Here is a 57671-nt window from a genome sequence, read left to right as displayed (position 1 = left end):
TGCTTGCACTTCTCGGGATCACCGACGAACAGCGGCACGATGTGGGTGTCGCTCGACATGACAGGAAGGCCGGCGGCGTTGAGGATGGCCTTGACGCGTGCGGCGCGGTCCTGATGGCGCTCGCGCTCCCAGCTCGAGGTCTTCAGATGCTTGATCGCAGCGGTTGCGGCCGAGCAGATCGCCGGCGGCAGCGCGGTGGTGAAGATGAAGCCCGGCGCGTAGGAGCGCACCGCGTCGATGATCTGGCCATTGGCCGCGATGTAGCCGCCGAGGCAGCCGTAGGCCTTTGCCAGCGTGCCTTCGAGAATGTCGATGCGGTGCATGACGCCGTCACGCTCGGCAATGCCGCCGCCGCGCGGGCCATACATGCCGACGGCATGGACCTCGTCGACATAGGTCATCGCGTTATATTTTTCGGCGAGATCGCAGATCTTTGCGAGCGGAGCGACGTCGCCGTCCATCGAATAGAGGCTTTCGCAGGCGATCAGTTTCGGCCGGTTCGGGCCCGCGGCCTTCAACTGCGCTTCGAGATCGGCGAGATCGTTGTGGCGGAATACGACGCGCTCGCAACCGGACTGGCGGATGCCCTCGATCATCGAATTGTGGTTGAGCTCGTCCGACAGGATCAGGCAGTTCGGAATGAGCTTTGCGATGGTCGCGATGCCGGTCTGGTTCGAGACATAGCCCGAGGTGAACAGCAGCGCGGCTTCCTTGCCGTGGAGGTCGGCGAGCTCGGCCTCGAGCTGAACCAGCGGATGATGCGTGCCCGCGATGTTGCGGGTGCCGCCCGCGCCGGTGCCGACGCGTGTTGCGGTCTCGACCATGGCGCCGACCACCTTCGGGTGCTGTCCCATGCCGAGGTAGTCGTTGGAGCACCAGATCACGACGTCGCGCTTGCCCTTGGGCGAGTGCCAGATCGCGTGCGGGAACCGGCCGGCGGTGCGCTCGAGGTCGGCGAACACGCGATAGCGCCGTTCGGAATGGAGACGATCGAGGGCGGAATTGAAGAACTGGGCGTAATCCATCGGCAAAACCTAAGACGGAACTGACCAAAAGGGCCGCATCTTCTTAGAGCTTTTCCAGCTCTAATGTCTATGCGCTATCCCACATTTGGCGGTGAGGGGCATTTGGGCAAAATGCCCTATCCGGCACGCCGCAACTTGATCCCGATCAAGTTCGCGCGACTTATAATGCTGCTTTGCACCATCCGTCTGTTCACCGCGCCCGCAAGCCGGACGAGGCGAAGACAACGCCTCACGTCGTCCTGAACTGCAGCACGCCGTCCTTGGTCTCGGCGGTCAGTCGGCCCTCGACGATCATGTAGTTGACGTGGGCGACGAGCTCGCCGGCGGCGAAGCCCATCTGGTGCTCGTCCAGCACATGCTTGTTGAAGACGACAGGCACCAGCGCGCGCGAGGTCTGCGGCACTTCGCGGCAGGCTTCCGCGATCAGGCGGCAGCGCTCCTCGTGATGGTCGGCGAGCTGCTTGATGCGGGTCTTGAGCCCATAGAACGGCACGCCGTGACCGGGCAGCACCAGGAGATCATAGGGCAGGGTGGTGGTGAGGCTTGCAAGTGAAGCCAGATATTCGCCGAGCGAGTTCTGGTCGGGCTCGACCGCCCAAACACTGACATTCGGCGAGATCTTGCTCAGTACCTGGTCGGCGGAGAGGAAGAGCTTGTCGTCGGCGCAATACAGCATCACCTGGTCGAGCGCGTGGCCGCCGCCGGTGATCACCTTGAAGCGCCGCGCGCCGATCACGATCTCGTCGCCGTGGGAGATGCGGCGATAGGACGGCGGCAAGACCGAAACGCGTGTGAGATATTCCTGGCCGCGACCGAGCAGCTTTTCGGTGAGCGACTCGTCCATGCCGTGGCGGCGGAAGAACAGGCGCTGCGCCTCGCGCCGTTCCTCGGTGCCGCGGTTCTGGTGATAGACCGATTGCAGATATTCGACCTGCGACATCACCAGCGGGCAGTTGAACCGTTCCACGATCCAGCCCGCGAGGCCGACATGGTCGGGATGCGAGTGCGTGACGATCAGGCGCGTGATGTTGACGCCTTTCAGCGGGCCTTCGAACAGCTTCGTCCAGGCCTCGATCGTCTCCTCGTTGCCGAAGCCGGCATCGACCATCGCATAGCCGTCGCCATCGGCGAGCAGGTAGATGTTCACATGGTTGAGGCGGAACGGCAGTTTCAGCCGTGCCCACAACACGCCGGGCCTGACCTCGACGACCTCTTCAGGGCCGGGATGCTGGTCCCAGGGATAGCGCAGGGCCTCGGCCGAGGACTGCACGGTGTCGGTTTTTGCGTTCATGTTACCGGCTTAAACCCAGCGCGGGCAGGGCGCCAGCCGAAAAAGGACGCGAGGCGGTCGTCGCATGGCCATCATACCGCGGCTTTTTCCGTGCGCCGGTTGAAGCCTGCCAAAAACGCCGTCATTCCGGGGCGCACCTAGCGCGAACCCGGAATCCGGAGATGACTGCGCGAGATTCCGGGCTCGCCTCTTCGAGGCGCCCCGGAATGACAATCAGGCCGCCCGCATGTTGTTGAGGAACGCGTCGATCTCTCCGCGCAGCATGTCGGCCTCACGGCGGAGCGCATCCGATGCACTCAGCACCTCGGTCGCCGCGGCGCCGGCCTCGGCCGAAGCCGTCGAGACGCCGACGATGTTGCTGGAGACCTCGCTGGTGCCGCCGGCCGCATGCTGGATGTTGCGGGCGATCTCGCGCGTCGCCGCGCCCTGTTCCTCGACCGCGGCCGCAATGGTCGTGGTGACGTCGTTGATCTCGCCGATGATCCGGCCGATGCCCTGGATGGCGCCGACGGCAGACGTCGTGACCTGCTGCATGCTGGCGATCTGGGTTCGGATCTCTTCCGTCGCCTTCGCGGTCTGGCTCGCGAGGCTCTTCACCTCGGATGCGACCACCGCAAAGCCGCGGCCGGCCTCGCCTGCGCGCGCCGCCTCGATGGTGGCGTTGAGCGCGAGCAGATTGGTCTGCGACGCAATCGTCTGAATCAGGTCGACCACGACGCTGATGCGGCTCGCGCTGTCGGCGAGGCTCTGCACCGTGGTGTCGGTGGCGCCGGCCTCATCGACCGCCTTCTTGGCGATCGCGGCCGAGGTGACGACCTGCTTGCTGATCTCCTCGATCGAGGACGACAGCTGCTCGGTGCCCGATGACACGGTCTGCACGTTGACCGAGGTTTCCTCGGCGGCGGAAGCGACCGCGTTCACCAGAGCGTTGGACTGGTCGGCGGTGTTCGACATGCTCTGCGCGGTCGTCTGCATCGAATTGGCCGATTGCGCGAGATTGTCGAGCGCGGTGCGCACCGTGCCTTCGAACTCCGCGATCTTCGCTTCCATATGCGCGGCCCGCTCGGCCTTGACGACGCGATCCTTGTCCTGCTCGCCCGCAAGCGCCCGCGCTCCGATCATGCTGTCGCGGAACACCGTCAGTGTTTCCTTCATCGCGCCGATCTCGTCGTTCTGCCGGGAGCGGACGATCTCGGTGTCGAGATCGCCGGCTGACAGCAGCTGCATGGCGCGCTGAAGCTCGCGGATGCGGCGCAGGATGTTGCGCCCGACATAGAGCCAGACGAACAGCGCCGAGCCGATCAAGGTGAGCCCGCCCAAAGCCAGCATCGCGGTCGTGGCGAGTGAGATCTCCTGGCGCGCCTGGAAGGTCGACGCATTGGTCTCCTTCTGCACGCCGTCGACGAGCGCCTGCACGCTGATGCCGAGGCCGACATTGAGCTTGCGGGTTTCGTCCAGGATGGTCTGGCCGTAGTCGATGGAATCGAGCTCCTTCTGGCGGATCTTGAACACGCCGCTCTTGCCTTCGCCGAAGGCGAGCAGCTTCTCCACGGCGTCGCGTACGGTCTGCATCGAGGGAATGTTCGGAAGGTCCTCGAGGTTGGACTTGACGCGGTCGCGGGTCGTCTTGAATTCCTTCTCGATCGCCTCGAGCGTATCGCTGCTGTTGGCCGAGAGTGCCGCCATCATGTCGGCGGCCATCAAATTGCCGTTGGCGGAGACGGTCGAGACCTGTGAGACCGTGCGTGCGGCTTCGGTGGCGTCATCGGCCGACACTTCCGCAGCACCCAGGATCGCGTTGAGGCGGGTTTGCGCATCCAGCATCGCCGGGCCGGCAGCGCCGACGAAGGCGAGCTGGGCCTTGCGCAGTGCTTCATATTGCTTGTCGTGCAACGCGCCGGTGTCGAGCCGCTCGCGTGCCGCCGAGACGAGGCTCTGTGTGGCTTCGCCGATGCTCTTGGCGGTGTCGCGGAGCGCGTTCGCGGTCTGCTGGTCGGCGCCGAGCTCGATGATCTCGCCGAGCTTGCCCATCGCGAGCTGCTGGATGTCCTTCACGCTCTTGGTACGCTCGTTCAGCGCATCGGGGCTGGGCGATGCCAGCAGGCCCGGTCCTTGCGCGGCGAGCGTTGCGCTTTGCGAGGCAAGCTGAAGGCTGGCAGAGAGGCGCGGGATGTCACGGCCGCTCAAATCCATCATGGTCGAGCCGAGATGGCTGAAAACGAAGCCGGCACCGGCTGCGATCACGAGGCCCATGCCCGCGATCACGGCGAAGGCCGCAATCAGGCTGCCACGCAGGCCCCATTTCGGCATCTTGAAACGCGGCTTGAGACGGCCGAGGACACGGCCAACGCCCAGACGGATCGCCATCGAAACTCCCCCACACCCGTAATCTTATATTTTCGTCGCGGAGTATCCTTGGCGCGGGTTAAAAAATCGCAAGTTTCACAAACGCTTGGCTAGTTCCGCAGGACGAAAAAAGAAAGGGCCGGCAGCGATGCCGGCCCTCGAAAGCGAAGCGGTCTTCTCAGGCGCGATCAGTAGCGCGCGACGACCGGGCTGGCCCAATTGAAACGGTAGTTGAGGCCCGCCTTGAAGGTGTGGTCGTCGGTGGTGAAGTTGCCGGTGCCGACCAGCGGACCCGCGGTGAAGTGTGAGTCGCCGAAATTGTAGTACTGGTACTCGGCCTTGGCCGACCAGCTCGGCGCGAACATGTATTCGAGGCCGGCGCCGATGGTGTAGCCGTTGCGGTGATCGCCATCGATGATGAAGGCGGTCGGCACGCCGGCGACGGTGACCTTCTCGTTGTTGTCCGAATAGGCGTAGCCGCCCTTCACGTAGACCAGGCCCGGTCCCCAGGTGTAGCCGACGCGGCCGGTGATCGAGCCGAGGCCACGCTGGTCGTTGGTGTAGGCCACGCCGCCCGGGAATACCGCGCCGACATTGCCGGAGAGCCAGGAATACTGGCCTTCGACGCCGACCACGAAGTTCGGATTGACCTGCCAGTCGGCACCGACCTGCACGCCGCCGAGGAAACGGCCGTTGCCGTTGTTGCCGGTGGAGAGGCCGTTGAAATTGTTGTCGCTGGAGAACGCGCCGCCGATATGGCCGCCGATGTAGAAACCGGTCCAGTTGTAGATCGGCGCGGCATAGGCCGGGGCCTTGTTGTAATAGGGGCGGGCGCCGAGATCGGCACCAATCGCCGGGGCAGCCGCGCCCAACACGAGCAGCGCAACGGTTGCAAACAGAATCTTCTTCATCGTCCAAACTCCAGCACTAAGGTCCCGGCAAGCGCGCTGTCCGCGCCGCGTTGGTTTTGCAGATAGCTCGCTTTTGACGAAAATGCTGTCACATGCATGGCACAGCGATGCCCAACCTAACTTATTGGGCTGCAATTGATTTTCGTGCTTAATGCCGACTTAAGAAGCGATGAAGGAAGGCTTAATTCGAGCGCGTTGCGGTAACTTGCGGGCGCGTCTCGTTAACCAAGACGCCGCCGCACCTCGTCGCGCATCTGCGCGCGGAAGGCGGCGCGCTTTGCGGGGCGGTCTTCCTCGCGCACGTCGTGGCGATCGAAGATGTCGAACTTCTCCAGGATCGGATAGCGCTCGCTCGCCATCGCGAGCACGCGGAGCACCTTGGTCGCGGCGACCGTCGGGCCGCGCACCTCCCAGCGCCGGATCGTGTCGGCGCCATCCTTCTCCGGCAATGCACAGAGTTTCGCCATGTCGGCCGCGGTGAGCTTGCGCTCGATGGCCTCGGAGAGGTCGTCGCGGAGCTGCTTCAGTTCGGGGCCGGTCATGCTGTTCGCGTCCAGGAAGGCCATTGAGGGGTAATGCACTAGCGCTGATTCGGGTCGATCCGAAGGCGGTCACGGTCGTGATAGACATGGCGGTCATTGCTTTCAAGGAACTGGCATTCGGCTGCGACCGTGAAGAGCGCGACGGTCGGCACATTTCCGAGCACACGGAGTTATGAACGAAGGCCTATGGGAATTCGCCGGCGAATGAACACATGGTTTCATTAGGCCGCAGTGAATGAAGGGATCGGTCATGACAACGACCAGGCTTGCCATTTCCGCGCTTGTCGCGACTGGCCTGCTTGCCGCGCCGTTCGCGGCGGAGGCGAAGAGGGTTCGCACGAGCCGGCACTACAGCACGAATGTCATGGCTCCAACCTATGGTGGCTCCGGAGGAACTGCGACGCAGCCGAGGCCATCTTACGGGTCGTCGGGACAGACGGTCGGCACGGTCACGGCGCCATCGGTCGGTACATATAATTGGCCGTCGGTTGGCGTCACGAACGCGGTCCCGACTTGGAGCAACACCAATCCGCGGTAACACAGAGGGTGGCTGCGGTGCGCTTCAGCCTTCCGCCGCCCCGTTCAGCGCGTGCTCGTCGCCAGGCCGGAGAGAAGGTAGAGCGCGACCAGCAAGGTCGCCACCGAGAGCATGGTCGTGATCGAGACCGTGGCCGCGACCAGCTTCTCCTCGACCTTGTGTTCATGCGCCAGCACGTAGACGGTTTTCGCCGTCGGAACGGCTGCGCAGATGACGGCGGCGACGGTGTAGAGCGGATTGAGGGCGGTGATCACGCAAAGGCCGTAGACGATCAACGGCATCACCACCAGTTTCACGGCCGCGAGCGCGAATGATGTCCCGAGACTGGATCGCAGGCCTTCGACCGACAGGCCGAGCCCGATGGCAAATAGTGCGCAGGGCGTGAGCGCCGCGGCGATCATGTTCAGATAGGCTGCGACAGCCGCTGGAATCGGCAGGCCCGTGATCGCCCAGACGAGGCCGATGAGCGTCGACAGCACCATCGGATTGAGCAGGATCTGCTTCGCCAGCCCCGCGGACCGCGCAGGCCCGTGCGTGCCCCGCTCCAGCAGGATAACCGTGACCGGAAACATCACGGCGGCGACGAACACGGTCGCGACTGCGGCCGGCAGAACGGCGGGCTGGCCGTAGATCGCATGCAGGATCGGCAGCGCCACGAAGCCGGTATTGGTCATCGCCGCCGCCATTCCTTGGATCGTGCTGCTGGCGAGATCGTGCTTCCCACCCGTGCGGACCGCCACGAACACCAGCGCGAAGCAGATCATGGAGCCGCCGCCGAAAGCGAGCAGGAAACGCCATTCCAGCAGATTGCGCGCCGGCTCCTGCGCGATGGTGACGATCAGCAGCGCGGGCATCGCCACGTTGTAGGCGAAATGCACCAGCGCGTCGGCAAGCGAGCGGGAGAGATAGCCAAGTTCGCCCGCGAGCCAGCCGGTGACGATGATTGCGAATACGGGAAGAACGAGGCTGGCAACCTCCATCCGGCGTCCCCTCTGCCAAGCAGCATCGCCATCCTAGCCCGGCGATGCCTGCTCGTCACGGTTCAACCGGAGCGCGCCGCACCGGTCAGGTGGCGTTTGGCCTTAGGCGCCCCTGCCTGTCTGCTGGCCGATCACACAGCGCCATCCCGCCAGCCGCTCGGCCGGATGCTGGCTCATCCATTCGGCAAGTTGCGGCGCGCCCATCATGCAAGACTGAACTGAGACATCGGCGAAGTCCGAGGTGGTGACGATCTGTTCGTGGCAATTTGCCGGCGAGGCGAGGCTGCAAAGAACGGCGATGATCTTGATCACGCGAGGTTGCCCCCGTCGCCGCGAGCACTGGCTCCGCTCGATTGCTCGCCAGCGGGTTCTGCAGGCGGGAAGATGCTGTCGTAGACCGCACGGGCCTCCCGGATGAGGCGAATGCGCTCACGTTCGGATTTCGAGACGAACTGAATAACCTGGCCCATGTCGGCCTCCATCTGGATCCGCAACCCATCATCATATGATGACAATCATTGCATGCGGATGTAGGATGCCGGCCTCAGCTTTGCAGCCGTGCGGGCGGTCACGAGGGATAAAAAGCCCGTGACTATTCCGTTCCTAAGCGGACCAGAATACCAAAGCGAAACGCACCTCACCCTGCCGGTGCGCGTTCCCTTTGTCCTGGCACGGCCGCGAGCAGTTCCCGCGTGTAGGAATGCTCCGGCGCGGCGAACAGCTGCGCGGTCGGCTTCAGCTCGACGATGGCGCCGCGCTGCATCACCGCGATACGGTCGCAGATCTGGGCGGCGACACGCAAATCGTGGGTGATGAACAGCATCGAAAGGCCGAGGCGCGCCTTGAGATCCTCGAGCAACCTCAAGACCTGCGCCTGCACGGAGACGTCGAGCGCCGAGACGGCCTCGTCAGCAACGATGATCTCGGGTTCGAGCGCGAGGGCGCGCGCGATGCCGATGCGCTGGCGCTGGCCGCCGGAGAATTCATGCGGATACCGCTCCAGCGCGCCGGCATCCAGGCCGACCATCTTCAGGAGATCCCGGGCGCGGTCGAATGCCACCTTCGGATCAATGCCGGCCGCAATCGGGCCATCGGCGATGATGTGGCCGATCTTGCGGCGTGGATTCAGGGAAGCAAACGGATCCTGAAAGATCATCTGGATGCGATGGCGCTCGGCGCGCAGCGCCTTGCCCGCGAGTTGGGTCAGATCCGTATCGCCGATCCGCACCGTGCCGCGGTCGGCCTCGATCAGCCGCATCACGAGCCGCGCCACCGACGATTTGCCGGAGCCGGATTCACCGACGAGGCCCAGCGTCTCGCCTTTGAGGATGTTGAAGTTCACCGCGCGCGCGGCATCGACGCGGCGGTCCTCGCGAAACCAGCCGCCTGAGGTGACGTAGGTCTTGTCCAGCCCGATCACCTCGACGGCCTCGGCCCGATCGTCGAGGGGTGCGCGCGCCGGCGGATCCATCGACGGCACCGCGGCGAGCAGCGCCTTGGTGTAGTCGTGCTGCGGTTCGTTGAAGACGGTTGCGGCCGGACCTTCCTCGACGACCTTGCCATGGCGGAGCACCACGACCTGGTCAGCGATGTCGGCGACCACGCCAAAGTCGTGGGTGATGAACATCACCGCCATATTGCGCTTGCGCTGGAGGTTGCGGATCAGCTTCAGGATCTGCGCCTGCGTGGTGACGTCGAGCGCGGTGGTCGGCTCGTCCGCGACCAGCACCGCCGGTTCGAGCGCGAGCGCCATCGCGATCATGGCGCGCTGTCGCTGACCACCGGAGAGCTGGTGCGGATAGGCGCGCACGATGCGTTCGGGGTCGGGCAGGCCGACCTCGCGCGCCAGCGACAACGCTCGCGCGCGCCGTTCCTTCGGCGTCAGCAGGCCGTGGGCCTCGAACATCTCCGCCATCTGATCGCCGATCCGCATCAACGGATTGAGCGCGGTCATCGGCTCCTGGAAGATCATCGCCAGCCGGCGGCCGCGCAGATCGCGCCAGCCGTCGTCGTCGAGCTTGAGCAGGTCGCGGCCTTCGAACTGGATCTCGCCTGACGTGACGCTCACCGTATCCGGCAACAAGCCCATCAGCGCATGCGCGCACATGGATTTGCCGGAGCCGGATTCGCCGACGACGCAGACGATCCTGCCGGGCCGAAGGTCGAGCGAGACGCCATCGACGGCGAAGGAACGTTCGGCGCCCTTGGGCAGCGCGATCCGCAGATTCTTGATCGAGACGGCGGGCGGGGCGGTCATCGTCAGCGGCCCTCGCGCGAGAGACGCGGATTGAGCGCGTCGTTGAGGCCTTCGCCGATCAGGTTCAGCCCCAGCACCGAGATCAGGATTGCGACGCCGGGAAACACGGTGATCCACCAGGCCTGGCGGATCACGGTGCGGCCGGCGCCGACCATGTAGCCCCAGGAGATCAGATTGGGATCGCCGAGGCCAAGGAACGAGAGCGAGGATTCCAGCAGGATCGCGGTTGCCACCATCAGCGAGGCCAGCACGATCACCGGTGACAGCGCGTTGGGCAAAATCTCGCGCAGGATGATCCAGCTGTTGCTCTGGCCGGTGACGACGGCGGCCTGGACATATTCGCGCGTGCGGAGCGACAGCACCTCGCCGCGGACGAGGCGGGCGACCGGCGGCCAACTCACCACCGCGATCGAGGTCACGATCGAATAGATCGACGGTTGCAGGATCGCGACCAGCACGATCGCGAGCGCAAAGCTTGGGATGGTCTGGAAGAACTCGGTGAAGCGCATCAGGGCGTCGTCGATCCTGCCGCCGAAATAGCCGGCCATGGCGCCGATGGGAATGCCGACGACCAGCGCGACAAGCGTGGAGACAAGTCCGACCAGCAAGGAGACGCGTGCGCCAAAGATCATGCCGGCGAACACGTCGCGGCCGAGTGCGTCGGTGCCGAGCGGCACGGTCGAGAGCGTGAACGGCGGCAGGAACGGCCGCTGCACCATGCGCCAGGGCGAGTTCGGGAACAGCAACGGTCCGAACACCGCGACCCCGATCGCGAGCAGAAGGATGACCAGCCCGATGACGCCGCTCGGGCTCTTCAGTATCGATTTCCAGAACTGTTTCATGCGGCGAATTCGATGCGCGGGTCGACCAGTCGGTAGACGAGGTCGGTGATGAGATTGAAGATCAGCACCATGACCGAGCAGGTCACGAAGACGCCGAGCAGCAGATTGTAGTCGCGCTGCAAGAGCGCGTCGTACATCAGTCGCCCGATGCCGGGCCAGGCGAACACGGTCTCGGTGATGACGGCGCCGCCGATCAGCGTGCCGGCGTGCACGCCCGCGAGCGTCACGACCGGCAGCAGCGCATTGCGCAGCACGTGGCGGCGCTGGATGACGGCGTCGGAGAGGCCCTTGGCGCGCGCGGTCTTGACGAAGTCGAGCCGCTTCACTTCCAGCATCGAGGCGCGCGTCATGCGGGTGTAGGTCGCCATGAAGAACAGGCCGAGCGTCATCGCCGGCATGATCAGGTGCTTTGCGACGTCGACCACATGGGCAAAGCCGGTGAAATTGGCGCCGACCGTCTCGTAGCCGAAGCTCGGCAGCCAATCGACCGTGACCGAGAACAGCAGAATTCCCATCAGGGCCACCCAGAAGATCGGCATGGCGTAGAAGATCAACGCGAAGATGGTGATGCCGGTGTCGAGAAAGGTCCCGGCGAAGCGGGCGGCGAAGGTGCCGAAGAGAACGCCGAGCGCGAGCGAGATCGCGAATGCCGTCAGCGTCAATAATAGCGTTGCCGGCAGCCGCTCCAGGATCAGCTTCGAGACCTGCGCCTGCTGGCGGAACGAGAAGCCGAGATCGAGGGTCGCGACGCCCTTGACGTAGATGAAGAGCTGCTCGGGCAGCGGCTTGTCGAGGCCGAACTTTTCGCGGAGCTGCTGGACGAAGACCTGGTCGCTGGCGCCGGCCTCGCCCGCCATCACGACAGCGGGGTCGCCCGGTGCGAGCCGGATCAGGAAGAAATTGAGGACGACGATCGCGAGCAGGACGATCACGCCCTTGAGGACACGCTGAGCGACGAAGGAGAGCATAGTTAGTGCGTCATACTTGGTAGCGTGACCCGGAGCCACGGTGACGGTGAACTCCCTCGCCCCGCTCTTGCGGAGAGAGGTAAGAGGCTCACTTGTCGAGCCATGCGTCCTTGAAGCCGTCGTTGACCCCGATGCCCGTGGTGATCAAATTCTTGACCTTGCAGCGCATGATGGTCGGGAATTGCAGCTCGAGCATCCAGGCGACCGGCACGTCCTCGACCAGGAGCTTTTGCGCCTTCGCATAGATCTCCTTGCGCTTGGAGTCGGGCGTTGCGACCGCGCCGTCGGCGAACAGCTTGTCGATCTCGGGGTTGGAGTAGCCCTCGACGTTGTTGAACACCTGGCCCTTGGCGATAGCGCTGGAGACGTAGTTGCGCCCCACCCCGAGTGCGGGATCGCCGTACTGGTAGAGATAGGTGAAGGCGATGTCGTAATCCCAGTCGCCGATCTTCTGGTTGCCGCCGGCAACGTCGGTCGAGATCGTCTCGATGCTCATGCCGACGTCCATGAGGTTCTGCTTCACCGCTTCACCCCAGCGCTGCCAGGTCTCGCCATAGGCGAGCGGCAGCAGGCGGATTTTCTCGCCCTTGTAGCCGGCTTCCTTCAGCAGCGCCTTGGCCTTGGCCGGGTCGTAAGGGTATTTCGGCACGTCGTCGGTGTAGTATTTGATGGTCGAGGCCGAGGGGCCGGTCGCGACCTTGCCGAGCCCGTTCCAGATCACGTCCTTGGCGAAGTCGCGGTCGATCGCATACATGATCGCCTGCCGCACCCGCTTGTCGGCGAGCGGACCCTGGCGGTTGTTGAGCCACAGCCAGGCCAGCGGCGAGAAGAACTCCCAGCCGGCGCCGGTGACGCAGGTGTCCTTCAGCTTCGACAGCCGCGGCACGTCGAAATTTTCGACCGAGCCGCCGGGCAGCACGTCGACCTTGCCGGTCTCATACGCCACCGAGCGCGCAGCGGCGTCGGGGATGATCTGCCAGTAGATCTCGTCGATATAGGGCTTGCCCTTCTCGTAATAGTTCGGGTTCTTGACCAGCCGAATGAACGAACCCTTCTGCCATTCCTTGAACATGAAGGGGCCGGTGCCGATGGGCGCGTTGTTGTACGGATTGGTCTTCCAGTCGGTGCCTTCATAGAGATGCTTCGGCACCATCGGCATCGAGCCGACCTCGAAAATGCCGAGGAACGGGCCGAACGGCTGCTTCAGCGTGAAGACGACCGTGTTATCGTCGGGCGCCTCGACCTTGTCGACCTGCGCGAGATTGTTGCGGGCGCGCGCATGCGTCTGCTTCAGCATCTCGACTGAGAACAGCACGTCGGCTGCGGTGAAGGGCTTGCCGTCATGCCAGGTGACGCCTTTCCTCAGCTTGAACGTGTAGGTCTTGGCGTCCTCGCTGACGCTCCAGCTCTCGGCGAGTTCCGGCTGCGGCTCGAGCTTGGGGCTGTAGCGCAGCAGGCCTTCGAAGATATTGCCCGACACCATCTGGGTCGGGCCGTTCTGGATCATCGCAAGCATCAGGCCGGGCGGCTCGGGCTGGATCACCGCATTGATCACGCCTCCCGTTTTCGGCTCTTGCGCCAGCGCCGAGGCCGAGAGGCCGCAAGCCAGGAGGAGACCAAGCAACACTCGTTTCGACATGCCGTATCTTTCTCAAGCGCGACCAGCCGTAAACGCTGCGCGATTTCCTCGCGCGCGAAGCCACGGCCGGCCCGTCCCAGTCCCCATCCGGGCGCGAGGCTCACACGGTCCCGTTCCGCGCCGCAAGATGAAAGTCTCGACAGAGTTCGCACAAAAAATGTACAGCGCGTCCTGTTTTCACTTGATTCATTGTCTTGTCACGGAGACAAGTCGGCCCATGGATAATGCCACACGCTCCGAACGGTCTCGCAATGCTGCCCTCGAAGCGGCCATCGCGATCATCGCGCGCGACGGACCCGGCCGGCTGACGCTCGATGCGATCGCGCGCGAGAGCGGCCTCAGCAAGGGCGGTGTGATGCACCAGTTCCGCACCAAGGAAGCGGTGCTGAAGGCGCTGCTCGAACGGCAGATGGCGCATTTCGAGGAATTCTCGACGGCCTATATGGCGAAGGTGAGCGCGACCTCGCCAAATCCCAATTTGGCAACCCAGCTCGCGACCGTGCGGGAGGCGGCGACCTCGCCGAATTCCGCGGCGCTGGCGCTGGTTGCGGCCATGGTCGAGAATCCCAGCCTGATGGCGCTGCCGCGTGGGCGCGAGATGGAGCGAATGGCGGCGATCAGGGAAGAGGCCGCCGACCCTGATCTCGCGATGCTGCGCTGGGCCGGCGCGATGGGCTTGCTGCTGAGTTCGTTGTTCGGCATGTCGCCGCTCAGCAAGGACGAGCACCAGCGGCTGTTCGCGCGTCTGGTCGATGACGCGCAGTGGGCCGGCCTCGAACAGCCGGCGGCGAAACGTTCCGCCAAGCCCGCGGCCGCATCGGCGGCAAAGGCTGCAAGCAAGGGCAAGCGCGCCTGATTCACCGTTAACGAAATCCATCCGTTAACTGCACAAAGCCGCGCCTGCGGCCAAATGCGTCGGAGTACGGTTTTGCCACTTTACAAACCGTCTGGTCGGTTTTATATATCCGAACACTGAGACGGCCCGAGGCTTCCGAAATGGCCCCGGACGAAGTCATGGGCCGGCAATGGTGAGCGTCGCAGCCGCGTGTGGTCCCGTACGCGGCTGCGGTCCCCAAAGGCCTTTGCCGAGATTGGCCCTTTCTGAAAGCCGTTAGAGGAGTTTGCAATGGATCGCTCGATCGCCCTGCGCGGTCTGGGAACGCTGATGCTTGGCGCGCTCGTAACCGGCTGCGCCTCGGTCGCACCCGTGCCTTATTCGGAGATGGCGTCGTCCGCCTACATGGCGCCCGACAAGTCGGATGCCTCCGGCCGCGTGCCCTACCGCTATTCCACGTCGGTCGACTGGCGCGCATATAATAAAGTGATCCTCGAGCCCGTCGTGATCTATCGCGGCAAGGACCATCAGTTCGGCGACATGTCGGACAAGGACAAAGCGACGCTCGCCGCGTACATGCAGACCCGCTTCGCCGAGCGGTTGCGCGGCCGCTTCTCCCTGGTGCGCGAGCGCGGGCCTGAGACGCTGCGGATCAGGCTGACGCTCACCGGCGCCGTCACCAACACGCCGGTGCTCGGCACGCTCTCCCGCTTCGACATGGCGGGCGCCGTCTACAACGGCGTGCAGGCCGCGCGCGATGGCGAGGGCATGATGACCGGATCGGTCATCTACGGCGTCGAGATCTTCGACGCGTCGACCGCACGCCTGCTCTCCGCCTACGTCACCAAGCAATATCCGGGAGCCTACGACATCAAGGCAAGCGTCGGCGCGCTCGCGGCTGCCAATGCCGGCGTCGACAAGGGCGCCGATGCGCTGATGGCGCAACTGAACTGACGCCGCAATCCTCTCAACGAAAGGTGCCGCTGATGAACATTCTCCTTCGCTTCGTGCTGCGCGTCGCCATCACCATCGCGATGATGGCATTTGGCGGTCGTGCCGGCGCCGCCGCGCCCGCCGATCCCAGCGGCACCTGGCTGGTCGAGGATGGCCGCGCCCGGATCAGGCTCGAGCGCTGCGGTCCCGCGCGCGACCGCATCTGCGGCTTCATCGTCTGGATGAAGGAGCCGGCCGACAAGCGCGGCCAGCCACTTCGCGACAGCCAGAACCCCGATCCCGACAAGCGCGCCCGTGTGCTGCTCGGCCATCAGCTCATCATGGGCTTGCAGGCGACGCCAGAAGGTCGCTTCGGCGGCGACATCTACAATGCCGAGGACGGCAAATCCTACTCGGTCACGCTCTGGCGCGAATCCGCTGACCGGCTCAAGCTCAAGGGATGCCTGATCAAGTTCTTGTGCCAGACCCAGACCTGGCAGCAGACCCTCGACGCTCAGCCAGGCCAGCTCATCGGCCTCACCGGCGATCTCAACGGTCCCCGCGCCGACAAGGAATGGGCGCAGGTGCCGGCACCGAAGCCGACTCAGGTCAAAGCCAAGTAGCTTCCGCGCTCACGAGGTTTCGAGCGCCTGCTGCAACTCTCGGACCGCGCTGACGAGCAGCTCGCGATGTGCGATATCGTCCTTTGGAATCGCAGCGACGCTCGTCGCGAGCTCGCGCAGGATGCCGGCGAGCAGGCCAAAGTTCAGATGCAGGTGCACCGACTTGCGCACATCCTCGGTTCCGGGCCGCTCGAGCACAAGCGCCACGCCGTTGCCGTCGAGCCGTGCCTCGAACCGGGACGAATGTTCGAAGGTGCCGACGTAGAACTTGTCGGGGTATTCGAGCGCGACTTCCGCCCGATCGGGAATGGGTTTTGACATGCTGCCCTCGTCGTATGCTGCCATCCTGGCAGACCCGAGAAGCAGCCGCTTTGCGATAGGTCAGAGATGGTCGCCGGAAATTTGATCAGGATCAACGCCAACCCGATGCGTTTGCGATCCGATTGCGGGACGCGCAACGTCATGCATGCGGAGACGGTCGGCAATGGACGTCCTCTCGGGCCTTCCCGAAACGGAAACAGATGATCTCGTTGCGCCGGTCGCGGACGAGGCCGGAGCACGTTGCGTGCGATTGCTCAGCGATGCCGGCTTGCGGGCCACGCGGCATCGCCTGGCGCTGGGCAAAATGTTGCTGCTGGGAGAGCATCGTCATGTCACCGCCGAAGGCCTCTACGACGAGGCCATGGCGGCCAATCTGCGGCTGTCGCTGGCCACCGTCTACAACACGCTGAACCAGTTCACCGAAGCCGGCCTGCTGCGCCGGATCGCGGCCGACGGCATCAAATCCTTCTTCGATACCGACACCTCCGTGCATCCGCACTTCTATCTGGAGGGCGAGGATGTTCTGGTCGACGTCGCCGGCGGCCTTGCCTTCAGCAAGGTGCCGAACGCGCTTCCCGGCCACGAGATCGAGCGGCTCGACGTCATCGTCCATCTGCGCCGGAAGCCCTCCTAGCGGCAGCGCCGATCAGTTCAATCCGGCCCGCCGAAATCCTTCCAGATAGTGCTGGCGATCCGCGTCATTGGCCCAGGGCAGTTGCGTCGCGATCCAGTCCAGCGAGATATTGGGCTGGGTGCGGCGGAGCTCCCCCAGCGCCATGTCCGCCAACGCGCTGTCGCCGGTCATGCCGGCGGAGACGGCGAGCACGCGATAGGCGCCGGTGAGATCGCCGCGATGGCGAATCGCCTCGCGCGCGAGAGCGATGGCCTCGTCATAGTGCCGCTCGGTGAAGCGGGCATAGCCGGCGATGCCGTAATAGATCGCCAGCGACGGATCGCGCGGCGAGAGCCTGATCGCCTTTTGCGCCGCTTCGAACGAGTCGCTCGATCGTCCGGCATAGGATAGCGCCAGGGCATAATAGCCCTGCGCCAACGAGAAGTTCGGATTGAGCGCGAGCGCCTGCTCGAATTCGGACAGCGCGTCCGCAAGCCGGCTCGTCGAGAAGCAGACGCTGCCGAGCGCGGCATGGGCCCAGGCATTGTCGTGGTCGCAGCGCATCGCGGCGAGCGCGGCGTCCTCCGCGATCGGTGCCGTCGTGGCCAGTTCGGCCCAGCCCAGATGCACGCCGAACATGTGGCTTGCGGCGAATACTGCCAGCGCCTGGCCGTAATTCGGATCGATTGCGATCGCGCGCTCGAGCAGCTTCTGCGCCGCGGCGTGATCCTGCGGCGTCACCCGCCAGTAGTGCGACAGTCCCTGCATCAGCAGGTCCCAGGCGTCCAGGCTCGATGGCAGCTTGCGATGCGTGCGGAAATTCTCGGCCGCGTGAATCTGGGGTTCGATCGCCGCGACGATACGTTCGGTGATTTCGTCCTGCACCGCGAAGACGTCGACCAGCTCGCGGTCGTAGCGCTCGGCCCAGAGGTGGCCGCCGGTGGTGGCGTCGTTGAGCTGTGCTGTGATGCGCACGTGGTTGTCCACCTTGCGTACGCTGCCCTCGACGATGTAGCGCACGCCGAGCTCCTCGGCGATCTGCTTGATGTGGACCGCGCGCCCCTTGTAGGTGAAGGACGAATTGCGGGCGATCACGATGAACCAGCGTTGCTTCGACAGCGCAGTGAGGATGTCCTCGCTGATTCCGTCGCCGAAATATTCCTGGGCGGGGTCGCCGCTCATGTTCTCAAAGGCGAGCACGGCGATACCCGGACGATCCGTCGCGACGCGCGCCGAACCCGGCACTGCTTCGGTCGACGCAGGCCTGGCTGCCGCTTCTTCCCGGACTTCGCCGACGAAGCGAAAGCCCTTGCGCGGAATCGTCTTGATCAGCCGCTGCGTCGCGCCGTCGTCGCCGAGCGCCTTGCGTGCGGCATTGATCCGGCTGTTCAGTGCGGAATCCGAGACGATGCGGTCGCTCCAGATCTGGCTGATCAAATCGTCCTTGCTGACGACGCGGGCGCGCTCCGCAACGAGGTAAAGCAGCAGATCGAACACCTGCGGCTGCAGCGGCACGGTCGTTCCGGCGCAGGTCAGTTCGCGCAGGTCGCCGTCGAGCACATTGTTTTCAAAGACAAATCGCACGTTTCTGTCATCTCAAGCAAAAATCAAAGTCGTCTCAGGTGAAAATCAACCGTCCGCGAAAGTCTTCCGGCCTCCGGTCCGGCATGGTGCAGGGATCAAGCCGTGCCGATGCCCCGGCACAACGGAGCTTTCCATGACCCAACTCGATCATCAGGTTCATTCCGTCGGCCCGGAGATTGCGGGCTCACGCATTTTCAAGTTCATCGCCTTTCTTTACGGAATTGCGGCGTATCTCGTGTTCTTCGTCACCATTCTCTATGCCATCGGCTTCGTGATGGGGTTGGCGGTGCCGAAGACCATCGACACTGGAACCGACACGCCCACGGCCGAAGCCGTGATCATCAATCTGCTGCTGATGACGCTGTTTGCGGTTCAACATAGCGTGATGGCGCGCCAGCGCTTCAAGGCGTGGTGGACGCAATTCGTCCCCAAGCCGGTCGAGCGCTCGACCTATGTGCTGTTCGCGAGCCTGTCATTGCTCCTCCTGTTCTGGCAGTGGCGTCCTTTGCGCACGGTCATATGGGACGTCGCAAATCCGGATCTTGCCGTGACGTTGATCACGCTGTCCTTCGCGGGCTGGGTGCTGGTGTTCACCTCGACCTTCATCATCAATCATTTCGAATTGTTCGGATTGCATCAGGTGACCAACCATCTCGTCGGCAAGCAGGCCACGGCGCCGCGGTTCAAGACGCCGCTGCTCTACAAATTCGTCCGTCATCCGATCTATCTCGGCTTCATCATCGCCTTCTGGGCGGCACCGATCATGACCGCAGGCCACCTGCTGTTTGCGGCCGTGACCACGGCCTACATCTTCGTCGGCATCGCGCTGGAGGAGCACGATCTCGTCGATCTCTTTGGCGACGACTACCGGCAGTACAAACAACGAGTCTCGATGCTTATTCCCTGGCGCCGGTCAACCTAGCTGCCGCGCCCTCCGCCGCGCGTCCGCCGATCGGAGGACGCGCAGCCGGACTTTATTTCCAATCCAAGAGTTCCAATCCAAGAGTTCCAGCTCAAGAATTTCCATCTTAGGAGAACCAAGATGAAACATGCCGGACACTGCTTCTGCGGCGCGGTCACGATCGAGGTCACGGGCGCGCCGGAAGCGATGGGCTATTGCCATTGCCGATCCTGCCGATCGTGGTCGGGCGGACCGGTGAATGCCTTCAGCCTGTGGAAGCCGGAGGCCGTGCGCATCACTGAAGGCGCGGAGAACGTCGGGACCTTTGCCAAGACGCCGCTCAGCCAGCGCAAATATTGCAAGAGGTGCGGCGGCCATCTCATGACCAATCACCCGCCGCTGGCCCTGATCGACGTCTTCACCGCTACCATTCCGACGCTCGCCTTCGCGCCCGGCGTCCACGTCAACTATTCCGAGACGGTGCTGCCGATGCGCGACGGCTTGCCCAAGCTGAAGGACTTTCCGGCCGAGTTCGGCGGTAGCGGCGAGATGATGCAGGAGTAGAGGCTGCCTCCCTTCCGCAAACGGGAAGGGGATATACGTTACCTCATCCCCGCGCGCCGAAATCCCTCAAGATAATGCGCGCGGTCCTCTTCGCGCAGCATCGGCAACTCCCGTGTGATCCAGGCGAGCGAGATGCCGGGCTGGGCGCGGCGTAATCCTTCCAGCGCGGAGGCGGCAAGCGCGGAATCGCCTGTCATGCCGGCGGCGGCCGTCAGCACGCGATGCGCGCCGACGAAATCGGTCCGCTGCCGCATCGATTCCCGCGCCATCTGGATGGCGTCCTCGTAGTTGCGGCCGATGAACTGGGCGTAGGCTGCAACACCGCAATAGATCGCGGCGAGTGGATCGCGCGGGCTGAGTTGCAGCGCGCGGCGTGCAGCGGCATCGCCGTCCTGCCATCGTCCGGCGTAGCACAGCGTGACCCCGTAGAAGGCGTGTGCCATCGCGAAGTTCGGGTTGAGCGTCAGCGCCAGCTCGAATTCCGCCAGCGCGTCGTCGAAGCGGCGGCGGAACAAATAGGTATAAGCGAGGCCGTGATGGGCCCAGGCATCGTCGCGATCGGCTTCCACCGCGGCGAGCGCTGCGGCTTCCGCGACGGGGACGGTCGCGGCCATGTCGGCCCAGCCCATATGGGCGCCGAAGATATGGCTGGTCGCGAGCAGGCCCAGCGCCTTGCCATAGGCAGGGTCGATCGCGATCGCCTGCTCGAGCAGCCTCTGTGCCGAGGCATTGTCCTCGCGCGTGATGCGCCAGTAATGCGACAGTGCGCGCATCACGAAATCCCAGGCATCGAGGCTGCCCGGTGGCTTCTGCTGGGCGCGAAAATTTTCCGCGGCATAAAGCTGCGGTTCGATCGCGGCGACCATGGCTTCGGTGATCTCGTCCTGCACGGCAAAGATATCGGCGAGCTTGCGGTCGTAGCGCTCGGCCCAGAGATGGCCGCCGGTCGAGACGTCGTTGAGCTGGGCCGAGATCCGCACACGATCGCCGCTGCGCCGCACACTGCCTTCCAGCACATAGCGCACGCCGAGCTCGCGCGCGATCTCGTTGAGATGCACGGCGCGGCCCTTGTAGACGAAGGAGGAATTGCGCGCGACGACGAAGAACCAGCGCAGTTTCGACAATGCGGTGATGATGTCTTCGCTGATGCCGTCGGAGAAATAGTCCTGCTCGCGGTCGCCGCTCATGTTGGTGAAGGGCAGCACGGCGATCGCGGGGCGGTCGGATAGCGCAAGCGAGGCGTGCGACGCTGTGACGCTGCGGCGGAGTTCCGCCGTCACCGTCCCCGACTTGGTCTCGACGTTGCCGACGAAGCGAAAGCCCTTGCGCGCGATGGTGCGGATCAGCGCCTGGCTCGCGCCGCTGTCGCCGACCGCCTTGCGCGCCGCGTTGATCCGGCTGGTCAATGTCGATTCGGAGACGCTGCGGCCGTGCCAGATCTTGTCGATCAGCTCGTCCTTGCTGACGACCCGGTCGCGGTTTTCCATGAGATGGACGACGAGGTCGAAGACCTGCGGTTCCACGGAAACGGGAACCTGCTCGCGGCTCAGCTCGCGCCGGTCGGTGTCGAGAAGGTGGTCCTGGAACATGAACTGCACGTCGAAAACTCAGGTCTCACGGTGACTTCAAGCAATGATGAAATCAAAATGGATTTCGACTCGAAGTCTGTGAGTCCGCCGGGAGGTCGACCTGGTTCAACGCGACATCCAGATGGCTGCTATGCCATTTGCGCTGAGGGCTACAACCTGAATTGGAATGTGGCGGCTTCAGTCAGATTGTCTTGGTCAGATTGTCGCGGCACCCGGACGATATCCGGATGCCGCGGCGGGTCGTCATGGCAGATCGTCATGGGCACGGATGGCGCCGGCCGTCGTTGCCGAGATAGAGCCCCGTGTTCGGGTTATAGGATTTGTAGCGCTGCATGCAGTATTGGATGTCGCCTTCCGGAGGTCCGTAAGCAGCGGGCGGCGGCGGATAGCCCGGCCCATAGTAATAAGGCGAACCGTAATAATAGGGCGCAGCGATTGCGCCGCCGATGATTGCGCCGGCTGCGAGCCCGCCGACGAACGCGCCGCCGCCCCAGCGGCGATGTCCGTACCAGCGCACCTGCTCGATCTGACCGGGTGCTGTTTGCGTCATCGCGAGCGGCTGGCCAACCGGCGCCGCCGATACCGCGGTCAATGTCGCAGCCGACAGGCCCGCCAGCAGACAAGCTCCAGCAACGAAGCGAAACGATTTCAACATTGTGGTCTCCTCGTCATGCGGCGGCACGGCGCGCCGCAGGCAAGTGATAGTGCAAGTGCGCAAGCGCGCTGAATTAAGATTTGGACAGGATGGTGGTGTTGCGGGAGTACGCCGACATCTCCTCATCGACGTCCTGGCGAAAGCCAGGACGACATCAGATGTGTGGTTAGGTCCGAATGTTCATTGCCGAACGCTGCGGCCCGCGTAAGCTGTCCCCAGAGACAACAACCGCCGCAAAGAAACGCCCATGCCCGTCTTTCCCGCTTCGACCACCGTGCTCGATTCCATGTTGTTTCGCGATGCCTTCGGCACGCCCGCGATGCGCGAGGTGTTTTCCGACGTCGCGCTGGTCGCGCGTTACGCCGAGATCGAGGTGGCGCTGGCGAAGGCGGAGGCAAGGTGCGGCGTGATCCCGCAAGAGGCCGCCGACGAGATCTCGGCGCGGACCGATGTCACCGCGCTCGACTTCGATCTCTTGCGGCAGGAGACCGATATCGTCGGCTATCCGATCCTGCCGCTCGTGCATCAGCTGGTGAAGCAGTGCGGTGAGGCCGGCCGCTACGTGCATTGGGGCGCGACCACGCAGGACATCATGGACACTGCCGTGGTGCTGCAATTGCGCGCAGGCTTCGAGATCATCGAACGCGACATCGCCGAGCTGCGAACAATCCTCGCCGATCTTTCGCAGCGCCATCGCGATACGCCGATGGCGGGCCGCACCCATCTCCAGCAGGCGCTGCCGGTGACGTTCGGCTACAAGACCGCGATCTGGCTTGCGATGTTCGATCGCCACGCCGAGCGTCTCAAGCAATTGAAGCCGCGCGTTCTGGTCGGGCAGTTCGCCGGTGCCGCCGGCACGCTGGCCTCGCTTGGCGACAAGGGGTTTGAGGTGCAGGAGGCGCTCTGCGCCGAGCTGAAGCTCGGTGTTCCCGCCTCGACCTGGCACGTCGCGCGCGACGGCTTTGCGGAAGCCGTCAATTTCCTCGCGCTGGTCACCGGCTCGCTCGGCAAGATCGCCCTCGACATCATGATCATGGCTTCGACTGAATTCGCCGAGGTCTATGAGCCCTTCGTCAAGGGGCGCGGCGCCTCCTCGACCATGCCGCAGAAGCGCAACCCGATCTCCTCGGAGCTGATGCTTGCGGCCTCCAAGGCGGTGCGCCAGCAGGCGGGCCTGATGCTGGATGCCATGGTGCAGGACTTCGAGCGCGCCACCGGCCCCTGGCACGCCGAATGGATGGCGATCCCCGAAAGCTTCGTGCTGACCGCAGGCGCGCTGCACCAGGCGAAGTTTGCGCTCGCCGGCCTCATCGTGGACGAGGCAAAGATGAACGACAACCTCGCCCTTAGTCGCGGTCTGATTGTGGCCGAAGCGGTCATGATGGGGCTCGCGCCGCAGATCGGCAGGCAAGATGCGCACGACGTGGTCTACGACGCCTGCCGGCTCGCCAACGAGAAGGGCCTGATGCTCGCGGACGCGCTCTCCTCCGACACCCGCGTGTCGAGCCGGATCGATCGTGCCACCATCGAGGCCCTCACTTCACCGAAAAATTACCTCGGTCTTGCCCCTGCCATGGTCGACCGGGTGCTGAAATCGGCAACGCGTTGAAAACCAAAATGCGTGAAACTGCGTATCTTTCACGGCTTGCAAGGCGCTCGCACACTTGTGTCTCGTGATGCTAGGCTTAGATTGAATGACAGACTTTCGGCAGAGGACCCGGCATGACTGATCACCGCGATACTTCCACGACCATCGATCCCGTGAAGCTCGACCGGCTGGCCGAGGTGGCGGTGAAGGTGGGACTGGGCTTGCGACCGGGACAGGATCTGCTCTTGACGGCGCCGGCGATCGCGCTGCCGCTGGTGCGGCGCATCGCCGTCCACGCCTACAAGGCCGGGGCAGGCATCGTGACGCCGATTCTCTCCGACGAGGAGATGACGCTGGCGCGCTACCGCCACGGCCACGACAGCAGTTTTGATCGCGCCGCCAACTGGCTCTACGAGGGCATGGCCAAGGCGTTCTCGGACAACACCGCCCGTCTCGCCATCGTCGGCGACAATCCGATGCTGTTGTCGGGGGAGGATCCTTCCAAGGTGGCGCGCGCCAGCAAGGCCAATTCGATGGCCTATCAGCCGGCGCTGGAAAAGATCGTCAATTTCGACACCAACTGGAACATCATCGCTTATCCGAGCCCGTCCTGGGCCAAGCAGGTCTTCCCGAACGATTCCGAAGAGGTCGCGATCGGCAAGCTCGCGGATGCGATCTTCGCGGCCTCGCGCGTCGATCGCGAGGACGCGATGGCCAATTGGGCCAGCCACAATGCGGTGCTGCGCGAGCGCACCAACTGGCTCAACGGCCAGCGTTTCCGCGCGCTGCAGTACAGTGGTCCCGGCACCGACCTCACCATCGGGCTGGCCGACGGCCATGAATGGGAAGGCGGCGCCTCACTCTCCAAGAACGGCATCAGCTGCAACGCCAACATTCCGACCGAGGAGGTCTTCACGACGCCGCATTGCCGTCGGGTCTATGGCCATGTCGTGAGCTCGAAGCCGCTGTCCTACCAGGGCACGCTGATCGACAACATCGCGGTGCGCTTCGAGGACGGCAAGATCGTCGACGCCAAGGCCTCACGCGGTGCCGAGGTGCTGAACAAGGTGCTCGACACCGATGAGGGCGCACGACGGCTCGGCGAAGTGGCGCTGGTGCCGCATTCCTCGCCGATCTCGCAGAGCGGGCTGCTGTTCTACAACACGCTGTTCGACGAGAATGCAGCGTCTCACATCGCGCTCGGCCAGTGCTACTCGAAATGCTTCATCAACGGCGCGCAGCTGACGCCGCAGCAGATCGCCGCGCAAGGCGGCAACCAGAGCCTGATCCATATCGACTGGATGATCGGCTCGGCCGAGACCGACATCGACGGCATCCTGGCCGACGGCAGCAAGGTGCCGGTGTTTCGCAAGGGCGAGTGGGCGAAGTAACCGACGCTGGTGCGCGAGGGCTCTTCACCTCTCCCCGCTGGGGAGGGGTGAACAACTGGCCAAAGCAATAGTCACTCACGCCGCCGCGTGGCGCAGCGTCGGGTTGTTGTCGATGCTGAAGCGGTTGAACAGCGTCGTGAACGGGCTGCCGTCCATGGCCCGGACGATGGCGTCGGACGCTGCGACGGCCTCGTAGAGCGCGCCGACCGGATCGTCCGCCTCCGGCAGGTCAAGGCTTGCTCGGATTTCCTCTCGCGCCTCGTTGACGTCGTCCTCGTCGTCGAGTGTCGCTTCCAGCGCGTCCGCCGCGCGCCGCATTTCCTGGAGATCGCCGCCGGCGGAGAATTTGAGGATGTCCAGCCAATAGGGGCGGGCGACGACCAGCTGGATGAACGCTTCAAAACTCCCGGCGATGATCCCGGCGCGTCCCTCCGATGAGACGTAGAGCACATTTTCCGTCGGCAGCAGCACGAAGGCGCCGCCGGAGCCGTCACTGCCGATCTGCCTGGGGCTTTCGACGCCGTCGATCGTGAACCAGGGCTCCTCGTCTGGCGCGAACGCGACATCGAGGCTCCCGAGCCAGGCGACGACCTCGCCTTGGGTTGTCAGAACCTCTGGGGTCAGGGACATCGGTGGGGCTCCTTCCAGGTCGTCTCGCGCACTTTGTCGCACCCGGGAAAAGTCGGGTTCATGTGCGCGAATTTGCAGGGAAATCTCGACGTTAACCGCTTCGCATCTGCAACTTGCGGCTGATTGTCGGGGCCTGCGTAAGAAAGAATTAAAAACCGGCTACTAGCGTTCCCAACATCTTTCGAACAATCCGGGCCGAGACCCGGCCATATTTAATTATATCCCCTGGGGAAGCAGATGTCGCGAGCTTTGATTGAAATCGGTAGTTGCAATGTGGATCTGGAGCTGCGGCCGATCGAGCCGGCCTGGATCATCGAGGGTAACCCGGTTTCGCGTTCGCACATCCTCTCGACCAGCTCGGACGGCACCTCCTCGACCATCATCTGGTCCTGCACCGAAGGCCGCTTCAACTGGTACTATGATTTCGACGAGACGATCATGATCCTGGAAGGATCGATCGTGCTCGAGAGCGACGGGCTTCCGCCGAAGCGTTATGGCGTCGGCGACGTCATCTTCTTCCGCGATGGCGCGCATGCCAAATGGCATGTCGAAGGCCACGTCAAGAAGATCGCCTTCTGCCGCAAGACCAATCCTGCGGTCATCGGCTTCATGGTCCGCGTCGTCAACAAGCTGAAGCGGATGTTCCTCTCGCCCGGCGAGCGCCGCCCTGCGACGCTGATGGGTGCCGGCTGATCATTTTCACGGACGCTTCCCAGCGGCCACGACGGAAGAGGGGGCGGGACCAACATCCCGGCCCCTCTTTCGCGTCATGACGGCAGTTCGAGCCGGTAGACATCCGTCGCGGTCTGCGAGAACAGCGCGGTCTTCTCCGCCTCGCTCAAGGCTGAGGCGATGCGCTTGAAGGCATTGAAGATCACCTGGTAGCTGCACTGGCCCTTGTCCGGCGGGAAATTGCTCTCGAACATCGCCCGCTTCACGCCGAACGCCTCGATGCAGGTTTCGACATAAGGCCTCCACGCCGCGGCAAGCTGCTCGGACGACGGCGGCCTCTCGCGCAGATGGAAGTCGTAGCCGAGCAGGCACATCGCGAGGCCGCCGAGCTTCACCACCACGTTCTCGCAACTGGCGATCTCCCGGATCGAGGCGCGCCACTGCGCAAACACCTCCTCGCGCCGACCGGCAAAGCGGCCGACCCCGGCCGGCCCGCCGCAATGATCGAGCACGATCCTGGTGCCGGGGAAGGCGCGGGCGAGCTCGGTCAGCTCGCCGATTTGCGGATGAAACAGCCAGGCATCGAAGCTGAGGTTCAAGGGCGCGAGGCAGGCAAAGCCCTTGCGGAAGGCCGGGTCCTGCAACAGCCCCTTCGGCCGGTTCGCATACATGCCGGCGACGACCGGGTCCTCGTCCCAGGCGGACGAATGCCGGATGCCGCGGAAGCGGCCGTTGCCGGCAGCGATCTCCGCTTCCAGCACCGGCTTGGCGGCGTCGCCGAGCAGCAGGTTCACATGGCTGACGATCCCGGCGCAGATCGCCGCCTTGCCATAGCCACCGCTCGCGCTCATGGCGGCGACGCCGTTGGCGAACTCGACCTCGCCGACGGGCCGGAATGCCTCCGGCCCATGCGCGCGGTACATCGAGCGGCAATCGACATAGACGGTGGCGATGATGTTATGCCCGGAGGCGATGTCGGCGGCCATCTCCTCGATCAGATAGCGCTGGCCGCGATTCCAGAGATGATGATGCGGATCGACGATCGGCCGCGCGGGATCGATGATCGCCTCTTGATGTTGCACGAGCCAGTCCTCGCGCGGTTCGACGAATAGCCCGCTGGTGTTGGCGGGCAGACCGCTTGCGGCCATCGATGTTCGCTCCCTCATCTTCTTTGCGGTGGGGAGCCTAACACCTCGTCTCGTCACGCAGCAGCGCGCCTTGCGCAACCGCGCCCTCCGTCGCGAGCACGGCGACGTTGCCTTCAGCCCTTGCGCCGTGTCGCTCTCACCTCTACCACCAGTCGCCATTCCGTTGCAGCCGCGGGTTTGACCTCGCCGAGCCAGTGAAAGGAATCGCCTGTGATGTCAACGAAACTCCATCGCGTGAGATCACCGGCCTCGGTTGTGCCCTCCTGCACGATGTCCTCGCCGCGCGCGCGGCCGATCTGCTGGCGGAACACGCATCGCGCCGGATCGAACCAGCAAATCCGCCACGCCGACATGGAGGGATCGTAGACGCGCAGTGTCGTGCCGTACCAGTTGCCGGCGATCGGGAAGGCCGGGCTGCCGGCGGGACGCGGAATGATCCAGACGTCTTGCACCGCGCGCCCTTCCAGCACCCAGCCGAAATGGATTTCGCCGGGGGCGGCGTGCTTCGTTCCATCAGCGCCGTGGGCCGTGATCTCGGCATTCCAGTCACCGACGAAACGGCCATAGAGCCCCAGCGCCGCCGCGTGTTCGGGGTTGGGTCCGTCCGTGTGCAGTAATCTCGCAAAGTCGGTCATGTAGATCTCCTCCTGCCAGGAGGTCAGCACGACCGGCCGCGAGCCGGCTTGGAGAAAATTGCGTCAGACCCCGTCGAGGATGATTACCGTCGGTGTCGACGGCAGCGTATCCCGCGATATCCGCAGGGAACGCTGGGTGCGGCGGTCGATCTCGAACTGCTGGCCGATGCGGCGCATGAATTCGTCGAGCGGGGTGGCGAAGCGGTGCATCGGCAGCACCACCGAGGCGCGCAGCCGCCTGGTGATCTCCGAGACGCCGTCGAGCGACATGGTGTAGGTGCCGTCGATCGGAACCATCACGATGTCGAGCCGCCCAATCTGGGCGAAATGGCTGTCGTCGAGCTTGTGGTGGAGATGGCCGAGATGGCCGATGCAGAGGCCCGCGACCTCGAAGATGAAGATCGAGTTGCCGTCGCGGATCATGTCCGCGCCGGAATCGTCGCCGAAATAGCGGCGGATGTCGGTCGTGACGTTGCGGATGAAGGTGTCGCCGATGCGTTCCGAGACGATGGCCGGCTTGCCGTCCTCGCCCCAGCCATGCAGCACATGGGGAATGCGCTTGTCGGGATTGAGGGAGTAATGAGTGCTGTGGGCCCGGTTCATAGTGACGACGTCAGGCAGCCGGCCGACCTGATAGGCGCCGCTGTAGTCGGTCGCGATGCGTACCCCGCCGGGCGTGTCGATGAAATAGGTGGAGTGGCCGGCATAGGTGATCTCGACCTCCGGCGCGGCCGCCACCTGCCGGAAGGCCGCCGGCATGATGCGAGGCGCCGCGTTCGCCATCGCCAGGCATTCGCCGCGTTGAGGCGGCTGCTGGGCGAGGGCAGGTGAGAGACATGCGCTCAACAGCGCAAATGCCGCCGAAATGAGTCGCCACATATCCAGTCCCCGATGACGTCAGGGAAAGTCTAGCGTGCAATGCAGCGCGTGGCCAACAGGCCGCGATCAACAGCGCGTCAGTGTCGCACCCGCGCCTCCGCCCTTAGTCTCGCCTTGGACTGGCCTTCCAGGTCATCGCCACCAGACTCGCCGTGATCAGGCCGCTGACGATGCCAGCGGTCGGAAGCGTGAGCAGCAGCGCAGCGGTGGCGGCCCAGCCGATCGAGGAGAAGGCCTCGGCAAAGGTGGCAAGCCGCGACGAGGTCTGGCGGCGGCGGAATTGGCTGCGGCGGGCCTGGATCCGAAACCAGAGCTGGATCGCGGTGGCGGAGGCCGCGCTGACGATGATCATGGCTGCCGTGATCGCAGCCTGGAACGGCGAGGCGAAAACCAGCGCCGCAACCAGCGGGTTGAAGATGACGGCGATCGCGATCAGCACCACCTCGATCTTGGCGCGGATGACGCTCAACGGCGTCAGCGGCGCGGTCGCGACCAGATCAGGCGCGTCCTCGCCCGAGATTGTCAGCCAGGCGAGTCCGCCGGCGAGCTGACCTGCCGCCATCACGATGACGGGCGAGATCAGCGTCAACGCGACAGAGCTGTCGGCAAAGCTGCGCCACAGCAGCAGCGCCGGCGGCACCAGGTAGAGCAGCTGCATCAGGGTTTGCGAGATCAGCCAGGGATCGCGATAGAGCAGCACGAACTCCTTGCGCCGCAGCGCCTGCTGCCGCGAGCCGCCGCGGAACGGCCGCTCCCGCGCGCGCTTGCGGCTGGATGTGCCGTAGGCGGCGGCATCGATCGCGGTGTCGGCGAAGCGGCCCGAGAAGATCGCCATCACGCTTCCCAGCAGCACCAGCCCGAGGGCAAGCAGCAGCAGCAGCGCCGCGCTGTCGCCCATGGTCGCCCGCGCCGGCCACCACCAGATGCTGTCGATGTCGGGCGCGTGGGCGGCCAGGGTCCCGGACGTGAGAATGGTGAAGCGCGACAGCGTGCCATAGGAGATGATCGCCGCGACCTGGAGCGCGATCACGAAGCCTGCGCCGATGATCGCGGACAGGATCTGGGCTACGAAGCGTGTTCGCGCCGGGCCGATCAGGCGAAACAGCAGGATGGTGATGGCGATCGCGATCGCCGCGGCCGACAGGCCCATCGCGATGACCACGCCGAAGGCCGCAAGCCAGCGCGGGCCGCCACCGATCACCAGCACGTCGATGAAGGGCGTCGAGAACAACAGCGCCATCACGGTGACGGAGAGCGCGATTGCGGCGATGCGCACCGAGAACAGATTGGCGAGCCGCGCCGGCGAGGACATGATGAGATCGAGGTCGGCGCGGGCGTAAAACACCCGCGTCACCGATTCGATCGCCTGCGACAGCATCAAGGTCCAGGCGAGCAGGATCGTCGCCGAGATCACGATCAGCGAGGATTTGTCGAGCGGCAGCTGCAGATTGGCGAAGCGGCCGATCACGGCCCAGGCCGGCACGTGCAGGAGCGCGGCGAAGAACAGCAGGCCGATCACGGCGGCGCGGGCGCGCCTGCGCCGGCCGCCTGTCATCATGGCGAACCATTCGCGCCAGGCGAGCCGAAGCTCGTGGCGCGCAAACCAGGACAACGCGGTCGCCGAGCTCATGCCGCTTCCTGAAGCGTCACCAATGCGATGAAGAGATCTTCCAGGCTGGTGTCGGCATGGCCGTTCTGCTGGCGCAGCTCGGTCAAGGTGCCCTCGGCAACCAGGCGGCCGGCGGCGATCACGCCGATGCGGTCGGCCATGCGCTCCGCGACCTCGAGAATATGCGTCGTCATGATGACGGTGCAGCCGGCGCGGACGCGATCGCCCAACAGCCCTTTCACATGGCGGGCTGAAACGGCGTCGAGGCCGGTCAACGGTTCGTCCAGGATGATGAGGCGGGGATCGTGCACGAGCGCGCCGGCGAGAGCGACCTTCTGGCGCATGCCCTTGGAGAAGCCCTCGCAGCGTTCGTGCCGGTGCGGCTCGAGCCCGAGCGAGTTCAGGAGCTCCTCGGCGACCGGTTTCGAGATTGACGGTGCAATGCCCCAGAGGCCGGCGACGAATTCAAGATATTCGAGCGGGGTGAGCTTGTCGTAGATCATGGGCTCGTCGGAGACCCACGCCATCACCTGCTTGGCCGCCACGGGGTCTTGAAGCGCATCGATGCCGAAGATCGAGACACCACCGCCGTCGGGCCTGAGCAGGCCTGCAACCATGCGCAAAGTGGTGGTCTTGCCGGCGCCATTGGGGCCGACCAGCGCATAGAATTCGCCGGCATGAATGGTCAGGTCGAGGTTATCGACCGCCAAACGGTCAAAACGTTTCGTTAACCCTCGGACTTCGAGCGCCGAGCTATCCGGCTTCATGACGGCCACACCATCCGGTTTTGCATCGGTCGGGACCATGACCTGAAGATGTTTCGGCACGGTGAATCGCGCTGCCGCAAATTCAAGCATCCGACTTCGACTACACCTTGGACTAAAGGCAAGTCACCGTTTGTTGACAGCGCTTTACGGTTCAGGCTGAATTGGCGCCGGGACAAATGGCGCTCACGCGGCGAAACGACTGCGTAGCGGCTGGACACAAGATGCGTCAGGCGGTCGTCAAGAGCCGCGGGCTGCATCGGGAGGACGCGGCGATGCTGGATTTCGTTCAGCAGCTGGTCAGCGGTGTTGCGCTCGGCTGTGTCTACGGCCTGATCGCACTCGGCTTCGTGCTTGTCTACAAGGCCACCGAGGTCGTCAATTTCGCCCAGGGCGATCTGATGATGCTGGGCGGCTTCTTCGCCTTCACCTTCATCGGCATGCTCGGCCTGAACTATTGGCTGGGGTTCGCTGCCGCCGTCGCCGCGATGGCGCTGTTCGGCATGCTGGCGGAGCGGGTCGTGGTGCGGCCGATCCTCGGCTATCCGCAATTCTCCGTCATCATGGCGACCATCGGCCTCGGCTACTTCCTGCGCTCGATCGCGGGCATGATCTGGGGCACCGACGATCTCAAGATCGAGACGCCGTTCAGCCAGGGCGTGCTGCGCATCGGCTCGCTGGTGCTCGCCTATGACAAGCTGTCGGTGATTGCGGCGACTGTCATCCTGTGCGCGCTGCTCTACATCTTCTTCAACAAGACCACGCTCGGCACCGCGATGCGGGCTTCTTCCGAGAACATGCTCGCGGCCTATTACATGGGCATTCCGGTCAAGCGCGTGGTGTCTATCGTCTGGGCGATCAGCGCCGCGGTCGCGACCTGCGCAGGCGTGCTGCTCGCGCCGATCACCTTCATCCACTCCAATGTCGGCCTCGTGCTGGGCCTGAAAGCGTTTCCCGCCGCCGTGCTCGGCGGCTTCGGCTCGATTCCCGGCGCCGTCGTCGGCGGCGTCCTGATCGGCGTGATCGAGAGCATGGCGGGCTTCTACCTGCCCGAGGGCTGGAAGGACGTCGCACCCTACATCGTGCTGCTGGCCGTGCTGCTGCTCAAGCCCGAAGGCCTGTTCGGCCTTCACGTTCGCAAGAAGGTCTGAACGCCATGCGCTTCCTGTTCAAGACCGACTATGAGGACGACATCAGGCTGTTTCCGCATTCGGGCTACGTGGTCTCCTACGGCCTCCTGATCGCGGTGCTGCTGGCGGCGCCTTACGCGCTCTCAAGCTATCTGATGAGTCAGCTCGTCTTCGTCTGCATCTACGCGACCGTCGGCGTGGCACTTCTGATACTCACCGGCTTCACCGGTCAGGCGTCGCTGGGGCATGCGGCATTCCTCGCGATCGGCGCCTATACGGCGGCCTATTTGCAGAAGTACAACGTGCCGTTCCCGGTCTATTTCCTGGCAGCAGGACTCCTGACCGGCGCCATCGGCGCGATGGTCGGCTTTCCGGCGCTGAGGCTGACCGGAATCTACCTCGTCATCGCCACCATCTCCTTCGCCCTGATCGTCGAGGAGATCCTGGCGCGCTGGGAAAGCGTCACCAACGGCAATGAGGGCATGCGGGTCAAGACGCTGTCGCTGCTCGGCGTTGCCGTGCCGCGCGACAGTCCGACCTTCTACTATCTCTGCCTCGCCGTCCTGGTTCTGACCATCGTCGGCACGCTCAACCTGCTGCGATCGCCGACGGGGCGCGCCTTCGTTGCGATCCGCGACAGCGAGACGGCGGCGCGCAGCATGGGCGTCAACGTCGCACTCTACAAGGTGAAGTCGTTTGCGATCTCGGCGGCGATCACCGGCCTTGCCGGCGTGCTGTTCGCGCACAAGCTCTCCTTCATCTCGCCGGAGATGTTCACGCTCCAGCTCTCGATCGAGTTCATCATCGTGATCCTGATCGGCGGAACCTTCAGCCTGCATGGCGCGGTGCTGGGCGCGATCTTCATCGTCATGATCGACCCGTTCCTGACCTATTTGAAGGACGACATGCCCGGCATCATCGCCGGCGTCGCGGCGACGTTCGGGGCAGGCAAGGACGCTGCGGCCGACGTGCAGTCCAAGGTCGCCGCGTTCGCCTCGCTCAACGGCCTGAAGGGCGCGATCTACGGCATCATCATCATGCTGTTCGTACTGTTCGAGCCGCTCGGCATCTATGGCCGCTGGCTGAAGATCAAACTCTTCTTCCAGCTGTTCCCGCTCTACAAGCGCGCGACCTTCAAGCGGCAGAAGATCTACGTGAAGTCGGAGCGGAATCGATGAGCTATTTCCGCGCCGAGAACCTCTCGCTGCACTTCGGAGGGCTGAAGGCGGTCGATGCGGTCTCGTTCGCGGTCGAGAAGGGCGAGATCCTTTCGATCATCGGGCCGAACGGCGCCGGCAAGAGCTCGATCTTCAACCTGATCTCGCGGATCTACCGGCCGACCTCGGGTAGGATCTATTTCGAGGACCAGGACATCACGGAGGAGGCGCCCTACGACATCGCCCGGCTCGGCATTGCCCGCACCTTCCAGAACATCGAGCTGTTCGAGAATGCGACCGTGTTGTCCAATCTCCTGGTCGGCCGCCACCGGCATTCGACGACGCAGCTCTGGCAGGAGCTGCTGTTTCTGCCGAGCGTGCGCGCCAACGAGAAGGTCCACCGCCGCCGGGTCGAGCAGGTGATCGAATTCCTCGATCTAGAGCCCTACCGCGAAAAGCTGATCTCGGGCCTGCCCTACGGCGTGCGCAAGGTGATCGAGCTCGCGCGCGCGCTCTGCTCCGAGCCGAAGCTGATCCTGCTGGACGAGCCGTCCTCGGGGCTCAATGTGGAGGAGACAGACGACATGTCGTTCTGGATCCGCGACATGAAGAGCGAGCTCGGCATCACCGTGTTGATGGTCGAGCACGACATGTCTCTCGTCAACCGCGTCTCCGACCGGGTGATCGCGCTGAACTACGGCCGCGTGCTGGCGATGGGCTCGCCCGCCGAGGTTCAGCAGCATCCCGACGTCGTTGCCGCGTATCTGGGAGCGTAAGCGATGGATGCGGCCGTGACCCCGGATATCATCCTGAAGCTCTCCAACGTCGAGAGCTATTACGGGCCGATCATGGCGATCCGCGGCATCTCGCTCGAGGTGCCGCGCGGCCGAATCGTCACGCTGCTGGGCGCCAACGGTGCCGGCAAAACCACGGTGCTGAAGACGATCTCCGGCATTCTCGATCCGCAGAAGGGCTCGATCGAGTTTCTGGGCAAGCCGATTCAGCGCATGGAGGCCGACAAGATCGTGCGGCTGGGCCTCAGTCACGTGCCGGAAGGCCGCGAGGTGTTTCCGTTCCTCTCGGTGCGCGAGAATCTGATGATGGGCGCCTATCCGAGGGCGGACAGGGAGGGCGTGGCGGAGGATCTGGAGCGGGTCTACGGCTACTTCCCGCGGCTCAGGGAACGCATCGGCCAGCCGGCCGGCCAGCTCTCCGGCGGCGAGCAGCAGATGCTCGCCATCGGCCGGGCGCTGATGAACCGGCCGACGCTGCTGTTGCTGGATGAGCCTTCGCTCGGGCTGTCGCCGCTCCTGGTGAAGGAGATCTTCACCATCATCCGCCGTGTCAACGAGGAGCAGGGCATGTCGATCCTGCTCGTCGAGCAGAACGCCAAGGTGGCGTTGGAGACCGCGCATTACGGCTACGTGCTCGAGATCGGCCGCGTCGTCATGAACGACAGCTGCGACCGCTTGATGCATTCCCATGACATCCAGGAATTTTACCTTGGCGCCAAGGAAGCCGGCGCCAGGGGTGAACGGCGCTGGAAAAAGAAGAAAACGTGGCGTTAAATATGGTGTCCCGTCCGCGACACAGACCGCCGGCAAGGCGGCAGCGGAGGGATGGAGCGGCAAGGAGGGAACGCGCATGGCCAGAGCGGCGGTGCTGACGGTCGCCGACACGATCGCGAAGAGCTTCGTGCTCGCGGCGGAAACGCGCGGCGATGGCCCTGCGATCCGCGAGAAGAAATTCGGCATCTGGCAGCCGACAAGCTGGCGCCATTGGCTGGAGATCTCGAAGGAGATCGCCTACGCCCTCAATGCCTGCGGCTTTGCGCCCGGCGACGTCGCCTCCATTATCGCCAACGCCGTGCCCGAATGGGTCTATGCCGACATGGGCATCCTCTGCGCCGGCGGCGTCTCCTCCGGAATCTATCCGACCGACGCCTCCAGCCAGGTCGAATATCTCCTCAACGATTCTGCGACCAAGGTGGTCTTCGCCGAGGACGAGGAGCAGCTCGACAAGATTCTCGCCTGCCGCGCGCGCTGTCCGTCCCTGCAGAGGATCATCGTGTTCGACATGGAAGGCCTCTCCGGCTTCTCCGACGACATGGTGATGTCGCTCGACGAGTTTCGCGCGCTCGGCCGCAACGCCATGGTCGGCAACGACGTGCTGTGGCGCAACATGATCGACAGCCGCGGGCCGGACGATCTCGCGGTGCTGGTCTACACCTCCGGCACGACCGGCCCGCCCAAGGGCGCCATGCATGCCAATCGCAGCGTCACGCATCAGATGCGGCATGCCAATGATTTCATTCCCGCGCGTGATGACGATCAGCGCCTGATCTTCCTGCCGCTCTGCCATGTCGCCGAACGGGTCGGCGGCTACTACATCTCGGTCGCGCTCGGCTCGGTGATGAACTTCGCCGAGAGCCCGGAGACCGTGCCGGACAATCTGCGCGAGGTGCAGCCGACGGTGTTTCTGGCGGTACCGCGGATCTGGGAGAAATTCTATTCGGCCGTCACCATCGCGTTGAAGGACGCGACGCCGCTTCAGCAGTGGTTCTACCGCCGCGCCATCGCGATCGGTTTCCGCAGGGCCGAATGCCAGCTCGAGGGCGGCACGCCGTCGCTGTCGCTCAAGGTCGCCAACCGCGTGGCCTACTGGCTGGTGTTCCGCAACATCCGCCGCATGATCGGGCTCGACCGCTGCCGCATCGCCTTCACCGGAGCCGCGCCGATCGCGCCGGATCTGATCCGCTGGTATCTCGCGCTCGGCATCGACATGCACGAGGTCTACGGTCAGACCGAGAATTGCGGGGTGGCGACCATGATGCCGTCGGACCGGATCAAGCTTGGCTCGGTCGGCAAGGCTGTTCCCTGGGGCGAGGTCGCGCTTTCGCCTGACGGCGAGATCCTGATCCGCGGTGATTTCCTGTTCATGGGCTATCTGAACCAGCCGGAGAAGACCGCCGAGACCATCGATCCGCGCGGCTGGCTGCACACCGGTGACGTCGGTACCATCGATAATGAGGGCTTCGTCAAGATCACCGACCGGATGAAAGACATCATCATCACCTCGGGCGGCAAGAACGTCACGCCGTCGGAGATCGAAAACCAGCTCAAATTCTCGCCCTACATCTCCGATGCCGTCGTGATCGGTGACAAGCGGCCGTATCTGACCTGCCTCGTCATGATCGACCAGGAGAATGTCGAGAAGTTCGCCCAGGACCACGACATCCCCTTCACCAATTATGCGAGCCTGTGCCGCGCCCGCGAGATCCAGGATCTGATCTGGCGCGAGATCGAGCAGGTCAACGGTAATTTCGCGCGCGTCGAGACGATCAAGAGGTTCTATCTGATCGAGCGTCAGCTCACGCCGGAGGACGAGGAGCTGACGCCGACCATGAAGCTGAAGCGGAGCTTCGTGAACCGGCGCTATTCCGCGGAGATCGATGCGATGTATCGCGAGCGCGCTGTGGCTTGAGGGCGCATGCCGCGGAAAAGCGGATACCGGCTTTCCGGCCGGGGACATGCGCAGACGGGATGCGAAGGAGTGATGGCCCCGCCCTTCGCGCAAACAGGGCCGCTAGGAGAGGAGACGTCAATGTCGAAATCGTTCAGGGCGTTCGGCCTTGCGGTGAGCGCGCTTGCGCTGACTTGCCTGCCGGCCGCGGCGCAGACCAAGGTTACCAATGAAGGCATCTCGGCGAGCGAGATCGTCATCGGCACCCATCAGGATCTGTCCGGTCCGATCAAGGGCTGGGGCGTGCCGGTCTCCAACGGCATGAAGATGGCGGTCGAGGAGATCAATGCGGCCGGCGGCATCAACGGCCGCAAGATTCGTCTGGTCATCGAGGACAGCGGCTACGATCCGAAGAAGGCGGTGCTGGCTTCGCAAAAGCTGATCGAGCGTGACAAGATCTTCGCGATGGTCGGTGCCATGGGGTCGCCGACCGTGCTGGCCGCTCAGGACATTCTGCTCGACGCCGGCGTGCTTCAACTCTTCCCGCTGACGGCGGCGGAGTTCACCTTCAAGTTCGATCCCGCCAAGCCGCAGGAGCGGCTGAAGTTCAACAATCTTCTGCCTTACGTCGAGAGCACGCGCGCCGCGCTGAAATACATGATGGAGTGGAAGAGCTTCCAGAAGCCCTGCATCATGTATCAGGACGACGAGTACGGCAAGAACGTGCTCGACGGCTTCACCCAGCAGCTGAACGCGATGAAGGTGCAGGCGGCTTCGACCACGAGCTACAAGCGCGGCGCCTCCGACTTCAGCGCGCAGGTCGCCAAGATGAAGTCCGACGGCTGCGATCTCGTGGTGCTCGGCGCCGTGCTGCGCGAGCCTATCGGCGCGATGGGCGAGGCCAAGAAGCTCGGCTGGGACGTCACCTTCCTCGGCGCCACCCCGACCAACGTGATGGAAGTGCCGATGCTCGGCAAGGAGGCGGTCGAAGGTCTCTATGCGGCCTCGGGCTTCGAGATCCCGTACGAGGATACGGCCAAGGGCAAGGTCAAGGACTGGCTCGCCAGCTATAAGAAGATGTTCAACACCGACGCCAATACCCAGGCCATCATCGGCTACAACGCGGTGGAGACGTTCGCCTTCTATGCCAACAAGGCGGGCAAGGATCTGACCGGCCAGAAGATGCTTGATGCGCTGGAGTCCGGCGACAAGTTCCTCGACATCTTCAACTCGCCGCCGACCAAGTTCTCCAAGACCGACCACCTCGCCAACACCATCACCCAGGTGCAGCAGGTCAAGGGCGGCCGCTGGGTGCTGGTGAAGGACAATCTGATGTTTTGATGTTCGCTTCGCTTTTACCCTCCCCTCCGGGGGAGGGTAAAAATCTACGACCCCCCGCCTGCAGTCCCCGAGTTCACCGGCGCCAGCTCGTCTTCGCGGCAGCGCCAGCCGTCGGCGGCTTTCACGAAAGCAAACGTCCGCTGGATCCGCAGGCGGCGCGTGACGTTGAAGGCCGCTGCGGAGCGTTCCTTGCTTGCGGCACCCGGTTGCGGTCGGCCGCTGCCGGGGTCCCAGCAGGTGCCGGTACAGGTGGACGCGACCTTGCTGCAGGCGGCGAACGGCGCCAGCACGACCATTTCGATCTCGCCGGTGACCTGCGCCTCCCGGTCGGTCACCTGGCTGTCGAGCGCATAGACGCGGTTGATGCGCAGGAAGTTGCCGCACGAATTGGCTGCGTGGATGCGCGCGGCGCAGAAATCGACAGCATCCGTGTCGGGCTCCCTGGCTGCGACCTGCCGGCCGAACACCTTCTTCGGATCGCCCTTGGCGGCCGCAATCTCGTCCGTCTTGTGCTTGAGATGATCGGCGAGACAATCTTCCGCGGAGCCAAGCTCCTGAGCCGGCACGTTCTCCTTGCCGACCAGATTGCACTTGCGGTCGCGCTCGCGCGTCCAGCGGCCGTATTCGGCGAAGGCAAAGCGGGCCGCGGTCGGGTCCAGCTTGCGGATCAGGCCGAGCACCTGGCTGTTGAGCTCGGTCTCCGTGAGCGCCAGCGACGGATCTGCGCAGATCAGCGCACCGGCCGCGGTGTTGGCCGCAAGGCAGTCGAAATCGGGATCGCGCACGATCGTGGCCCGATCTTCGGTCACCTTGAGCAGGCAGGCCTTCACCCGGTCGAAATCCTCCGTGCGGATCGCGCTCTGGCCGACGATGCCGCAGCCGAGATTGCGCTGGCGGATCCAGATCGCATTCTCCTCGATCGCGGGCAGGCGATCGGGCAGGCGGGCGAGCCGCGCCTCGATTGCCGTGTTCAGCTTCTCGGCGGCGGCAGACAGCTCGGCGTCACCGCAGAACAATTGATTGCCGGGGTCGCGGATCTGCTGGCAGTTGCTCTTGGAGAACAGCGGCAGCCGGTCGGCGATGGCGGGGTCGGAAGCGCCGGATTGCGCCAAGCCTGGTGCCGCCGGCCAAGCCAGCAGCGCGAGCACAGTCAGCACGATCCACCGCATTCCAGTCGCCCCCGCCCAGAGGGCACCATGCTAGCGTCCGGGATCGGCCTGCGAAATGGCTTTGTGGCGGGCTCCGAGATCGTTCAGTGCGCCTCGGGGGCGGTCGTCGAGAACTGCACGGGCTCGTCGACATACTTCAGCACGGCGGACTCGTAGAGCACGAACAGCGGCTGATAGGTGCGCGCGTTGTCGTCCTCGACCATGGCCATGCGGCGGTTGTCCAGCATCAGCCAGCTTCCGTCGAGCCTTGCCGCGGCAACGGCATGTTCTTCGCCGGCCCTGACGTCGCGCACCACGACAATGCGGAGATCCTCTGCGGCGACGCCGGCCAGCCGCAGCGCGGCGAGCTTGGCGATGGCATAGTCCTCGCAATCGCCGGCGCCGCGCGCCAAGGTCGCGAGCGGCGAGCTCCAGACGTCGTCGGCGCCGTCACCGGCGGCGCGGATGGCGAGGTTGATGGCGCGGTTGGTCTCGCCGAGCCGCGCGCGGCCGTCGCGGGCGCGGGCCTGGTCGACGATGGCGAGCAGCTTCAGCGCCGCGGGCGAGGCGCAATTGCCGCGATCGCCGTCGCACAGCGCGAGCTGCACCATGTCGTCGTCGAGCCTCTCCTTCAGCGCGAACCATTTCTGCCGCAGGCTGCCGGTGGAGATGGCGAAGGCGAACACGCCGAACGGCTCGGCGGATTTGCGCACGAGCACGCCCGGGCCCGGCGACAGCAATGTGCCGGCCCGAAGATCGGCGGCCGACCCGAGCAGGACCAATCCCCATAGGGCAGCGATGACGCGCCAGGCGCGCCGGTGAGCGGCGGTCTCCATCTGACATCCCCTAACGGCTTCGCCAGGTCCCTCTCGACCTCGACGTGCCGGGCTTGTTGCTTTCGCGGAGATAGTGCGAGACGAGCCGTTCTGGTCTGCTTAATGCGCGTGGGCCGGACGCCAAAACCGCGGGGCAAGCTGAAGCGCGCCTGTCCAAATTGCATAAAATTTTAGGATCCCGGAGCGTCCGGCTGCCTTTGAGACAATTACAAGCACAAGTTGTGAGATCGCTGGAGCCGGCCCTTGGGGCTAACGGTCCGTATTTTTCCTGGTTCTGTTAGTTGGGTCACAGATTTGGCTCCGTATTTGCCGCAGGATGCGACGGGGCACTACGAAGCAGAGATGAGACAAGTATCTGCCCTGAGGTCTGCGGGGCTGATTACTTTGGATGACTGGAAATGCGCGCAATAGGCCAAATTCGACTACGAAATAGTCAAAAGAATACTGCTGCCCCTCTGGGAATGTCGCTGTAGGCATAGTCGCCGGCGGCCAAGTGATGCGAAATCACACAAGCAATAGATGGTTTCGCTAAGGACTTGGTAATGCTATGCAAGCTTAGGCGGATGATACTTACATAAATTTTACCCCGATTGACGGTGCCCAGTTGAATTACGCTGGCAAATTTGACGCCGCGCTCTCATTGGATGGCCACGGTCTCCGTACGTCCGCCTACGACCATGTCGATTCCTTCACCGCCAAGGCACACGGCCACGTGCCCGATGGCGCGGTCGTCATTGCCGACCCCAACCTCATCTTCAACGGCGAGTTCAAGCGCACGGGTCTCGATCTCGTGCTGTCGCATGACGGCCACGAGTTAGTCGTCCATGACTATTTCAGAGGCGACAAGCGCGCGGCGATCGCGTCGCCCGACGGCGCCCATCTCACCGGCGACATCGTCAGCGCGCTCACCGGCTACGTCCAGGTCGCGCAGGCCGCACCCGGCGCCGCCGCGGCGCAGGTCATCGGCCACGTCACCAAGCTGACCGGCAGCGCGACCGCGATCCGCAACGGCGTCTCGGTCATCCTGAACAATGGCGACAACGTCGAGAAGGGCGACGTGGTCTCGACCGGCTCGGACTCGACGCTCGGCGTCACCTTCATCGACGGTACCGTGTTCGGCCTGTCCTCCAACGCGCGGATGGTGCTGAACGAGATGGTGTACGACCCCAACGGGTCGAACAATTCCTCGCTGCTCAGCCTGGTCGCGGGCACCATCACCTTCGTCGCCGGCGAGACCGCCAAGCACGGCGACATGAAGATCGATACGCCCGTCGCCACGATGGGCATCCGCGGCACGGCCGTGCTGACCGAGATCAACTTCGTCGTTCCCTCCGGTGGCGGCGATCCGCAGCCGCAGGCGAACTTCCAGGTGCTGGTCGAGCCGAACGGCACCACCGGCTCCTACATCCTGTTCGACAAGCTGACCCTGCTGCCGATCGCGACGGTCAACCAGGCCGGCCAGATGGTGCAGATCAGCGGCGGTAACGTCTCGGTCACCAATGCGCTGCTGTCGCCGGACGTGCAGAAGCTGATCACGGACGTGTTCACGCTGAAGTTCACGGACAACAACACCAACACCAAGCTGACCACGAACTTCACCGACACGATCACGCAAAACGGCAACATCGTCTTTATCAAGACGGACACCGGTGCCACGGCGACCGCGACCTTCACCAACACCGCCAACAACGGCACCGGCACGGGGCAAGATGGCGCGAACAAGACGGCCGACCGTTTTCCCGGCCCGCCCCAGGCGCGGAGCCTCGATCTCAACGGCGGTGTGACGTCGAAGTTCAAGCTCACCGAGCATTCGGGCACGACTGCCGACCGCTCGGATGCAACCGGCGACACCGTCAATGCGGACACGGTGTCCGGCCGGATCACGTTCGTCGATCTCAATATCGGCGACCGCCCGACGGTTTCGGTGAATCTCGCTCAGGCGCCGAACTTCGTCTACGAGAACGCCGACCTGCAGGACGTCACCGGCTCGCTCACCGCGCTGCAGATCCAGGACATCGTCGCGACGCAGATCCAGATCAGCGTCGTCCCGGACGCGGCCAACACCAACAACGGCTCGGCGGTCTGGACCTACACGATCCCCGACCATGTCTTCGACTTCCTCGCGGCCGGCGAAACGCTGACGCTGACCTATACCATCCTCGTCAACGACAATTTCTCGGTCAACCCCGAATCCTTTCCGATCACGATCGCCATCACGATCACCGGCACCAACGACAAGCCTGTGATCACCACCAGCGTTCCGACCATCACCTTTTCCGGCGGCACCAGCGTCCCGGGCGGTCCGCTCACCACCAATGTGCCGACCTCGGGCACGTTGACCTTCAGCGATGTCGATCTCACCGACACGCATATGGTGTCGGTGTCCAAGTTCAGCGCGGTCCTGCCCGATGGCACCGTCCCCAAGGCGATCTCCGACTTCCTCGCCAATGCCCTGCTGGTCTCGATCGCCTCCGGCGATGACAGCACCGGAACCGGTACGGGGACGATCAACTGGTCGCTGAAGGACATCCCGGTCTACCTCGCCGACTTCATCCCGAAGGGCGAGGTGCTGACGCTGACCTACACCGTGACGGTCACGGATTCGCAAGGCGCGACCGCGGACCAGACCATCACGGTCACGATCACCGGCACCGATGCGCCCGCGGTGGTGTGGATCGCGACGAATGCGCCGGGCGCTCCCGCGGGCGGCTTCTGGAAGGACGGCGCCAACTGGGAAACCGGCGCGGTCCCGACCATCGACGACGATGTCATCGTCATCACCGATCAGCTGCATGGACTGACGCCGTCCTATCCCGTGACGATCGACGCGGCGGCCTACGCCAAGTCGATCACCATGAACGACTTCGGCGGCCCGCCGCCGCAGCTCATCAACAAGAGCACATTGACGATCGCGCAGACGCTCACCATGAGCGCGGACTCGATCCTCAACAACTTCAAGAACGCCCAGATTACGGTTGGCAACTCCATCACGATCACGGGGACCGCCAGCTTCACCAATGCTGGGACGCTGACGCTGCTCGGCACGACCGACGGCATCCTGCCTTCCGATAGCACCATCGATACCCTGACCACGGTCACCAATTCCGGTCTCATCGAACTGTCCGGCGGAACCCTGGCGTTGCAGAGCAACGTCAACAATGCGGGTGGCACGTTCGAGATCGACGCTGCGATGACGCTCCATGGAGCGACGATCACCGGTGGCATGGTGCGCAACGACGGCACGTTCAATCTCACCGGCAGCGCCGTGTTGAAGGGGGGCGTGCTCAACAACACGGCTACAGGGCTGATTCTGGTGCCGAACGGTGCGGCCAGTGTTATCTCTACCCTGGTCAATTCTTCTCTTCCGGGACTTTATATCTCCGGTACCGGAAACTCGTTCGAGAACGAAGCCGTCACTAACAGCGGCTCGATCCTGGTGTCGGCGAATGGCGTATTGACCCTTGACCAGGGAACGACGGTTGCCAACACCGGCAGCATTTTTGTCGACATCAGCGGCATACTGATCATCGACGACGCCAGCATCGGCGGCACCGGCGTGCTACAAAATAATGGTGAGGTCGATCTCACGGGTGCCGCTGCGCTGAGCGGTGGCAATCTGTGGAACAACGCCACAGTCAAGGTGAGCGGCACCGGCAACGCGCTGAACGATGAGGCGATCATTAATGCGGGCACCATCGAGGTGCTGGCCAACGCCGCGCTCGCGATGGGGCAGGGCTCGACCGCCGACAATGCAGGCGGCAATGTCATCGTCGATGACCATGCCGTGTTGACCCTGGATGGAGCCACGATCAGCGGCGGCGCGGTCAAGGGCAGCGGCAGCATCGACGTCACCGGCGCCAGCAAGATCGACGACGGTGCCACGCTCAGTGTGGCAACGGTCACCGCCGACGCCGCGCTGACGCTGGACGGCATTGCGGTGTCGGGCTCGGTCATCACCGACCATGCGAGCATCGAGCTCGATAACACCGTCAAGCTTCTGAATGGCGTCAGGATCCAGAGCGGCCCGGTCACCAACAATGGCACGCTGGAGATCGCGGGGGCTGCGACCCTGCTCAACGACATCGTCACCAACAACGGCACGGTGAAGATCGACGACGGCCAGACGCTGACGCTGTCCGGCTCGGAGATCTCCGGCGGCACCATCGACAACTTTAGCGGTGCCTCGGGCGGCGCGATCGACGTCACCGGCGACAGCACGATCGATGCTCATGCGACCCTGAACAAGGGAGCCGTGACGGTCGAGGGCGATGTGACGTTGACCTTTGGCGATGCCACGGTGTCCTCAACCGCCATCGCCAATGGCGGCACCGTCAAGGTCGAGACCGACAAGAAGCTGGCGCTCGCCGGCGCCACTCTGACGGGCGGCACGCTCACCATCGCCGGGACGCTCGCCTCGTCCGGCATCACGACGGTCACCGACGCCAACATCTCGAACAGCTATCTGATCGAGGCGATCGGCGGCCTCCTGATGCTGACGGCGACGACGTCCACGCCTGCGATCAGCAACGACGGCGGCACGATCCGGGCCAAAAGTGGCGAGCTCGACATCAACAGCGAGGCTGTCACCAACACCGGTGCGCTCTCCGCAATCAACGACGGCACGCTGAAGCTGATCGCGACGACGGTGACCAACACCGGTGGTGCGGTATCGATCGAATCGGGCTCGACACTCGATCTCTCCGGCGCGACCATCCATGGCGGGACCCTGACCATTGCCGGCACGTTGGAATCCACCGGCACGAGCGCCATCACTGATGCCGATATCGCCAACACCGGCACGATATCCGCCACCTCCGGCACGCTGACGATCGATCCCGCGGTGCTGCATACGATCACCAACAGCCACCTGCTCCAGGCCAATGGTGGCGAGCTCGACATATCCGGCGAGCACATCGTCAATACCGCCGATATCAAGGCGATCGGGGGCGGGATCCTGAAGCTCACGTCCCTGACCGTCACCAACAATGGCGGAACGGTCACGGTCGACGGCACCTCGAAGCTCTATCTGACCGACGTCGCGATCAACGGCGGTAGCCTGAACAATTCCGGCAGTCTTTATAGTGTCTCGGGCAGCAACGGCGTCGCAGGTGCCGTGACCAACACCGGCACCATCGAGGTGCAGGCCGGCACGCTGAACCTCTCCGGCGGCTTGACCGGCGCCGGCACGCTGATCGTCGACGACGGCGCGACGCTGGAGCTCGCAGGAGCGACGGCGCAGACCGTGACTTTCGCCGGCGGCACCGATACGCTCAGGCTCGACGAGGTGGCTGGTCAGAGCTTCACCGGCACCATCGCGGGAACGTCATCGAAGGACGGCACGTTCACGATCACCGGCGCGGCCAATATCTCGACCTCGATCGGCAACGCGCTCGAATTCAACGCATCTGGCGGGACCAGCGACGGTGGTGGCAATATCGTGCTGACGCCGACCGGCACGCTGACCGGGCACGACAACGGCATCGTCGCCACTCAGAATGGCATCGGCGACATCACACTGACGACGTCGGGAGACGTCACCGGCCAGGGCGGTAACGGCATCGTGCTGCACGACAGCGCGACTGGCGCGGGCAACATTGCCGCGACGATCGGCGGCGGCGTTTCCGGGGCGGCCGGTCTCGATGTCGTCTCCCATGGCGGCGGCGCCGTCAACATCACCAACAACGGTCACATCACCGGTACGACTTCGTTCGGCATTCACGTCGACCAGGACGATTCCGGCGCGACCGGCTCGACGCATATCATCAACACCGGCTCTGTCGTCGGCGCCAACGGCTTTGCCGCGATCTCGATCGATGAAAACGCGACCGGCACAGCGCTGATCGACAATTCCGGCACCATCGGCCCCGCTGCCGCCGGCAGTGTGACCTCGACGACTTACGCGATCGTCGAGACCGGCGGAGCCATCACGATCAACAACAGCGACCACATCAACGGCAACATCTCGGTCGCAACTGCGACGTTCAACAACGAGAGCGGCGGCACCTGGACGGTTTCGGGAACCAGCGTGTTCGGCACGCTGTCCACGATTGATAATGCCGGCGAGATCGATCTCCTCAACGGCGCATCGGTCTCCAGCGCGGACGGCGTGACCTTTGCCATCACCAATTCCGGCGAGATCGAGAGCTGGGGCACGGCGGTCATCACCGGCGCCATCACCACCACCGACACCAGTGCGATCGAAGTTCACGCGGGAACGCTGACGCTTTACGGCTCGCTGTCGGGATCCGGCACGGTCATGATCGACGCCGGCGCGACGCTCGATGTCGACGCCACGGTGTCGCAGACCATCACCTTTGGCGGCGATGGTGCCGAGTTGCAGATCGACACGACGAGCTTCTCCGGTTCGGTCGCGGGATTCGCCGCGACCGACAAGCTGGATCTGTCGGGCATCGTTTACGATGCGGGGACATCGGCGACGTATGACCCCCTGACCGGCGATCTCGTCGTGAGCGACGCCTACCACCACACCATCACGGTGAAGCTCGTCGGCGCCGACTACAGCAACGCCCATCTCGCCGGCAGCCTCAGCTCCGACGGTCACGGTGGCACGCTGATCACCTACAACGCGGCCGACGACACCCCGGCCTTCAATCCGGCCGAGACCTCGCAAAGTGCCGTCGTGGCGGAGCAGTCCGGTCTGACGGGATCCTCGACCCTGGATCAGTCGACGCCGGCGAGCGGCACCATCCATTTCACCGATGTCGACCTGACCGACCGGCCGACGGCGACGATCACGGAGCAATCAGCGACCTGGCTCGCCTCCGACGGACATACAGAGCTGACGCTGACGTCGGGGCAGGCAAGTGCGCTGGAAAATGCGCTGGCGGTTCTGACGACCGGCAAGAACAACGGCGCCGTCGACTGGAGCTACTCGATCAAGGACAGCGCGCTGGACTTCCTCGGCGAGGGCCAGACCGCGACGGTGGTCTCGACCATCACGCTCGACGACCATCACGGCGGGACCGACACCGCGCAGGTCTCCGTCACGATCACCGGCGCGAACGACGCGCCGACGCTGTCGAATCTCAATATTGGTACCCTCACCGACACGGCCGCTGCCGACAGCTTCTCCGATCTCACCGGAAAGCTGGCAGGCGCCGATGCCGATGCGGGGGAGACGGCGACGCTGACCTATTCCGTTCTGAACGCGGATCATCATGCCACAACGACGGTTGCCGGCCTGTATGGCTCGCTGACCGTCGCAGCCGACGGCAGCTACAGCTATGTTCCGAATGCTACGGCGATCAACGCGCTTTCGGCAGGCGATTACACCGACAGTTTCGCGGTCCAGACCACGGACGTGCATGGTGCGACAGGTACGGCGACGCTCACGGTGGGCGTGACCGGCGCGGACGATGCGCCGGTGATCAACGTCGACAATATCAGCGTGATCCAGCAGACCGACGAGCAAATCTTCGTTCAAGGTCTCACCGTAACCGATGCGGATGCCGCCGCGAACGAAACCTTCACGCTTCAGGCGGCCACCGCGGAGCCGGGCAGCAATGTCAGCCCGTCGACGGGCTCGGGTTCTTTGGCCGACATCAATGCGATGCTGGACACCGTGACCTACAATGAAGGCACCGGCGAGCCTGCGACCGACAATGTCACGTTGACCGTGACCGATGGTCACGGTGCAACCGACACGCTCAATTTGATCTTCAATCTCCGTGAAAGCGGGGACGTGAGCAATGTCGCTCTTGCCGGAACGAGCGGCAAGGACGTGTTCTTCGGAACGGTCGGGTCCGATCAGTTCGTATTCGGGGCCAACTCGAACCACGATACGATCGTGAACTTCACCTCCGGTGAGGACCGCATCGATCTGACGGCGGTCGTGACCACCAGCAATATGTCCGATTGGATGGCGCAGCATGTGAGCGTTTCGCCGACGAACCCGGCCGATACCCTGATCACGATCGATGCGGAGGACACCATCGTGTTGAAGGGCGTCACGCACCTCTCGGCGACCGACATCCTCCATGCCTGACGGCGTGTCGGGGAGGGGGCGGGTCGTCGGTCCGCCGGATGTCCCTGCCGTTCAGCGCGAAAGCGTGATATCCCATCATCATGAAACGTCTCAAAATCTGGCGCCGGTGGTTCGCGCAAAAGTTCGGCTTTGCGCGGCTGGTGTGCCTGGTGCTGCTGGTCGTCTTTGCGGCCTTGCGCGTCTGGGATCCGCCGCCGGTCCAGGAATTGCGGCTGCGCACCTTCGACCTGTTCCAGCTGGTCGATCCCCGTCACAAGACGGTGCGGCCGGTCACCATCGTCGACATCGACGACAAGAGCCTTGCCAAGTTTGGCCAATGGCCGTGGTCGCGCACCCGGATTGCGGACATGATCATCAACCTCACCAACAGCGGTGCAGTTGCGATCGGATTCGACGTCGTATTCTCCGAGCCCGACCGGCTCAATCCTGATCTGGTCGCCAACCAGATGCGTTATCTGGACGACGTCACCCGCACCAAGCTGCGCGAGTTACCCAGCAACGATCAGATTCTCTCGGATGCGATCAAGCGCTCGCGCGTTGTGCTGGGCGAGACCGGCCAGCCGGCGATCGGGGCCGAGCTCGACAAGACCCTTCCTTTCACAGGCGTCGCGACGGTCGGCGAAGACAATGCCGAAAAATTCCTGTTCGAATTCCCCGGCCTGTTGCGCAACGTTCCCGTCATCGAGAAGGTCGCGGCCGGTCGCGGCCTGTTCACCATCAAGACCGAACGCGACGGCTTGATCCGCCGGGTGCCGATGATCATGCGCGCCCAGGGCAACATCATGCCCTCGCTCAGTCTCGAGATCCTGCGGGTCGTCACGGGAACGCCGACGCTGCTGGTTCGCACCGACAAGACCGGCATCCGCGCCGTGCGCCTCAAGGGCGTCGAGATCCCGACCGACAAGAATGGCCAGCTCTGGGTGCACTATGCGCGCCAGGATCCGTCGATCTACGTCTCGGCGGCCGACGTGCTCGACAACACCGTGCCGCCGGGCAAGATCAACGGCAAGCTGGTGCTGATCGGCACCTCCGCGGTCGGGCTGAACGACCTCAAGACTACGCCGGTGACGGCGAACATGCCGGGTGTCGAGATCCACGCCCAGGTGCTCGAAAGCGTGCTGAGCGGCGCCGTGATCTCCCAGCCGAACTACGCGCTCGGCGTCGAATTGCTCGCCGCGATGATCATCGGCATCCTCGTCATCATCTTCACGCCGAATCTCGGCCCGGTCCGGCTGGTGCTGGCGGGGGCGATGTTCGCCGCCATCCTGGTCGGCACGTCCTGGTTCTTCTACGCGCAGTACCGCTATCTCATCGACTTCACCTATCCGCTGCTGTCGACCACCGCGATCTACCTGACCTTCATCTTCGCAAGCTTCGTGCGCGAGCAGCGGCAGCGCGTGCAGATCCGCGGCATGTTCGCCCAATACATGTCGCCGGAGCTGGTCGAACAGCTCGCGCAGTCGCCGGAAAAGCTCAAGCTCGGCGGCGAGGAGCGCGAGATGACGATCATGTTCTCCGACGTGCGCGGCTTCACCTCCATCTCCGAGAGCTACAAGCACGATCCGCAAGGCCTGATCACCTTGATGAACCGCTTTCTGACGCCGTTGACCAACGTGATCCGGGCGCACAGGGGCACCATCGACAAGTACATGGGCGACGCCATCATGGCGTTCTGGAATGCGCCGGTCGACGACAAGACGCATGAAGTCAACGCCTGCGAGGCGGCCGTCGGCATGCTCGAGAAGATCGACGAGGTCAACAAGGAGCGCGAGCAGGAGGCCGCCGAGGGCGGTCACGTCTACATTCCGCTCAATGTCGGCATCGGTCTCAACACCGGCATCGGCGTGGTCGGCAACATGGGGTCCGACAAGAAATTCAACTATTCGGTGCTCGGCGACAGCGTGAACCTGGCCTCGCGCCTGGAAGGCCAGACCAAGGAATATGGCTTCCCGATCATCGTCGGCTCCCGCACCGCGCTCGCCGTCAAGGACAGGTTTGCGATCCTCGAGCTCGACTTCATCATGGTCAAGGGCAAGAGCGAGCCGGAGGTGATTTACGCGATCGCCGGCCGCGAAGACGTGATGCAGTCCGCTGCGTTCCAGCGCCTGCGCAACATCACCATCGAGATGCTCGGCTGCTACCGCGGCCGCGACTGGCAGGGCGCGCTGAACGCCATCGCGCGTGGCCGCCGCAGCGAGGATGCCGACACGCTGGAAAAGCTGTTCAAGCTGTACGAGGCACGCATCAGGGATTTCCAGACCAATCCGCCGCCGGACGGCTGGACCGGCGCCTATGCGCTGCTGACGAAGTAGGGCGTGAGAGTTCTCGGTCGCGCCTCAACTACAGTGTCGTCCCGGCGCAGGCCGGGACTCATACTCCGCAGCAGAAGTTGTTGTGCGAGATCGGAGTTGGCCGCCGTCGCCAAACCCAATCCTGTGGCTATGGGCCCCGGCCTGCGCCGGGACGACAGTGGAGGTGGAGCCGCGAGCGTAGCCATATCCACCCTACGACAGCGGTGCTTGCCGCGCTCACTCGATCACTGGATAATATGGGCCGCCTCGCGCCCACGGAGATGACCGCATGACGAGACCGACACCGAAGGAAATCAGGCCGATTGCGCAAATCGCCGGCATTGCCGTGGACGATGAGATCGCGACCCGGATCTCCAATTCGATTGGACCGGCCTTCGAAGGCTTCGCGGCCGTCGCCGGCACGCTGCCGTTCGACCTCGAGCCCGCACTCTTTCCGCTTGCGCAGATGCAGAAAGTGTCGAAATGAGCTCTGAGCCCGCATTGATGACGCTCACCGAGGTCGCGCGTGCGATCGCGATGAAGCAATTATCCTCGCATGAGGTGACGCGCGCGCTGTTGCATCGCATCGCGCAATGGCAGCCGCATCTCAACGCCTTCATGTCGATCGAGTCCGAAGCCGCGCTGAAGGCCGCCGAAGCCGCGGATGCCGAGCTCGCCAGGGGCGAGGTGCGCGGTCCGCTGCACGGCGTGCCGCTCGCGCACAAGGACATGTATTATGACGCCGGCAAGGTCGCGACCTGCGGCTCGCTGATCCGTCGCGACTTCGTGCCGACGGTGACCTCGACCGCCTTGCAGCGACTGAAGGATGCCGGGCAAATCCGCCTCGGCACGCTGCATCTGGCCGAGTTCGCCTATGGCCCGACCGGCCACAATGCGCATTACGGCCCGGTGCGCAATCCCTGGAATGTCGCGCATATCACCGGCGGCTCGTCGTCGGGCTCCGGCTCGGCGGTCGCGGCGCGGCTGACCTATGCGGCGCTGGGCTCCGACACCGGCGGCTCGATCCGCATGCCCGCGCATTTCTGCGGCGTTACCGGATTGAAGACCACGGTCGGCCGCGTCAGCCGCGCCGGCGCAATGCCGCTGTCACAATCGCTCGACACGGTCGGCCCGCTCGCGCGCACCGCAGAGGACTGCGCCTTGTTGCTGGCGCTGATGGCCGGGCCCGATCCGGAGGACGCGACCTGCAGCCACGCGCCGCTGTCGGATTATGTGGCCGCGACCAAGGGCTCGCTGACGGGCCTCAAGATCGGCGTGCCCGCATCCTTCTATGTCGATGATCTCGACAGCGAGGTTGCGCGCGTGCTGGACGAGACCATCGCGGTGCTCAAGCGCGAAGGCGCCGACATCGTCAAGGTCGAGTTGCCGGACCAGCGGCAGTTGTCCTCCGCGAGCCAGCTGGTGCTCGCCGCCGAAGCCGCCGCTTTCCACAAGCGCTGGATGATCGAGCGTCCGCAGGACTACGGCGCGCAGACGTTGATGCGGCTTCAGAACGGTCTCGCCGTTCCCGCGGTCACCTATCTCGAGGCGATGCGCTGGCGCGGACCGGCACTCGCTGCGCACAATTCCGCGACATCAGCCGTCGATGCGATCATCGCTCCGGCCTCGCCGATACCGGCGCCAACCATCGAGGAAAGCGATGTCGGCGGCGGACCCAACGCGCCGGCGCTGTTGCAGCGGCTGACGCTGTTCACCCGCCCGGTCAACTTTTTGGGCCTGCCGTCGCTCACCGTGCCGTCGGGCTTCACCAAGAGTGGCCTGCCGGTTGGCATGCAGCTGATCGGCCGCTCCTTCGATGAAGCAACCCTGCTCACCATCGGCGCCGCCTTCCAGCGCGTCACCGACTATCACGACCGGGTGCCCAATCTGCCGGCATGACAAAGCTCTCGCCGAGCCGGCGGCTTCGAGCGGTTTCCTTTGAAAATCCTCTGCGCCGGCTTGGTGTTGTCACAATCCACTCCGGGCCGCGCCGGAGGGGCATTTCTACTGTGCATGGGGTTGTTTTCGCGTTTTGTGTCTGAATGACTTCGTCTCGGTTCGCCCCGAACGCCATTCAGACTCCATTCATCCCGTTTCCGGTTCCATGCCCCTCGTTCACGGAGAGGGACTTCAACTTATGTACATTTCTGGTCAAAGCCTCATCATCATCCTGTTCGTCGGCCTGGTCGCCGGCTGGCTTGCCGGCAAGGTCGTGCGGGGGAGCGGGTTCGGCATCATCGGCGACATCGTGATCGGCATTGCCGGCGCGTTCGTTGCGAGCTTCCTGTTCCCGAAGCTCGGCATCCATCTCGGCCTCGGGCTGGTCTCGGAGATCATCTATTCCGCCATCGGTGCCATCATTCTGCTGCTGGTGGTGCGGCTGGTGCGCGGCGGCGGCCGGCTTTAACAGGTTCGATTGAAGCGGAACGGCCGCCTCTCCCCGCGCGCTTTGGGGAGAGGCGGCCGTCTTTGCTAGAAAAAGCCGCAAAGACTGTGAAATACCGGACTTGCGCATCGGGCCATCCGGGGTAGATGTGACCAGGGCCCGGATGAATTCGATTGCGTTGCACGCGGGGAATACCCGATATTAATCCGCGGCGAGTACGCCTCGATTTGCCTTTGCAATCAGGGCTTTGGAAATCAGGGGTTTTGCCCCTTACCCGAAAGAGATCAGATTGATGGCAGCCGTTCCCGGCCTCCGCCGTTCAGAGCTCGGTGAGGCGCTGCGTGCCTGCCGCACGGCGTTCCTCGGCGTCGGCTTCATGAGCTGCATGATCAACCTGCTCTATCTGACCGGGTCGATCTTCATGCTGGAGGTCTACGACCGCGTGCTGCCGAGCCGCAGCATCCCGACCCTGGTCGGCCTGATCGTCCTTGCCGGCGGCCTCTATATGGCGCAGGGCGTGCTCGACATGATCCGCAGCCGCATCCTGGGACGGGTCGGCACGGCGCTCGACGAAGCCCTGAACAAGCGCGTGTTCGACACCATCGTGCGCCTGCCGCTCCTGGTCGGCAACCGCAACGAAGGGCTGCAGCCGTTGCGCGACCTCGACAATGTCCGCTCCTTCCTCGGCAGCGCCGGCCCGAGCGCGTTCTTCGATCTGCCCTGGCTGCCGCTTTATCTCGGCATCTGCTTCGCCTTCCATGTCATGATCGGCGTGACCGCGCTGGTCGGGGCCCTCATCCTGGTCGGCCTGACGCTGGTCACCGAGTTCCTGTCCCGCCAGCCGGCGAAGGAGGCAATGGGCCTCGCCGCCCAGCGCAACGACCTAGCTCAGTCCAGCCGCCGCAATGCCGAAGTGCTGGTCTCGATGGGCATGGCCGGCCGCTTGAACCAGCGCTGGAGCGAGGCCAACGAAAAATACCTCGCCGGCAATCAGCGTGCGAGCGACGTCGCCGGCGGTCTCGGCGCGATCGCCAAAGTGCTGCGCATGATGCTGCAATCGGCGGTGCTTGCGGTCGGCGCCTATCTCGTCATCCACCAGGAGGCGACCGCCGGCATCATCATCGCGGGCTCGATCCTCTCGGCCCGCGCGCTGGCGCCGGTCGATCTCGCGATCGCGCACTGGAAGTCCTTCGTCGCGGCCCGCCAGAGCTGGCATCGTCTCAGCCGCCTCCTGGAACAGATGCCGGCGCAGGCAACCCCGACCCAGTTGCAGGCGCCCACCAGCCGTCTGTCGATCGAAGGCGTCGCCATGGTGGCGCCGGGCGACCAGCGCATCATCGTCCAGGACGTCACCTTTGCGCTCGAAGCCGGCAACGGCCTCGGCGTGATCGGACCGAGCGGCTCGGGCAAATCCTCGCTGATCCGCGCGCTGGTCGGCGTCTGGCATCCGGTCCGCGGCAAGGTCCGGCTCGACGGCGCGGCGCTCGACCAATGGTCGTCCGACGTGCTCGGTCGCTACATCGGCTATCTGCCGCAGGACGTCGAGCTGTTCGGCGGCACCATCGCGCAGAACATCAGCCGTTTCGATCCGGAGGCGACCTCCGACGGCATCATCTCGGCAGCCAAGGAAGCCGGCGTGCATGAGATGATCATCAAGATGCGCGAGGGCTACAACACGCAGGTTGGCGAGCAGGGCGCTGCGCTCTCGGCCGGCCAGGCCCAGCGCGTGGCGCTGGCGCGCGCGCTCTACGGCAATCCGTTCCTGATCGTGCTGGACGAGCCCAATTCCAATCTCGACACCGAAGGTGACGAGGCGCTGACCCGCGCGATCCGCAGCGCCCGCGAACGCGGTGCGATCGTCGTCGTGGTCGCGCATCGCCCAATCGGCGTGGAGGCGGTCGACCAGATCCTGGTGCTTCGCGACGGCCGCATGCAGGCTTTCGGTCCTAAGGAGCAGGTGCTCGCCCAGGTGCTTCAGCCCCGCGTGGCGCCGCCGGCGCCGATCAAGATCGTCAGCGAAGGCGGAGTGGCCAAACCATGAGCACGATGACGGTTGGCGGAACGAAGCCTGCTGCGAACAAGACCGTGCGGGAATCGATCCGATTTCATTTGATCCTCGGGATCGGAATCGTGGCGTTCCTCGCCGTCGGCCTCGGCGGCTGGGCCTCGACGGTGCTGATCTCCGGCGCGCTGATCGCGCCGGGCCAGGTCGTGGTCGAATCCAACGTCAAGAAGGTGCAGCACCCGACCGGCGGCGTGGTCGGCGAGGTGCGCGCCCATGACGGCGACGTGGTCAAGGCCGGCGACATCGTGGTGCGGCTCGACGACACCGTCACCAAGGCCAACCTCGCCATCGTCGTCAAGAATCTCGACGCCGCGCAGGCGCGCGCTGCGCGGCTTCAGGCCGAGCAGCGTGGTCTCGACAAGATCGAGTTCCCGCAATCGTTGCTCGATCGTGCCGCCGACCCGGACGTCAAGACGCTGCTCGACAGCGAAAGCAAGCTGTTCGACGTTCGCGTCAATGGCCGCGCCGGCCAGAAGGCGCAGCTCCGCGAGCGCATTCAGCAGCTCAACGAGGAGATCGAGGGTCTCCAGGCGCAGGAGAAAGCCAAGGACAAGGAGATCGTGCTGGTGCAGCAGGAACTGACCGGCGTGCGCGATCTCTATGACAAGCATCTGGTGCAGATCTCGCGCCTGACCACGCTCGAGCGCGACAGCGCCCGCCTCAACGGCGAACGTGCGCAGTACATCGCTTCGCGAGCACAAGCCAAGGGCAAGATCACCGAGACCGAGCTGCAGATCATCCAGGTCGACAAGGACATGGTGAGCGAGGTCTCCAAGGATCTGCGCGAGACCAACGACAAGAGCGGCGAGCTGATCGAGCGTAAAGTCGCCGCCGAAGACCAGCTCCGCCGCGTCGACATTCGCGCGCCGCAGGACGGCATGGTGCTGCAATCGACAGTGCATACCGTCGGCGGCGTCGTCACTGCGGGCGATACCTTGATGCTGATCGTGCCGCAGGCCGACGACCTTCAGGTCGAGGCCAAGGTCAATCCGGTCGATATCGACAAGCTGCAAATCGGCCAGAAGACGCTGCTGCGTCTCTCCGCGTTCAATCAGCGCACCACGCCCGAGCTCAATGGCGTCGTCAGCCGCGTCTCGCCCGACGTCACCACGGACCAGCGCACGGGGCAGAGCTACTACACCATCCGCGTCTCGATGTCCGCCGAGGAGGTTGCCCGGCTCGGCGATTCCAAGCTGATCCCCGGCATGCCGGTGGAAGCATTCGTCCAGACCGGCGATCGCACCATGCTGTCGTACCTGTTGAAGCCGCTGCACGACCAGTTCATGCGGGCCTTCCGCGAGAAGTGACGGGCGAAAAGCGCGCTATCCCGGAGCGCGCTTAGCGCGTATCCGGGATCTCGAACGGCAGATTCGGTCTCGTGGGTGGGCAAAGGCGCAAAACGCCCTGCCCACCATTCCCCGCGGAAATTGAAGAAGGTGGGCACGCTCCGCTTTGCCCACCCTACGCGACCTCGTTCTTTGTTATAGTTCGACTCAGGCGCAACAACCCGGCGGTCGAACGATGCAATCTCCACCCTCCATCGCCACCAAATCCTTCTCCGAAGCATCCGCGGCGGTCGCCCGTCTCGAAGAGATCTACGAGCGCAACACAAAGTTCCTGCGCGATCGGTTCGAGGCCTATGTCAGCGGCGAGGCGATCACGACGCGGGTGCGGGCCTATTATCCCTTCGTCCGCCTCACCACCGCGACCCATGCGCGACTGGATTCGCGCCTCGCCTATGGCTTCGTCGCGGGCCCCGGCGTGCACGAAACCAGCGTGACGCGGCCGGATCTGTTCCGCAGCTATCTGACCGAGCAGATCGGTCTCCTGATCCAGAACCACGGCGTTCCCGTCGAGATCGGCGAATCCGCCGAGCCGATCCCGATCCATTTTGCCTATCGCCGCGACATCAACATCGAAGCCGCCATCACCACCAGCGAGAATTCGCCTGTCGCACGATCGCTGCGCGATGCATTCGACGTGCCCGATCTCGCGACCATGGACGATTCCATCGCCGACGGCACGTTCGAGCTTCGGCCGGGCACGCCCGAGCCGCTGTCGCTGTTCCGCGCCGCCCGCGTCGACTACTCGCTGCGCCGGCTCTACCACTACACCGGCACCGATCCCGAGCATTTCCAGAACTTCGTCATCTTCACCAACTACCAGTTCTATGTCGATGCCTTCGCGCAAGCGTGCCAGCAGCGGCTCCAATCCGGCGAGGCCGGCCTCGAAGCCTTCGTCGCGCCCGGCAATGTGATCACGCGCAGCGGCGGCGCGACGAGCGGCGATGCGCCCGTCCGCATGCCGCAGATGCCGGCCTTCCATCTCGTCACATCAGGCTATCGCGGCATCAGCCTGATCAATATCGGCACCGGTCCGTCCAACGCGCGCAATGTCACCGATCACGTCGCGGTGCTGCGGCCGCATGCCTGGCTGATGCTCGGGCACTGCGCCGGCTTGCGCAATACGCAGCGGCTCGGCGACTACGTGCTCGCGCATGGTTACGTGCGCGAGGACCACGTGCTCGACCGCGAGCTGCCGCTGTGGGTGCCGATCCCGGCGCTGGCGGAGATGCAA

The 57671-nt window shown here is 64.2% G+C and carries 48 protein-coding genes (2 of these 48 cut by a window edge); 24 read left to right on the top strand and 24 right to left on the bottom strand.

Annotation, left to right across the window (positions count from 1 at the left end; genetic code table 11):
* From hemA to ACWAT4_RS37595, 5 genes are all read right to left on the bottom strand, one after another.
* A protein-coding gene (gene hemA, locus ACWAT4_RS37615) for a 5-aminolevulinate synthase (RefSeq protein WP_212447116.1) crosses the window boundary here: on the bottom strand, positions 1-1025 show its 5' portion. Its footprint begins 205 nt before the window's first position; only the first 1025 of its 1230 coding nucleotides appear in the window; it begins with the start codon at positions 1023-1025; its stop codon lies off the left edge, out of view.
* A gap of 229 nt (positions 1026-1254) precedes the next feature.
* Positions 1255-2316, bottom strand: coding sequence for an MBL fold metallo-hydrolase (locus tag ACWAT4_RS37610; RefSeq protein WP_449729439.1), 1062 nt, complete (start codon positions 2314-2316; stop codon positions 1255-1257).
* 213 nt (positions 2317-2529) lie between these two features.
* Entirely contained in the window at positions 2530-4683 is a 2154-nt protein-coding gene (locus tag ACWAT4_RS37605; protein WP_449729438.1) for a methyl-accepting chemotaxis protein, read from the bottom strand.
* A 167-nt stretch (positions 4684-4850) separates the two neighbouring features.
* Positions 4851-5573: an outer membrane protein gene (locus ACWAT4_RS37600; RefSeq protein ID WP_212302724.1), complete on the bottom strand. Its 723-nt coding sequence runs from the start codon at positions 5571-5573 to the stop codon at positions 4851-4853.
* Positions 5574-5794: 221 nt separating this feature from the next.
* A complete protein-coding gene (locus ACWAT4_RS37595; protein WP_212302723.1) occupies positions 5795-6115 on the bottom strand; it encodes a hypothetical protein in 321 nt (106 codons plus the stop codon).
* Between the two features lie 250 nt (positions 6116-6365).
* On the opposite strand from ACWAT4_RS37595, the gene ACWAT4_RS37590 reads away from it, so the two are divergent.
* The gene (locus ACWAT4_RS37590; RefSeq protein ID WP_449729437.1) at positions 6366-6653 is read left to right on the top strand and encodes a hypothetical protein; all 288 of its coding nucleotides are present in this window, start codon (positions 6366-6368) and stop codon (positions 6651-6653) included.
* Positions 6654-6697: 44 nt separating this feature from the next.
* Here the strand turns inward: ACWAT4_RS37590 and ACWAT4_RS37585 are convergent, their stop codons facing one another.
* From ACWAT4_RS37585 to ACWAT4_RS37555, 7 genes are all read right to left on the bottom strand, one after another.
* Positions 6698-7633: an AEC family transporter gene (locus ACWAT4_RS37585; RefSeq protein ID WP_449729436.1), complete on the bottom strand. Its 936-nt coding sequence runs from the start codon at positions 7631-7633 to the stop codon at positions 6698-6700.
* Positions 7634-7735: 102 nt separating this feature from the next.
* The gene (locus tag ACWAT4_RS37580) at positions 7736-7945 is read right to left on the bottom strand and encodes a hypothetical protein (protein ID WP_212302721.1); all 210 of its coding nucleotides are present in this window, start codon (positions 7943-7945) and stop codon (positions 7736-7738) included.
* Complete coding sequence (locus ACWAT4_RS37575) at positions 7942-8103, bottom strand: hypothetical protein (protein WP_449729435.1); 162 nt, start codon at positions 8101-8103, stop codon at positions 7942-7944. The genes ACWAT4_RS37580 and ACWAT4_RS37575 overlap by 4 nt, the downstream gene beginning before the upstream one ends.
* A 167-nt stretch (positions 8104-8270) precedes the next feature.
* Positions 8271-9890 (bottom strand): ABC transporter ATP-binding protein, encoded by a 1620-nt coding sequence (locus ACWAT4_RS37570; protein ID WP_449729434.1) that lies wholly within the window; start codon positions 9888-9890, stop codon positions 8271-8273.
* 2 nt (positions 9891-9892) lie between these two features.
* Complete coding sequence (locus ACWAT4_RS37565; protein WP_212302719.1) at positions 9893-10732, bottom strand: ABC transporter permease; 840 nt, start codon at positions 10730-10732, stop codon at positions 9893-9895.
* The gene (locus ACWAT4_RS37560) at positions 10729-11700 is read right to left on the bottom strand and encodes an ABC transporter permease (protein WP_449729433.1); all 972 of its coding nucleotides are present in this window, start codon (positions 11698-11700) and stop codon (positions 10729-10731) included. The genes ACWAT4_RS37565 and ACWAT4_RS37560 overlap by 4 nt, the downstream gene beginning before the upstream one ends.
* Before the next feature lie 88 nt (positions 11701-11788).
* The gene (locus tag ACWAT4_RS37555) at positions 11789-13339 is read right to left on the bottom strand and encodes an ABC transporter substrate-binding protein (protein WP_212426024.1); all 1551 of its coding nucleotides are present in this window, start codon (positions 13337-13339) and stop codon (positions 11789-11791) included.
* A gap of 217 nt (positions 13340-13556) precedes the next feature.
* Between ACWAT4_RS37555 and ACWAT4_RS37550 the strand changes: the two genes are divergently transcribed.
* The 3 genes from ACWAT4_RS37550 to ACWAT4_RS37540 all read left to right on the top strand — a co-directional run bounded on the left by ACWAT4_RS37550 (position 13557) and on the right by ACWAT4_RS37540 (position 15730).
* Positions 13557-14195, top strand: coding sequence for a TetR/AcrR family transcriptional regulator (locus ACWAT4_RS37550; RefSeq protein ID WP_449729432.1), 639 nt, complete (start codon positions 13557-13559; stop codon positions 14193-14195).
* A 270-nt stretch (positions 14196-14465) separates the two neighbouring features.
* On the top strand, positions 14466-15128 hold the full coding sequence (locus ACWAT4_RS37545; protein ID WP_212302715.1) for a DUF3313 domain-containing protein: 663 nt from the start codon (positions 14466-14468) through the stop codon (positions 15126-15128).
* 32 nt (positions 15129-15160) lie between these two features.
* A complete protein-coding gene (locus tag ACWAT4_RS37540) occupies positions 15161-15730 on the top strand; it encodes a DUF2147 domain-containing protein (RefSeq protein WP_212302714.1) in 570 nt (189 codons plus the stop codon).
* Between the two features lie 9 nt (positions 15731-15739).
* Here ACWAT4_RS37540 and ACWAT4_RS37535 read toward each other — a convergent pair whose 3' ends face one another.
* Positions 15740-16051: a hypothetical protein gene (locus ACWAT4_RS37535; protein WP_212426028.1), complete on the bottom strand. Its 312-nt coding sequence runs from the start codon at positions 16049-16051 to the stop codon at positions 15740-15742.
* A gap of 163 nt (positions 16052-16214) precedes the next feature.
* Here ACWAT4_RS37535 and irrA point away from each other — a divergent pair, with 163 nt between their 5' ends.
* Positions 16215-16685: an iron response transcriptional regulator IrrA gene (irrA, locus tag ACWAT4_RS37530; protein WP_212302712.1), complete on the top strand. Its 471-nt coding sequence runs from the start codon at positions 16215-16217 to the stop codon at positions 16683-16685.
* 12 nt (positions 16686-16697) lie between these two features.
* Here irrA and ACWAT4_RS37525 read toward each other — a convergent pair whose 3' ends face one another.
* Entirely contained in the window at positions 16698-18248 is a 1551-nt protein-coding gene (locus tag ACWAT4_RS37525) for a winged helix-turn-helix domain-containing protein (protein WP_449729431.1), read from the bottom strand.
* A gap of 133 nt (positions 18249-18381) precedes the next feature.
* Between ACWAT4_RS37525 and mddA the strand changes: the two genes are divergently transcribed.
* Both mddA and ACWAT4_RS37515 read left to right on the top strand, forming a co-directional pair.
* Complete coding sequence (mddA, locus tag ACWAT4_RS37520; RefSeq protein WP_449729430.1) at positions 18382-19170, top strand: methanethiol S-methyltransferase; 789 nt, start codon at positions 18382-18384, stop codon at positions 19168-19170.
* A 120-nt stretch (positions 19171-19290) separates the two neighbouring features.
* On the top strand, positions 19291-19713 hold the full coding sequence (locus ACWAT4_RS37515) for a GFA family protein (RefSeq protein WP_212426032.1): 423 nt from the start codon (positions 19291-19293) through the stop codon (positions 19711-19713).
* 38 nt (positions 19714-19751) lie between these two features.
* On the opposite strand, the gene ACWAT4_RS37510 is transcribed toward ACWAT4_RS37515, so the two are convergent.
* Positions 19752-21311, bottom strand: a complete 1560-nt coding sequence (locus ACWAT4_RS37510) for a winged helix-turn-helix domain-containing protein (protein ID WP_212426033.1) — start codon at positions 21309-21311, stop codon at positions 19752-19754.
* A gap of 247 nt (positions 21312-21558) precedes the next feature.
* Positions 21559-21957, bottom strand: a complete 399-nt coding sequence (locus ACWAT4_RS37505; protein WP_449729429.1) for a BA14K family protein — start codon at positions 21955-21957, stop codon at positions 21559-21561.
* A 247-nt stretch (positions 21958-22204) separates the two neighbouring features.
* Between ACWAT4_RS37505 and pcaB the strand changes: the two genes are divergently transcribed.
* Both pcaB and ACWAT4_RS37495 read left to right on the top strand, forming a co-directional pair.
* Positions 22205-23566 (top strand): 3-carboxy-cis,cis-muconate cycloisomerase, encoded by a 1362-nt coding sequence (gene pcaB, locus ACWAT4_RS37500; RefSeq protein WP_449729428.1) that lies wholly within the window; start codon positions 22205-22207, stop codon positions 23564-23566.
* A gap of 113 nt (positions 23567-23679) precedes the next feature.
* Positions 23680-24936: an aminopeptidase gene (locus tag ACWAT4_RS37495; RefSeq protein ID WP_212302705.1), complete on the top strand. Its 1257-nt coding sequence runs from the start codon at positions 23680-23682 to the stop codon at positions 24934-24936.
* 75 nt (positions 24937-25011) lie between these two features.
* On the opposite strand, the gene ACWAT4_RS37490 is transcribed toward ACWAT4_RS37495, so the two are convergent.
* Positions 25012-25566, bottom strand: coding sequence for a hypothetical protein (locus ACWAT4_RS37490; RefSeq protein ID WP_212302704.1), 555 nt, complete (start codon positions 25564-25566; stop codon positions 25012-25014).
* 237 nt (positions 25567-25803) lie between these two features.
* Here ACWAT4_RS37490 and ACWAT4_RS37485 point away from each other — a divergent pair, with 237 nt between their 5' ends.
* On the top strand, positions 25804-26259 hold the full coding sequence (locus tag ACWAT4_RS37485; protein ID WP_212426037.1) for a cupin domain-containing protein: 456 nt from the start codon (positions 25804-25806) through the stop codon (positions 26257-26259).
* A 74-nt stretch (positions 26260-26333) separates the two neighbouring features.
* Here the strand turns inward: ACWAT4_RS37485 and ACWAT4_RS37480 are convergent, their stop codons facing one another.
* The 5 genes from ACWAT4_RS37480 to ACWAT4_RS37460 all read right to left on the bottom strand — a co-directional run bounded on the left by ACWAT4_RS37480 (position 26334) and on the right by ACWAT4_RS37460 (position 31276).
* Positions 26334-27386 (bottom strand): amidohydrolase family protein, encoded by a 1053-nt coding sequence (locus ACWAT4_RS37480; RefSeq protein WP_212302702.1) that lies wholly within the window; start codon positions 27384-27386, stop codon positions 26334-26336.
* Between the two features lie 113 nt (positions 27387-27499).
* Positions 27500-28021, bottom strand: a complete 522-nt coding sequence (locus ACWAT4_RS37475) for a hypothetical protein (RefSeq protein ID WP_212302701.1) — start codon at positions 28019-28021, stop codon at positions 27500-27502.
* A gap of 63 nt (positions 28022-28084) precedes the next feature.
* Positions 28085-28900, bottom strand: coding sequence for an MBL fold metallo-hydrolase (locus ACWAT4_RS37470; protein WP_212302700.1), 816 nt, complete (start codon positions 28898-28900; stop codon positions 28085-28087).
* Positions 28901-29003: 103 nt separating this feature from the next.
* The gene (locus ACWAT4_RS37465) at positions 29004-30530 is read right to left on the bottom strand and encodes a permease (RefSeq protein WP_212302699.1); all 1527 of its coding nucleotides are present in this window, start codon (positions 30528-30530) and stop codon (positions 29004-29006) included.
* Positions 30527-31276, bottom strand: coding sequence for an ABC transporter ATP-binding protein (locus ACWAT4_RS37460; RefSeq protein ID WP_212302893.1), 750 nt, complete (start codon positions 31274-31276; stop codon positions 30527-30529). The genes ACWAT4_RS37465 and ACWAT4_RS37460 overlap by 4 nt, the downstream gene beginning before the upstream one ends.
* Positions 31277-31548: 272 nt before the next feature.
* On the opposite strand from ACWAT4_RS37460, the gene ACWAT4_RS37455 reads away from it, so the two are divergent.
* The 6 genes from ACWAT4_RS37455 (at position 31549) to ACWAT4_RS37430 (ending at position 38363) form a co-directional block, all read left to right on the top strand.
* Positions 31549-32424 (top strand): branched-chain amino acid ABC transporter permease, encoded by an 876-nt coding sequence (locus ACWAT4_RS37455; protein ID WP_212302892.1) that lies wholly within the window; start codon positions 31549-31551, stop codon positions 32422-32424.
* Between the two features lie 5 nt (positions 32425-32429).
* On the top strand, positions 32430-33581 hold the full coding sequence (locus tag ACWAT4_RS37450; RefSeq protein WP_212302698.1) for a branched-chain amino acid ABC transporter permease: 1152 nt from the start codon (positions 32430-32432) through the stop codon (positions 33579-33581).
* On the top strand, positions 33578-34336 hold the full coding sequence (locus ACWAT4_RS37445) for an ABC transporter ATP-binding protein (protein ID WP_212302697.1): 759 nt from the start codon (positions 33578-33580) through the stop codon (positions 34334-34336). Before ACWAT4_RS37450 ends, ACWAT4_RS37445 begins: the two co-directional genes overlap by 4 nt.
* A 3-nt stretch (positions 34337-34339) precedes the next feature.
* Positions 34340-35128: an ABC transporter ATP-binding protein gene (locus ACWAT4_RS37440; protein WP_212302696.1), complete on the top strand. Its 789-nt coding sequence runs from the start codon at positions 34340-34342 to the stop codon at positions 35126-35128.
* Between the two features lie 76 nt (positions 35129-35204).
* Positions 35205-37043 carry an AMP-dependent synthetase/ligase gene (locus ACWAT4_RS37435; RefSeq protein ID WP_449729427.1) on the top strand — a complete coding sequence of 613 codons (1839 nt, stop codon included), beginning with the start codon at positions 35205-35207 and terminating at the stop codon, positions 37041-37043.
* A gap of 120 nt (positions 37044-37163) precedes the next feature.
* Positions 37164-38363, top strand: a complete 1200-nt coding sequence (locus ACWAT4_RS37430; protein WP_212302694.1) for an ABC transporter substrate-binding protein — start codon at positions 37164-37166, stop codon at positions 38361-38363.
* Positions 38364-38407: 44 nt separating this feature from the next.
* Here ACWAT4_RS37430 and ACWAT4_RS37425 read toward each other — a convergent pair whose 3' ends face one another.
* Both ACWAT4_RS37425 and ACWAT4_RS37420 read right to left on the bottom strand, forming a co-directional pair.
* Positions 38408-39532 carry a lysozyme inhibitor LprI family protein gene (locus ACWAT4_RS37425; RefSeq protein ID WP_449729426.1) on the bottom strand — a complete coding sequence of 375 codons (1125 nt, stop codon included), beginning with the start codon at positions 39530-39532 and terminating at the stop codon, positions 38408-38410.
* An 83-nt stretch (positions 39533-39615) separates the two neighbouring features.
* Positions 39616-40347, bottom strand: a complete 732-nt coding sequence (locus ACWAT4_RS37420) for a transglutaminase-like cysteine peptidase (RefSeq protein ID WP_449729425.1) — start codon at positions 40345-40347, stop codon at positions 39616-39618.
* A gap of 604 nt (positions 40348-40951) precedes the next feature.
* Between ACWAT4_RS37420 and ACWAT4_RS37415 the strand changes: the two genes are divergently transcribed.
* From ACWAT4_RS37415 to ACWAT4_RS37380, 8 genes are all read left to right on the top strand, one after another.
* A complete protein-coding gene (locus ACWAT4_RS37415) occupies positions 40952-48352 on the top strand; it encodes a VCBS domain-containing protein (RefSeq protein ID WP_449729424.1) in 7401 nt (2466 codons plus the stop codon).
* Positions 48353-48432: 80 nt separating this feature from the next.
* Complete coding sequence (locus ACWAT4_RS37410) at positions 48433-50664, top strand: CHASE2 domain-containing protein (RefSeq protein ID WP_449729423.1); 2232 nt, start codon at positions 48433-48435, stop codon at positions 50662-50664.
* A gap of 268 nt (positions 50665-50932) precedes the next feature.
* Positions 50933-51130: a hypothetical protein gene (locus ACWAT4_RS37405; protein WP_212302689.1), complete on the top strand. Its 198-nt coding sequence runs from the start codon at positions 50933-50935 to the stop codon at positions 51128-51130.
* Complete coding sequence (locus ACWAT4_RS37400; RefSeq protein WP_212302688.1) at positions 51127-52542, top strand: amidase; 1416 nt, start codon at positions 51127-51129, stop codon at positions 52540-52542. The genes ACWAT4_RS37405 and ACWAT4_RS37400 overlap by 4 nt, the downstream gene beginning before the upstream one ends.
* Before the next feature lie 238 nt (positions 52543-52780).
* Positions 52781-53050, top strand: coding sequence for a GlsB/YeaQ/YmgE family stress response membrane protein (locus ACWAT4_RS37395; protein WP_212302687.1), 270 nt, complete (start codon positions 52781-52783; stop codon positions 53048-53050).
* Between the two features lie 271 nt (positions 53051-53321).
* Positions 53322-55070, top strand: a complete 1749-nt coding sequence (locus ACWAT4_RS37390) for a type I secretion system permease/ATPase (protein ID WP_212302686.1) — start codon at positions 53322-53324, stop codon at positions 55068-55070.
* The gene (locus tag ACWAT4_RS37385) at positions 55067-56401 is read left to right on the top strand and encodes an HlyD family type I secretion periplasmic adaptor subunit (RefSeq protein WP_212302685.1); all 1335 of its coding nucleotides are present in this window, start codon (positions 55067-55069) and stop codon (positions 56399-56401) included. The genes ACWAT4_RS37390 and ACWAT4_RS37385 overlap by 4 nt, the downstream gene beginning before the upstream one ends.
* A 214-nt stretch (positions 56402-56615) precedes the next feature.
* Positions 56616-57671 carry the 5' portion of an AMP nucleosidase gene (locus ACWAT4_RS37380; protein ID WP_212302684.1) on the top strand. Its footprint extends 414 nt past the window's final position, so 1056 of the gene's 1470 nt are visible here — the first part of the coding sequence; its start codon is at positions 56616-56618; the stop codon falls past the right edge of the window.

The organism is Bradyrhizobium sp. T-1 (genome assembly GCF_053592855.1).
The sequence above is the reverse complement of the archived record's forward strand: the minus strand, read 5'-3'. Positions and strand labels throughout refer to the sequence as shown.

What these genes read in the sequence shown, in the direction of transcription:
- ACWAT4_RS37610 (WP_449729439.1), bottom strand. Translation starts at nt 2,316, where the DNA reads ATGAACGCAAAAACCGACACCGTGCAGTCCTCGGCCGAGGCCCTGCGC.
- ACWAT4_RS37605 (WP_449729438.1), bottom strand. Translation starts at nt 4,683, where the DNA reads ATGGCGATCCGTCTGGGCGTTGGCCGTGTCCTCGGCCGTCTCAAGCCG.
- ACWAT4_RS37600 (WP_212302724.1), bottom strand. Translation starts at nt 5,573, where the DNA reads ATGAAGAAGATTCTGTTTGCAACCGTTGCGCTGCTCGTGTTGGGCGCG.
- ACWAT4_RS37595 (WP_212302723.1), bottom strand. Translation starts at nt 6,115, where the DNA reads ATGACCGGCCCCGAACTGAAGCAGCTCCGCGACGACCTCTCCGAGGCC.
- ACWAT4_RS37590 (WP_449729437.1), top strand. Translation starts at nt 6,366, where the DNA reads ATGACAACGACCAGGCTTGCCATTTCCGCGCTTGTCGCGACTGGCCTG.
- ACWAT4_RS37585 (WP_449729436.1), bottom strand. Translation starts at nt 7,633, where the DNA reads ATGGAGGTTGCCAGCCTCGTTCTTCCCGTATTCGCAATCATCGTCACC.
- ACWAT4_RS37575 (WP_449729435.1), bottom strand. Translation starts at nt 8,103, where the DNA reads ATGGGCCAGGTTATTCAGTTCGTCTCGAAATCCGAACGTGAGCGCATT.
- ACWAT4_RS37570 (WP_449729434.1), bottom strand. Translation starts at nt 9,890, where the DNA reads ATGACCGCCCCGCCCGCCGTCTCGATCAAGAATCTGCGGATCGCGCTG.
- ACWAT4_RS37565 (WP_212302719.1), bottom strand. Translation starts at nt 10,732, where the DNA reads ATGAAACAGTTCTGGAAATCGATACTGAAGAGCCCGAGCGGCGTCATC.
- ACWAT4_RS37560 (WP_449729433.1), bottom strand. Translation starts at nt 11,700, where the DNA reads ATGCTCTCCTTCGTCGCTCAGCGTGTCCTCAAGGGCGTGATCGTCCTG.
- ACWAT4_RS37555 (WP_212426024.1), bottom strand. Translation starts at nt 13,339, where the DNA reads ATGTCGAAACGAGTGTTGCTTGGTCTCCTCCTGGCTTGCGGCCTCTCG.
- ACWAT4_RS37550 (WP_449729432.1), top strand. Translation starts at nt 13,557, where the DNA reads ATGGATAATGCCACACGCTCCGAACGGTCTCGCAATGCTGCCCTCGAA.
- ACWAT4_RS37545 (WP_212302715.1), top strand. Translation starts at nt 14,466, where the DNA reads ATGGATCGCTCGATCGCCCTGCGCGGTCTGGGAACGCTGATGCTTGGC.
- ACWAT4_RS37540 (WP_212302714.1), top strand. Translation starts at nt 15,161, where the DNA reads ATGAACATTCTCCTTCGCTTCGTGCTGCGCGTCGCCATCACCATCGCG.
- ACWAT4_RS37535 (WP_212426028.1), bottom strand. Translation starts at nt 16,051, where the DNA reads ATGTCAAAACCCATTCCCGATCGGGCGGAAGTCGCGCTCGAATACCCC.
- irrA (WP_212302712.1), top strand. Translation starts at nt 16,215, where the DNA reads ATGGACGTCCTCTCGGGCCTTCCCGAAACGGAAACAGATGATCTCGTT.
- mddA (WP_449729430.1), top strand. Translation starts at nt 18,382, where the DNA reads ATGACCCAACTCGATCATCAGGTTCATTCCGTCGGCCCGGAGATTGCG.
- ACWAT4_RS37515 (WP_212426032.1), top strand. Translation starts at nt 19,291, where the DNA reads ATGAAACATGCCGGACACTGCTTCTGCGGCGCGGTCACGATCGAGGTC.
- ACWAT4_RS37505 (WP_449729429.1), bottom strand. Translation starts at nt 21,957, where the DNA reads ATGTTGAAATCGTTTCGCTTCGTTGCTGGAGCTTGTCTGCTGGCGGGC.
- pcaB (WP_449729428.1), top strand. Translation starts at nt 22,205, where the DNA reads ATGCCCGTCTTTCCCGCTTCGACCACCGTGCTCGATTCCATGTTGTTT.
- ACWAT4_RS37495 (WP_212302705.1), top strand. Translation starts at nt 23,680, where the DNA reads ATGACTGATCACCGCGATACTTCCACGACCATCGATCCCGTGAAGCTC.
- ACWAT4_RS37490 (WP_212302704.1), bottom strand. Translation starts at nt 25,566, where the DNA reads ATGTCCCTGACCCCAGAGGTTCTGACAACCCAAGGCGAGGTCGTCGCC.
- ACWAT4_RS37485 (WP_212426037.1), top strand. Translation starts at nt 25,804, where the DNA reads ATGTCGCGAGCTTTGATTGAAATCGGTAGTTGCAATGTGGATCTGGAG.
- ACWAT4_RS37480 (WP_212302702.1), bottom strand. Translation starts at nt 27,386, where the DNA reads ATGGCCGCAAGCGGTCTGCCCGCCAACACCAGCGGGCTATTCGTCGAA.
- ACWAT4_RS37475 (WP_212302701.1), bottom strand. Translation starts at nt 28,021, where the DNA reads ATGACCGACTTTGCGAGATTACTGCACACGGACGGACCCAACCCCGAA.
- ACWAT4_RS37470 (WP_212302700.1), bottom strand. Translation starts at nt 28,900, where the DNA reads ATGTGGCGACTCATTTCGGCGGCATTTGCGCTGTTGAGCGCATGTCTC.
- ACWAT4_RS37465 (WP_212302699.1), bottom strand. Translation starts at nt 30,530, where the DNA reads ATGAGCTCGGCGACCGCGTTGTCCTGGTTTGCGCGCCACGAGCTTCGG.
- ACWAT4_RS37460 (WP_212302893.1), bottom strand. Translation starts at nt 31,276, where the DNA reads ATGAAGCCGGATAGCTCGGCGCTCGAAGTCCGAGGGTTAACGAAACGT.
- ACWAT4_RS37455 (WP_212302892.1), top strand. Translation starts at nt 31,549, where the DNA reads ATGCTGGATTTCGTTCAGCAGCTGGTCAGCGGTGTTGCGCTCGGCTGT.
- ACWAT4_RS37450 (WP_212302698.1), top strand. Translation starts at nt 32,430, where the DNA reads ATGCGCTTCCTGTTCAAGACCGACTATGAGGACGACATCAGGCTGTTT.
- ACWAT4_RS37445 (WP_212302697.1), top strand. Translation starts at nt 33,578, where the DNA reads ATGAGCTATTTCCGCGCCGAGAACCTCTCGCTGCACTTCGGAGGGCTG.
- ACWAT4_RS37440 (WP_212302696.1), top strand. Translation starts at nt 34,340, where the DNA reads ATGGATGCGGCCGTGACCCCGGATATCATCCTGAAGCTCTCCAACGTC.
- ACWAT4_RS37435 (WP_449729427.1), top strand. Translation starts at nt 35,205, where the DNA reads ATGGCCAGAGCGGCGGTGCTGACGGTCGCCGACACGATCGCGAAGAGC.
- ACWAT4_RS37430 (WP_212302694.1), top strand. Translation starts at nt 37,164, where the DNA reads ATGTCGAAATCGTTCAGGGCGTTCGGCCTTGCGGTGAGCGCGCTTGCG.
- ACWAT4_RS37425 (WP_449729426.1), bottom strand. Translation starts at nt 39,532, where the DNA reads ATGCGGTGGATCGTGCTGACTGTGCTCGCGCTGCTGGCTTGGCCGGCG.
- ACWAT4_RS37420 (WP_449729425.1), bottom strand. Translation starts at nt 40,347, where the DNA reads ATGGAGACCGCCGCTCACCGGCGCGCCTGGCGCGTCATCGCTGCCCTA.
- ACWAT4_RS37410 (WP_449729423.1), top strand. Translation starts at nt 48,433, where the DNA reads ATGAAACGTCTCAAAATCTGGCGCCGGTGGTTCGCGCAAAAGTTCGGC.
- ACWAT4_RS37405 (WP_212302689.1), top strand. Translation starts at nt 50,933, where the DNA reads ATGACGAGACCGACACCGAAGGAAATCAGGCCGATTGCGCAAATCGCC.
- ACWAT4_RS37400 (WP_212302688.1), top strand. Translation starts at nt 51,127, where the DNA reads ATGAGCTCTGAGCCCGCATTGATGACGCTCACCGAGGTCGCGCGTGCG.
- ACWAT4_RS37395 (WP_212302687.1), top strand. Translation starts at nt 52,781, where the DNA reads ATGTACATTTCTGGTCAAAGCCTCATCATCATCCTGTTCGTCGGCCTG.
- ACWAT4_RS37390 (WP_212302686.1), top strand. Translation starts at nt 53,322, where the DNA reads ATGGCAGCCGTTCCCGGCCTCCGCCGTTCAGAGCTCGGTGAGGCGCTG.
- ACWAT4_RS37385 (WP_212302685.1), top strand. Translation starts at nt 55,067, where the DNA reads ATGAGCACGATGACGGTTGGCGGAACGAAGCCTGCTGCGAACAAGACC.